Origin of the sequence: Microbispora sp. NPDC046973 (genome assembly GCF_040644495.1) — a bacterium.
Classification (GTDB): Bacteria; Actinomycetota; Actinomycetes; order Streptosporangiales; family Streptosporangiaceae; genus Microbispora.
On sequence record NZ_JBEYWQ010000005.1, the window covers coordinates 63836 to 118684 of the forward strand.

The 54849-nt window shown below is 72.0% G+C and carries 55 protein-coding genes, 4 tRNA genes and 1 pseudogene (2 of these 60 only partly in view); 32 read left to right on the plus strand and 28 right to left on the minus strand.

Going from position 1 to position 54849, the window contains the following annotated elements:
* Positions 1–497 carry the beginning of a DUF3516 domain-containing protein gene (locus ABZ860_RS12605; protein WP_357219659.1) on the minus strand. It extends 1993 nt beyond the left edge of the window, so only the first 497 of its 2490 coding nucleotides appear in the window; its start codon is at positions 495–497; its stop codon lies beyond the left edge, outside the window.
* Positions 498–635: 138 nt separating this feature from the next.
* Here ABZ860_RS12605 and ABZ860_RS12610 point away from each other — a divergent pair, with 138 nt between their 5' ends.
* Positions 636–1784, plus strand: a complete 1149-nt coding sequence (locus ABZ860_RS12610) for a histidine kinase (protein WP_357218979.1) — start codon at positions 636–638, stop codon at positions 1782–1784.
* A 58-nt stretch (positions 1785–1842) separates the two neighbouring features.
* Here the strand turns inward: ABZ860_RS12610 and ABZ860_RS12615 are convergent, their stop codons facing one another.
* From ABZ860_RS12615 to ABZ860_RS12625, 3 genes are all read right to left on the minus strand, one after another.
* Entirely contained in the window at positions 1843–2541 is a 699-nt protein-coding gene (locus ABZ860_RS12615; RefSeq protein WP_357218982.1) for a rhomboid family intramembrane serine protease, read from the minus strand.
* A 165-nt stretch (positions 2542–2706) separates the two neighbouring features.
* On the minus strand, positions 2707–3108 hold the full coding sequence (locus ABZ860_RS12620) for a nitroreductase family deazaflavin-dependent oxidoreductase (RefSeq protein ID WP_357218985.1): 402 nt from the start codon (positions 3106–3108) through the stop codon (positions 2707–2709).
* Positions 3109–3136: 28 nt separating this feature from the next.
* On the minus strand, positions 3137–3697 hold the full coding sequence (locus tag ABZ860_RS12625; protein WP_357218988.1) for a helix-turn-helix domain-containing protein: 561 nt from the start codon (positions 3695–3697) through the stop codon (positions 3137–3139).
* A 105-nt stretch (positions 3698–3802) separates the two neighbouring features.
* Between ABZ860_RS12625 and ABZ860_RS12630 the strand changes: the two genes are divergently transcribed.
* On the plus strand, positions 3803–5395 hold the full coding sequence (locus ABZ860_RS12630) for an MDR family MFS transporter (RefSeq protein ID WP_357218991.1): 1593 nt from the start codon (positions 3803–3805) through the stop codon (positions 5393–5395).
* A gap of 68 nt (positions 5396–5463) precedes the next feature.
* Here ABZ860_RS12630 and gndA read toward each other — a convergent pair whose 3' ends face one another.
* Positions 5464–6885, minus strand: a complete 1422-nt coding sequence (gene gndA / locus ABZ860_RS12635; protein WP_357218994.1) for an NADP-dependent phosphogluconate dehydrogenase — start codon at positions 6883–6885, stop codon at positions 5464–5466.
* 94 nt (positions 6886–6979) lie between these two features.
* Complete coding sequence (locus tag ABZ860_RS12640; protein ID WP_357218997.1) at positions 6980–8230, minus strand: TIGR03118 family protein; 1251 nt, start codon at positions 8228–8230, stop codon at positions 6980–6982.
* Positions 8231–8605: 375 nt separating this feature from the next.
* On the opposite strand from ABZ860_RS12640, the gene ABZ860_RS12645 reads away from it, so the two are divergent.
* Positions 8606–9394 (plus strand): hypothetical protein, encoded by a 789-nt coding sequence (locus tag ABZ860_RS12645; RefSeq protein WP_357219000.1) that lies wholly within the window; start codon positions 8606–8608, stop codon positions 9392–9394.
* A gap of 111 nt (positions 9395–9505) precedes the next feature.
* On the opposite strand, the gene ABZ860_RS12650 is transcribed toward ABZ860_RS12645, so the two are convergent.
* The 3 genes from ABZ860_RS12650 to ABZ860_RS12660 all read right to left on the minus strand — a co-directional run bounded on the left by ABZ860_RS12650 (position 9506) and on the right by ABZ860_RS12660 (position 11991).
* Positions 9506–10561: a sulfotransferase gene (locus ABZ860_RS12650; RefSeq protein WP_357219003.1), complete on the minus strand. Its 1056-nt coding sequence runs from the start codon at positions 10559–10561 to the stop codon at positions 9506–9508.
* A gap of 188 nt (positions 10562–10749) precedes the next feature.
* Positions 10750–11310: an ATP-binding protein gene (locus ABZ860_RS12655; protein WP_357219006.1), complete on the minus strand. Its 561-nt coding sequence runs from the start codon at positions 11308–11310 to the stop codon at positions 10750–10752.
* Between the two features lie 150 nt (positions 11311–11460).
* Positions 11461–11991 (minus strand): dihydrofolate reductase family protein, encoded by a 531-nt coding sequence (locus tag ABZ860_RS12660; RefSeq protein ID WP_357219009.1) that lies wholly within the window; start codon positions 11989–11991, stop codon positions 11461–11463.
* A gap of 163 nt (positions 11992–12154) precedes the next feature.
* Here ABZ860_RS12660 and ABZ860_RS12665 point away from each other — a divergent pair, with 163 nt between their 5' ends.
* From ABZ860_RS12665 to ABZ860_RS12675, 3 genes are all read left to right on the plus strand, one after another.
* Positions 12155–12553, plus strand: coding sequence for a hypothetical protein (locus ABZ860_RS12665; protein WP_357219012.1), 399 nt, complete (start codon positions 12155–12157; stop codon positions 12551–12553).
* A 76-nt stretch (positions 12554–12629) separates the two neighbouring features.
* A complete protein-coding gene (locus ABZ860_RS12670; protein ID WP_357219015.1) occupies positions 12630–13151 on the plus strand; it encodes a GNAT family N-acetyltransferase in 522 nt (173 codons plus the stop codon).
* A 16-nt stretch (positions 13152–13167) separates the two neighbouring features.
* Positions 13168–13305: a hypothetical protein gene (locus ABZ860_RS12675; RefSeq protein WP_357219018.1), complete on the plus strand. Its 138-nt coding sequence runs from the start codon at positions 13168–13170 to the stop codon at positions 13303–13305.
* A 282-nt stretch (positions 13306–13587) separates the two neighbouring features.
* Here ABZ860_RS12675 and ABZ860_RS12680 read toward each other — a convergent pair whose 3' ends face one another.
* Positions 13588–14559, minus strand: a complete 972-nt coding sequence (locus ABZ860_RS12680; protein WP_357219020.1) for a helix-turn-helix domain-containing protein — start codon at positions 14557–14559, stop codon at positions 13588–13590.
* A 72-nt stretch (positions 14560–14631) separates the two neighbouring features.
* Between ABZ860_RS12680 and ABZ860_RS12685 the strand changes: the two genes are divergently transcribed.
* On the plus strand, positions 14632–15855 hold the full coding sequence (locus ABZ860_RS12685; RefSeq protein WP_357219023.1) for an MFS transporter: 1224 nt from the start codon (positions 14632–14634) through the stop codon (positions 15853–15855).
* Positions 15856–15979: 124 nt separating this feature from the next.
* Here ABZ860_RS12685 and ABZ860_RS12690 read toward each other — a convergent pair whose 3' ends face one another.
* Positions 15980–17236: a hypothetical protein gene (locus ABZ860_RS12690; protein ID WP_357219026.1), complete on the minus strand. Its 1257-nt coding sequence runs from the start codon at positions 17234–17236 to the stop codon at positions 15980–15982.
* Positions 17237–17382: 146 nt separating this feature from the next.
* Complete coding sequence (locus ABZ860_RS12695) at positions 17383–18876, minus strand: LLM class flavin-dependent oxidoreductase (protein WP_357219029.1); 1494 nt, start codon at positions 18874–18876, stop codon at positions 17383–17385.
* A 61-nt stretch (positions 18877–18937) separates the two neighbouring features.
* On the opposite strand from ABZ860_RS12695, the gene ABZ860_RS12700 reads away from it, so the two are divergent.
* The 3 genes from ABZ860_RS12700 (at position 18938) to ABZ860_RS12710 (ending at position 20742) form a co-directional block, all read left to right on the plus strand.
* A complete protein-coding gene (locus ABZ860_RS12700; protein WP_357219032.1) occupies positions 18938–19615 on the plus strand; it encodes a nucleotidyltransferase domain-containing protein in 678 nt (225 codons plus the stop codon).
* Positions 19616–19637: 22 nt separating this feature from the next.
* Entirely contained in the window at positions 19638–20393 is a 756-nt protein-coding gene (locus tag ABZ860_RS12705) for a nucleotidyltransferase domain-containing protein (RefSeq protein ID WP_357219035.1), read from the plus strand.
* A 115-nt stretch (positions 20394–20508) separates the two neighbouring features.
* Positions 20509–20742, plus strand: coding sequence for a hypothetical protein (locus tag ABZ860_RS12710; RefSeq protein WP_357219038.1), 234 nt, complete (start codon positions 20509–20511; stop codon positions 20740–20742).
* A gap of 75 nt (positions 20743–20817) precedes the next feature.
* Here ABZ860_RS12710 and ABZ860_RS12715 read toward each other — a convergent pair whose 3' ends face one another.
* The 4 genes from ABZ860_RS12715 to ABZ860_RS12730 all read right to left on the minus strand — a co-directional run bounded on the left by ABZ860_RS12715 (position 20818) and on the right by ABZ860_RS12730 (position 21712).
* Positions 20818–21276 carry a DUF5990 family protein gene (locus ABZ860_RS12715; protein WP_357219041.1) on the minus strand — a complete coding sequence of 153 codons (459 nt, stop codon included), beginning with the start codon at positions 21274–21276 and terminating at the stop codon, positions 20818–20820.
* A 176-nt stretch (positions 21277–21452) separates the two neighbouring features.
* Positions 21453–21527, minus strand: a tRNA-Val gene (locus ABZ860_RS12720).
* Positions 21528–21541: 14 nt separating this feature from the next.
* Positions 21542–21612 (minus strand) — tRNA-Cys (locus ABZ860_RS12725).
* A gap of 28 nt (positions 21613–21640) precedes the next feature.
* Positions 21641–21712: transfer RNA gene (locus ABZ860_RS12730), tRNA-Gly, on the minus strand.
* Between the two features lie 149 nt (positions 21713–21861).
* Between ABZ860_RS12730 and ABZ860_RS12735 the strand changes: the two genes are divergently transcribed.
* Positions 21862–22710, plus strand: coding sequence for a helix-turn-helix domain-containing protein (locus ABZ860_RS12735; protein WP_357219044.1), 849 nt, complete (start codon positions 21862–21864; stop codon positions 22708–22710).
* Positions 22711–22772: 62 nt separating this feature from the next.
* Complete coding sequence (hutH, locus tag ABZ860_RS12740) at positions 22773–24320, plus strand: histidine ammonia-lyase (RefSeq protein ID WP_357219047.1); 1548 nt, start codon at positions 22773–22775, stop codon at positions 24318–24320.
* 4 nt (positions 24321–24324) lie between these two features.
* On the opposite strand, the gene ABZ860_RS12745 is transcribed toward hutH, so the two are convergent.
* Positions 24325–25545: an NAD(P)-binding domain-containing protein gene (locus ABZ860_RS12745; protein ID WP_357219050.1), complete on the minus strand. Its 1221-nt coding sequence runs from the start codon at positions 25543–25545 to the stop codon at positions 24325–24327.
* Between the two features lie 84 nt (positions 25546–25629).
* Between ABZ860_RS12745 and ABZ860_RS12750 the strand changes: the two genes are divergently transcribed.
* Genes ABZ860_RS12750 through ABZ860_RS12760 form a run of 3 tightly spaced genes read left to right on the plus strand, consistent with a single transcriptional unit; the run spans position 25630 to position 28432 of the window.
* Complete coding sequence (locus ABZ860_RS12750; RefSeq protein ID WP_357219053.1) at positions 25630–26517, plus strand: LysR family transcriptional regulator; 888 nt, start codon at positions 25630–25632, stop codon at positions 26515–26517.
* A gap of 55 nt (positions 26518–26572) precedes the next feature.
* Positions 26573–27586: a chorismate-binding protein gene (locus tag ABZ860_RS12755; RefSeq protein ID WP_357219056.1), complete on the plus strand. Its 1014-nt coding sequence runs from the start codon at positions 26573–26575 to the stop codon at positions 27584–27586.
* 15 nt (positions 27587–27601) lie between these two features.
* A complete protein-coding gene (locus ABZ860_RS12760; protein WP_357219059.1) occupies positions 27602–28432 on the plus strand; it encodes an aminotransferase class IV in 831 nt (276 codons plus the stop codon).
* Between the two features lie 4 nt (positions 28433–28436).
* Here ABZ860_RS12760 and ABZ860_RS12765 read toward each other — a convergent pair whose 3' ends face one another.
* Positions 28437–29816, minus strand: a complete 1380-nt coding sequence (locus ABZ860_RS12765; protein WP_357219062.1) for a hypothetical protein — start codon at positions 29814–29816, stop codon at positions 28437–28439.
* An 83-nt stretch (positions 29817–29899) separates the two neighbouring features.
* Here ABZ860_RS12765 and ABZ860_RS12770 point away from each other — a divergent pair, with 83 nt between their 5' ends.
* Entirely contained in the window at positions 29900–30508 is a 609-nt protein-coding gene (locus tag ABZ860_RS12770) for a DUF305 domain-containing protein (protein WP_357219065.1), read from the plus strand.
* Positions 30509–30511: 3 nt separating this feature from the next.
* On the opposite strand, the gene ABZ860_RS12775 is transcribed toward ABZ860_RS12770, so the two are convergent.
* Positions 30512–30928, minus strand: coding sequence for an SsgA family sporulation/cell division regulator (locus tag ABZ860_RS12775; protein WP_357219068.1), 417 nt, complete (start codon positions 30926–30928; stop codon positions 30512–30514).
* A 465-nt stretch (positions 30929–31393) separates the two neighbouring features.
* Here ABZ860_RS12775 and ABZ860_RS12780 point away from each other — a divergent pair.
* Positions 31394–31465 (plus strand) — tRNA-Val (locus tag ABZ860_RS12780).
* Positions 31466–31704: 239 nt separating this feature from the next.
* A complete protein-coding gene (locus ABZ860_RS12785) occupies positions 31705–32565 on the plus strand; it encodes a class I SAM-dependent methyltransferase (RefSeq protein ID WP_357219071.1) in 861 nt (286 codons plus the stop codon).
* A gap of 356 nt (positions 32566–32921) precedes the next feature.
* On the opposite strand, the gene ABZ860_RS12790 is transcribed toward ABZ860_RS12785, so the two are convergent.
* The 5 genes from ABZ860_RS12790 to ABZ860_RS12810 form a co-directional block, all read right to left on the minus strand.
* Complete coding sequence (locus ABZ860_RS12790; protein ID WP_357219074.1) at positions 32922–33860, minus strand: MerR family transcriptional regulator; 939 nt, start codon at positions 33858–33860, stop codon at positions 32922–32924.
* A gap of 218 nt (positions 33861–34078) precedes the next feature.
* Positions 34079–34630 (minus strand): HAD domain-containing protein, encoded by a 552-nt coding sequence (locus ABZ860_RS12795; RefSeq protein ID WP_357219077.1) that lies wholly within the window; start codon positions 34628–34630, stop codon positions 34079–34081.
* Positions 34627–34890 carry a hypothetical protein gene (locus tag ABZ860_RS12800; protein ID WP_357219699.1) on the minus strand — a complete coding sequence of 88 codons (264 nt, stop codon included), beginning with the start codon at positions 34888–34890 and terminating at the stop codon, positions 34627–34629. The genes ABZ860_RS12795 and ABZ860_RS12800 overlap by 4 nt, the downstream gene beginning before the upstream one ends.
* 130 nt (positions 34891–35020) lie before the next feature.
* Positions 35021–35578 (minus strand): GNAT family N-acetyltransferase, encoded by a 558-nt coding sequence (locus ABZ860_RS12805; RefSeq protein ID WP_357219080.1) that lies wholly within the window; start codon positions 35576–35578, stop codon positions 35021–35023.
* A 124-nt stretch (positions 35579–35702) separates the two neighbouring features.
* Positions 35703–36215 (minus strand): isochorismatase family protein, encoded by a 513-nt coding sequence (locus ABZ860_RS12810; protein ID WP_357219083.1) that lies wholly within the window; start codon positions 36213–36215, stop codon positions 35703–35705.
* A gap of 154 nt (positions 36216–36369) precedes the next feature.
* Between ABZ860_RS12810 and ABZ860_RS12815 the strand changes: the two genes are divergently transcribed.
* The 3 genes from ABZ860_RS12815 to ABZ860_RS12825 all read left to right on the plus strand — a co-directional run bounded on the left by ABZ860_RS12815 (position 36370) and on the right by ABZ860_RS12825 (position 39059).
* Entirely contained in the window at positions 36370–36945 is a 576-nt protein-coding gene (locus ABZ860_RS12815) for a helix-turn-helix domain-containing protein (RefSeq protein ID WP_357219086.1), read from the plus strand.
* Positions 36938–37357 (plus strand): thioesterase family protein, encoded by a 420-nt coding sequence (locus tag ABZ860_RS12820; protein WP_357219089.1) that lies wholly within the window; start codon positions 36938–36940, stop codon positions 37355–37357. The genes ABZ860_RS12815 and ABZ860_RS12820 overlap by 8 nt, the downstream gene beginning before the upstream one ends.
* Positions 37358–37511: 154 nt before the next feature.
* Positions 37512–39059, plus strand: a complete 1548-nt coding sequence (locus ABZ860_RS12825; RefSeq protein WP_357219092.1) for an amino acid permease — start codon at positions 37512–37514, stop codon at positions 39057–39059.
* On the opposite strand, the gene ABZ860_RS12830 is transcribed toward ABZ860_RS12825, so the two are convergent.
* The gene (locus ABZ860_RS12830; RefSeq protein WP_357219095.1) at positions 38991–39686 is read right to left on the minus strand and encodes a helix-turn-helix domain-containing protein; all 696 of its coding nucleotides are present in this window, start codon (positions 39684–39686) and stop codon (positions 38991–38993) included. The two genes, ABZ860_RS12825 and ABZ860_RS12830, sit on opposite strands and share 69 nt — an antisense overlap.
* Before the next feature lie 148 nt (positions 39687–39834).
* On the opposite strand from ABZ860_RS12830, the gene ABZ860_RS12835 reads away from it, so the two are divergent.
* The 4 genes from ABZ860_RS12835 to atzF are packed head-to-tail and all read left to right on the plus strand — an operon-like array spanning position 39835 to position 46577.
* Positions 39835–40650, plus strand: a complete 816-nt coding sequence (locus tag ABZ860_RS12835) for an urea amidolyase associated protein UAAP1 (protein ID WP_357219098.1) — start codon at positions 39835–39837, stop codon at positions 40648–40650.
* Positions 40647–41288, plus strand: a complete 642-nt coding sequence (locus ABZ860_RS12840) for an urea amidolyase associated protein UAAP2 (protein WP_357219101.1) — start codon at positions 40647–40649, stop codon at positions 41286–41288. The genes ABZ860_RS12835 and ABZ860_RS12840 overlap by 4 nt, the downstream gene beginning before the upstream one ends.
* The gene (locus ABZ860_RS12845; protein ID WP_357219103.1) at positions 41285–44833 is read left to right on the plus strand and encodes a 5-oxoprolinase/urea amidolyase family protein; all 3549 of its coding nucleotides are present in this window, start codon (positions 41285–41287) and stop codon (positions 44831–44833) included. The genes ABZ860_RS12840 and ABZ860_RS12845 overlap by 4 nt, the downstream gene beginning before the upstream one ends.
* Complete coding sequence (gene atzF, locus ABZ860_RS12850; RefSeq protein ID WP_357219105.1) at positions 44826–46577, plus strand: allophanate hydrolase; 1752 nt, start codon at positions 44826–44828, stop codon at positions 46575–46577. The genes ABZ860_RS12845 and atzF overlap by 8 nt, the downstream gene beginning before the upstream one ends.
* Before the next feature lie 124 nt (positions 46578–46701).
* Here atzF and ABZ860_RS12855 read toward each other — a convergent pair.
* Positions 46702–47238: pseudogene (locus ABZ860_RS12855) on the minus strand (carboxymuconolactone decarboxylase family protein); the annotation flags it as partial.
* Between ABZ860_RS12855 and ABZ860_RS12860 the strand changes: the two are divergent.
* A complete protein-coding gene (locus ABZ860_RS12860) occupies positions 47132–47479 on the plus strand; it encodes a helix-turn-helix domain-containing protein (RefSeq protein ID WP_357219108.1) in 348 nt (115 codons plus the stop codon). The pseudogene ABZ860_RS12855 and the gene ABZ860_RS12860 overlap by 107 nt on opposite strands.
* Positions 47480–47494: 15 nt before the next feature.
* Here the strand turns inward: ABZ860_RS12860 and ABZ860_RS12865 are convergent, their stop codons facing one another.
* Positions 47495–47881: a helix-turn-helix domain-containing protein gene (locus ABZ860_RS12865; RefSeq protein WP_142563501.1), complete on the minus strand. Its 387-nt coding sequence runs from the start codon at positions 47879–47881 to the stop codon at positions 47495–47497.
* A 102-nt stretch (positions 47882–47983) separates the two neighbouring features.
* On the opposite strand from ABZ860_RS12865, the gene ABZ860_RS12870 reads away from it, so the two are divergent.
* The 4 genes from ABZ860_RS12870 (at position 47984) to ABZ860_RS12885 (ending at position 51888) form a co-directional block, all read left to right on the plus strand.
* Entirely contained in the window at positions 47984–48607 is a 624-nt protein-coding gene (locus ABZ860_RS12870) for an NAD(P)H-binding protein (RefSeq protein WP_357219111.1), read from the plus strand.
* A 155-nt stretch (positions 48608–48762) separates the two neighbouring features.
* Positions 48763–48900, plus strand: coding sequence for a hypothetical protein (locus ABZ860_RS12875; protein WP_357219114.1), 138 nt, complete (start codon positions 48763–48765; stop codon positions 48898–48900).
* A gap of 47 nt (positions 48901–48947) precedes the next feature.
* Positions 48948–49583 (plus strand): ATP-binding cassette domain-containing protein, encoded by a 636-nt coding sequence (locus ABZ860_RS12880; RefSeq protein ID WP_357219116.1) that lies wholly within the window; start codon positions 48948–48950, stop codon positions 49581–49583.
* A gap of 43 nt (positions 49584–49626) precedes the next feature.
* Entirely contained in the window at positions 49627–51888 is a 2262-nt protein-coding gene (locus tag ABZ860_RS12885; RefSeq protein WP_357219118.1) for a catalase, read from the plus strand.
* 7 nt (positions 51889–51895) lie between these two features.
* On the opposite strand, the gene ABZ860_RS12890 is transcribed toward ABZ860_RS12885, so the two are convergent.
* Positions 51896–52732 (minus strand): helix-turn-helix transcriptional regulator, encoded by an 837-nt coding sequence (locus ABZ860_RS12890; protein WP_357219121.1) that lies wholly within the window; start codon positions 52730–52732, stop codon positions 51896–51898.
* A gap of 74 nt (positions 52733–52806) precedes the next feature.
* Here ABZ860_RS12890 and ABZ860_RS12895 point away from each other — a divergent pair, with 74 nt between their 5' ends.
* On the plus strand, positions 52807–53571 hold the full coding sequence (locus tag ABZ860_RS12895) for a dienelactone hydrolase family protein (RefSeq protein ID WP_357219124.1): 765 nt from the start codon (positions 52807–52809) through the stop codon (positions 53569–53571).
* A 160-nt stretch (positions 53572–53731) separates the two neighbouring features.
* Positions 53732–54849: the 5' portion of an ammonium transporter gene (locus tag ABZ860_RS12900; RefSeq protein WP_357219126.1), read on the plus strand. It continues 187 nt past the right edge of the window; 1118 of the gene's 1305 nt are visible here — the first part of the coding sequence; its start codon is at positions 53732–53734; the stop codon falls past the right edge of the window.

The window sequence follows — 54849 nt, forward strand, 5'->3', positions numbered from 1 at the left end:
GGCAGCTCCAGCAGCGGCACCTGCCAGGCCCAGCCCCGGTCGGGCTCGGCGTAGAAGTGGAACTCGTCCATGATCACGGTGCCGACGTCGGCGTCCGCGCCGTCGCGCAGCGCGATCTGGGCGAGGATCTCGGCGGTGCAGCAGATGACGGGCGCGTCGGCGTTCACGGTGGCGTCGCCGGTCATCATGCCGACGTTCTCGGTGCCGAACAGCGCGCACAGGTCGAAGAACTTCTCCGACACCAGCGCCTTGATGGGCGCGGTGTAGAAGCTGATCTCGTCCCGCGCCAGCGCCGCGAAGTGCGCTCCTGCGGCGATCAGGCTCTTGCCCGAGCCCGTGGGCGTGGACACGATCACGTTGTTGCCGGAGACGACCTCGATCAGCGCCTCCTCCTGCGCGGGGTAGAGCGTGAGCCCCCGATCGGCGTTCCACGACGCGAACGCGTCGAACAGCGCATCCGGGTCGGAGTCGGACGGAAGACGGCGGAGGAGGCTCATGCTTTCGCTCACGCTTCTTATCCTGCCCAAGACGCATGACTGTTTCGACCGGCCCGACGTACGGCAAGCTGTGGCACAGCTACGTCAAAGGGGCGTGGCGCTGCGCGAAGCCGCAGGTCAAACCCAGAAACTAGCGGTATGGGGGAGAAGTGGGCCGGGCTCGCCGCGCGCCGGGAGGCGGCGGCCGACGTGCTGCTCGCCGTCGCCGTCCTCGCCTTCACGGTGCCGGCGGTGATGTTCGGCCGCTCTTTCCCGGCCCTGCCGTTCCTCGCCGTGCCGTGGTGGGTGCAGGTCGCCGCGGCGGGCGCGGCCGCCGCGTCGATGCTGGCGCGGCGCCGTACGGCCGGGCCGATGATCGCGGCGACCGTCGCCTGCGCCCTGCTCGCGGGCCAGACCATGCCCCTCATGCTGGCGGCGTACTCGATGACGGCACAGAACAGCGTGCGCCGCTGGCCGTGGGTGACCGCCGTGCTCGCGGGGGTCTACGCGCTGGCCGACTACACGAGCCCCTACACCGACCGGCTGCCCGTCGTCGTGACGGTGCGGGCGGTCACGCTGATCTTCCTGCCCGCTTTGGTGGGCACCTGGGTCTGGCGCTACCGCGCGATGATCCGGGAACTGCGGGCGGGCGTGCGGGCGCGGGAGGAGCGCGCCGCCGCGCAGGAGCGCCGCCGCATCGCCGGTGAGCTGCACGACACCGTGACACACGCGGTCACCGTGATGGTCCTCAACGCCGGCCTCATCCAGGACGCCGACGAGCTCGACGAGATCCGGAAGCTGGCCAGGAACATCGAGGACAAGGGCGTGCGGGCGCTGACCGAGCTGCGCGAGCTGCTCACGGCGCTGCGGCGCAGGGACCTGCCGCCCTCGGCGGAGGGCGTCGAGGGGATCCCGCGCCTGGTCGAGGAGTGCAGGGCCACCGGCCTGCGGGTCGCCCTGCACTACGACGTGCCGGAGGAGACGCTGTCGCGGCAGGCCGGCCACGCCTGCTACCGCGTCGTCCAGGAGGGCCTCAACAACGTGCGCAAACACGCGCCGGGGGCCGACGTGCAGGTGGTCTGCGAGGCCCACGGCGGCGTGCTGAACGTGTCGGTGGTCAACAGCGGCAAGAGCCGGGCCGTGCCGGTCCGGGTGCCGGCCGACGCGGGGGGCGGCTACGGGCTGCCCGGCCTGCGCGAGCGCGTCGCCCTGGTGGGCGGCCGGCTCACGTACGGGGCGACCGCCGAGGGCGGGTTCGCGCTCACCGCCAGCATCCCCTTCCACCCGCCCGACCAGCCCGAGCCCTGATCCGTGCGGGTGCCCCGATCGACGCGGGCACGGGGCGGCCGCGCACGGGCATCGAGGCCTACAGGCCGAGGTCCTCGATCTCCTTGAGCAGGGCGGACCGGGAGCCGGGCGGGGCGGCCTCGCCGGGCGCCGCGCTCCCGGTCGTGCCCTTGGCCCGCCGGTCGCGGAAGAGGTAACCGCCGAGGATGCCGCCCGCGAAGCCGAAGACGTGGGCCTGCCAGCCGATGCCCTCGGCCGGCAGCAGGCCGGCGAACTGGTAGGCGAAGCACAGGCCCATGACCAGGCCGATGACGATGTCGATCAGATGCCGGTCGAAGGCTCCGCGTACGAGCACGTACCCGAAGTAGCCGAACACCAGCCCGCTCGCGCCCGCGCCGACCGTGGAGGAGTCGGCGGTGAACCACGATCCGAGCCCGCTGGCGATGGCGATCAGCCCGGTCACGCCGAGGAAGCGCCGTACGCCCCGGTAGGCCGCGAGGAACCCGAAGATGAACAGCGGCCCGGAGTTGCCCTCGATGTGCGCCCAGCTCCAGTGGAGGAGCGGCGCGGAGACGATCCCGGGCAGCCGCTCGACGTCCCAGGGCCTGATGCCGTAGCTGTAGCTGAGCGAGTAGCCCGAGGCCCAGTTGGCGACCTGCACGACCCAGATCAGCGCCAGGAAGCCGACCATGACCCAGAAGGCCTTACGGGCCTCGGCGAGCATGATTTCGGCGGTGCGGCCGTCGCCCACGGAACCTCCCCCGTCACTGAGGATCACGCCGGAAAGATACCGCCGACGGCCGCACGAGTCACTGCGTTCGTCGGGGCCGGCGGGCAGCGCATCCACCTGCACGCCGCCGACGAGGTGCCGCGTGCGGGCGACGGGGCGAGCCGGGGGCCGGGTGGCTCCTGACCGCCGCGGCCCGGCGCGCCCCCCGTGTGCCTACACGCGTTCGATGACGACGATCGGGATCTCCCGGTCGGTCTTGGTGGCGTACTCGTCGTACGCGGGCCAGGTGGCGGCCATCGTCCGCCACATGTCCGGTCGTTCCTCCTCGGTCGCCGTACGGGCGCGCGCCGTGAACCTGTCCCCCTTGATCTGGAACTCCACCTCGGGCTCGGCCTGGAGGTTGAGGTACCACAGAGGGTGCTCGTCGGCCCCGCCCTTGGATGCGACCACCAGGTAGGCGTCGCCGTACGGCTGGTAGATCAGCGGGGTGCTGCGGGGCTGTCCCGACTTGCGGCCCTTGGTGGTGAGGATGGCCACCGTGGTGCCCTGCCAGTCGTGGCCCTCCTCGCCGTCGGTCTCGATGTAGCGCTTGACGTGTTCCTGTCCGAAAAGCATGGTCGATCACCTTCCCATCAGAGGGGGATCAACCACCGGAGCCGTCGGCCAATTCCAGGGCGACCTGCAGTCCCGCCGCGGCCCGCTCCGCCTCGGTCGTCGACTCGTCGCGGATGAAGAACCAGGCCGCGTGCATCGCGAACAGCGCCATCGAGCGCTTGAGCTTGACCGGCAGCGGGTCGTCCGGGTCGTACAGCGCCTGCATCAGCTCGCCCATGCGCTCGCGCATGAGGTCCACCTTGGCGTGGCCCTGCAGCGCCGTCTTGTTGCGGTCCATGAAGTGCATGACCTCGTGGGCGCGCCCCTTGGTCATCAGCGCCCCGTAGCGCCGGATCAGCTCGGCCCGGGTCTCCGCCGTGCGGGGACGCCGGCCCGCCCACGCGATCAGCTCGTCCAGCGCCTCGATGCGGTCCTCTATCAGGCTGGCGACGATGTCCTCTTTGGTACGGAAGTGGTAGTAAAGTGCCGCCTTGGTCACGCCGAGGGCCTCGGCGATCTCCCGGAGCGACGTCGCCTCGTACCCCTGCTCCGTGAAGAGCGTGATCGCGACCTCCTGGATGCGGCTGCGCGTATCGGTTTGAGCACCCATGTCCTGCTGGTCCCTAATTAACTTGACGGCCGGCAAGTAAGGACAATACCGTGCCTCGCGCACTAGCCTGTCGGCAAGTAAGTAAATTCCTCAAAGGGGGCACCCATGACGACGGAGACCGCGGCCGCGCCCGGCCGGTCCCGGGAAGTGATGATCGTCTTACCCGGTCTCATGCTGGCGATGATGCTGGCGATGCTGGACAACATGATCGTCGGCACCGCGATGCCGAGGATCGTCGGGGAGCTCCAGGGCCTGGACTACTTCACCTGGGTCACCACCGCGTACGTGCTGGGCACCACGGTCTCCACGCCGATCTGGGGCAAGCTCGGCGACCTGTACGGCCGCAAGAACATCTTCCTGAGCTCGATCGCCATCTTCCTGGCCGGCTCGGCGCTGTGCGGCATGGCCGGTTCGTCGCTGTTCGGCGGCACGGGCGACGGCATGATCGAGCTGATCGCCTTCCGCGCGCTGCAGGGCCTCGGCGCCGGCGGGCTCATCGTCGGGGTCATGTCGATCATCGGGGACCTGGTCCCGCCGCGTGAGCGTGGTCAGTACCAGGGAATCATGGCCGCGATCATGTCGCTCGCCATGATCGCGGGGCCTCTCGTCGGCGGTTTCATCACCGACAACCTGAACTGGCGCTGGGCCTTCTACGTGAACCTCCCGCTCGGCGGCGTGGCGCTGATCTGGCTGATCCTCAAGCTGCACCTGCCCAGGCACCGCACCGAGCACCGCATCGACTGGCTCGGCGCGGCCATCCTCACCGTGGCCATCACCGCGATCGTGCTGATCACCTCGTGGGGCGGCCAGGAGCACGGATACCCCTGGGGCTCCTGGCAGATCCTGGGGCTGGCCGCGCTGGCGGTCGTCGCGATCATCGCGTTCGTCCCGGTCGAGCGGCGGGCGGCCGAGCCGATCCTGCCGCTGCACGTGTTCGCCAACCGCAACTTCACGCTGATCAACCTGCTCGGCTTCCTGCTCGGCTTCGCGATGTTCGGCGCGATCACCTTCCTGCCGATCTTCCAGCAGATCGTCCAGGGCTCCTCGGCCACCAACTCCGGGCTGCTCCTGCTGCCGATGATGGCCTCGTCCATGGTCGTGTCGCTGTTCGTCGGCAGGGCGATCACCAAGACCGGCAGGTACAAGAGCTTCCCGGTGATCGGCGGCGTGGTCATGGCCATCGGCGTGTGGCTGCTGTCGACGCAGGACGTCCACACCCCGTCCTGGCGGACCGGCGTCTACATCGCCGTCCTCGGCCTCGGCATGGGCTTCCTGATGCAGACGACCATGCTGATCGCGCAGAACAGCGTCGAGCAGAAGGACATCGGCGTGGCCAGCAGCGCCTCGACGTTCTTCCGCTCCATCGGCGGTTCGTTCGGCATCTCGCTGTTCGGCGCGATCTTCAACAGCCGCCTCGCCGACGAGATCGCCGCCAAGTTCGGCGCGCAGGGGTCCGCCCTGGCGTCCGGCGGCCCCCAGGTCGACCCGAAGTTGCTGCAGCAGATGCCGCCGCAGGTCAAGGCGGGGTTCCTGGAGGCGCTCGCCAACGCCATCGGCTCGGTCTTCCTGTGGGCGGTCGTGTTCGCCGCGCTGGTTCCGGTGATCGCCGCCTTCATCAAGCACGTCCCGCTGCGCAGCGGCGCTCCCGGCGCCGCCGGCGGCGAGAAGGCGGAGCCGGTGGCCGCCGCCTTCGAGTGACCTGATCCGGAGCCGGTACGGCGCACGCCCCCGCGCGGGCGTGCGCCGTACCGCGTTTCGCGGGGTGGTCAGGCGGGCCGCTCGGCCCGGTCTGCCGACCAGTCGGTGTGGAAGGAGCCCTCCCGGTCGACCCTGCGGTAGGTGTGCGCGCCGAAGAAGTCGCGCAGTCCCTGCAGCAGCGCCGCCGGCAGCCGGTCGCGGCGCAGTCCGTCGTAGTAGGCGAGCGCCGAGGAGAAGCCCGGCGTGGGCACCCCGATCGTCGCCGCCGTCGCCACGACCCGCCGCCACGACTCCTGGGCCTCGTCCAGGGCCTGGGCGAACGTCGGGTCCACCAGCAGCGTCGGCAGGTTCGGGTCCGCGTCGTACGCCGCCCGGATCCGGTCGAGGAAGCGCGCCCTGATGATGCAGCCGCCGCGCCAGATCGTGGCCATCGCGCCCAGGTTCAGGTTCCAGCCGTACTCCGCGCTCGCGGCGGCCATCTGGTCGAACCCCTGGGCGTACGCCACGATCTTCGAGGCGTACAGCGCCCGCCGCACGTCCTCGACGAGGCCGGAGTCGCCGGCCGTGCCCGAGGGACCGGTGAGCGAGCGGGCGGCGGCCCGCTGCTCCGGGTGGCCCGACAGCGCCCGGGCGAACACCGCCTCGGCGATGCCCGTGACCGGGACGCCGAGGTCGAGGGCGCTCTGCACGGTCCAGCGGCCGGTGCCCTTCTGCTCGGCCTGGTCCTGCACCACGTCCACGAACGGCTTGCCCGTGGCGGGGTCGGTGTGGCCGAGCACCTCGGCGGTGATCTCGATGAGGTACGACTCCAGGTCGCCCCGGTTCCACTCGCGGAAGACGTCGGACAGCTCCTTCGGGTTCAGCCCGAGGGCCTGCCTGAGCAGGTCGTACGACTCCGCGATGAGCTGCATGTCGGCATACTCGATGCCGTTGTGCACCATCTTGACGAAGTGGCCGGCGCCGTCGGGGCCCACGTGCACGCAGCACGGCACCCCGTCGACCTTCGCCGCGATGTCCTCGAGCAGGGGGCCGAGCGTCTTGTACGCCTCGGCGTCGCCGCCGGGCATGATGCTCGGGCCGTTGAGCGCGCCCTCCTCGCCGCCCGAGATGCCGGTGCCGACGAAGTGGATGCCCCGCTCGCGCAGCGCGGCCTCCCTCCGGCGGGTGTCCATGTAGTGGGCGTTGCCGCCGTCGATGATCATGTCGCCCGGCTCCATGACGGCGGCGAGCTCCTCGATCACGGCGTCGGTGGGCGCCCCGGCCTTGACCATGATGATCGCCTTGCGGGGCCGTTCGAGGGAGGCCACGAACTCCTCGATCGTGCCCGCCGGCAGGAACGCGCCCTCGTCGCGGTGCTCCTCCATGAAACGGGTCGTACGGCTTTCCGTGCGGTTGTGCACCGCGACCACGTGACCGTGGTGGGCGAAGTTCCGGGCGAGGTTGCGACCCATGGTCGCAAGGCCCGTCACTCCGATGTCTGCCTTGTCCATGTCTACAGTCATACCGTTCCCCGGTGAGGGCGACCGGCCTCGGGTGGGCGTGTCCCGCTGCCGGTCGCGGTGAGCTGCATCGATCAGTAGCCGATCAGTAGCCGTGGCCGGACGGGTGGGAGTGCGACGGCGCCGGTCTGAGCGAGGTCGTGGGCGACGGTGTGGGCGACGGTGTGGGCGTCGGAGCGGGCGAGGCGGTGCCCGTGGCCGTCGCCGGGCGGATCAGGCCGAGCAGGCCGTGCCGTGCGCCCGAGACGCCGGCCGAGAACCAGACCGCGTCGGTGCCGCCGTTGCCCGCCGTGCCGGGTTCGAGGTCCCACAGCCCCTCGACGGCGATCGCCCTGCCGTCCGCCCCGCGCAGCGGGCCGAGGTAGCGACCGGTCCTCGGGTTGTACGCGTTGATCCATCCGTCGCCGAAGTTGCCCACCAGCAGCGCGCCGGCGTACGCGCCGAACCCGGCGGGGGCGAGCGTCATCGCCCACGGCGCGTTCAGCGGCCCGCGGGAGGCGAGGCGCCGCACGAAGCGGCCGCTCGCGGTGAACCGGCTGACGAACCCCTTGCCCCGGCCCGCCACCGGCCTGCCGGTCTCGGGGTCTCGCGCGGCGTACGCGACGAGGACCGAGGTCCCGGCGATCTCGACGTTGAAGGGCGAATAGCCCGCCGGCAGGAAGGGGTCGCGGAACTGGCGGCGCGACAGCCGCACCCGCCGGAAGTCGTCGTCGAAGACGTGGACGGCGCCGTGGGAGAAGGACGGCGCGAGCAGGAACGTGCCCCGGTCGGTGTTCATCAGCGCCAGGCCCTTGTAGTCGGCGCCGCGGGTGAACGCGGCGATGACCGCGTTGCGCGGATCGGCCGTGGCGCTCCAGGCGGTGATGGCGCCGCTCGGGCTGGAGAAGATGAACGAGGCGGGCGCGGTGCCGGCCTTCCCCTTGACCGTGAAGGCGTCGCCCGTGTACGCCACCTGGCCGGTCGGGGTGCCGCCGGGGATCGCCACCGTGGTGGGGGCCTTCCTGGCAGTCCCCGCGCCTCCGCTGTAGACGGTCGCCGTGCCCGTCCCCGCGTTGGACACCCAGAGGGCGGCGCCCATCGCGAGGCCCCAGGGGTTGACCAGTTTGGGGTCGGTGAGGGCCGCCCGGCCCGCCACGTCGGAGACCAGGTCGACCTCGGCGAAGCGGGCGGGCGTGCGCGCCGTGCTCGCCGGGCGGTTCGCGGCCGGGTGGACCCGGGGGCCGGAGCCCTGCCAGGAGCGGGAGGCGTGGGGGGACGAGGCGGGATGGGCCGGTGCGGCGCCGACGAGCGCCAGCGCGAGCGGCGCGGCGCAGAGCGTGACGATACGTGCCCGCATGGGGCCTCCTGAGAGTGGTCAGACTGTGTCGGCATGCCCTTACGCCCGGAGATACGCCGCCGTTCCGTTCCGGGTTCACCCGACTTTTCCGCAGGTAGGGGGCGCGCGTAGTGGTAGGTCTGCCCTATCCTGACAAAACCCGCAAAGCAAGCGGGTTTTGTATAGACATGGTCGTCCGATGGCGAGGACACTTGGCCTCCCGCCGGACCGCTGGTAATTCACTACAGCCAAGAAGGGCCGGCGCGAGCCGGCCCCGCCCACCGTCGTCGCTCACTACGGAGAAGAGACGTGTTCGCACCGAAGCCGGAACGGTCAGTCGTCGCGGTTCCTCCGCCCGGAGAAGGGCCCGGATACTGGGCGGGCGCGCCCAGTGCAGTGAGCCGGGACGGATGGATCTACCTGGCCTACCGGCTGCGCCGGCCGCTCGGTGACGGGCGCGGATACGCCGTGGAGATCGCCCGCTCGGCCGACGGCGAGCGGTTCGAGAAGATCCTCACGATCACGAAAGAGGAGATGAAGACCGAGTCGCTGGAGCGCCCGACGCTGGTGGTGACGCCGGAGGGCAGGTGGCGCCTGTACCTGAGTTGCGCCACGTACGGCACCAAGCACTGGCGGGTCGAGATGATCGAGGCCGCCGGGCCGGCGGAGTTCGACCCCGCCGACGCGCGGGTGGTGCTGCCCGGCGACCTCAAGACCGGCGTCAAGGACCCCGTGATTCTCCACCAGGGCGGCGTGTGGCACCTGTGGGCGTCCTGCCACCCCCTGGAGGACCCCGACGAGGCCGACCAGATGGTGACCGACTACGCCACCAGCGCCGACGGCGTCGAGTGGACCTGGCAGGGGACCGCGCTCGACCGGAGGCCGGGCGAGTGGGACTCGCGCGGCGTGCGGGTGAGCGCGGTCACGTTCAGCGGCGGGACCGTCATCGCGTACTACGACGGCCGCGCGTCGGCGGAGGAGAACTACGAGGAGCGCACGGGCGTGGCCATCGGCCCCGACCCGTCGACGCTCACCGCCACCGGAACCGCCCCCGTCGCCCAGTCGGAGCACGGCGGGGGAGGGCTGCGCTACCTGTCGATCGTGCCCGTGGCGGGGGGCCACCGCCTCTACTACGAGCTGACCCGCGCCGACGGGGGCCACGAGCTGCGCACCGAGCTGCGCTGACCGCCCGGAGGGCGGTTCTCGCCGCCGGGGCGGGCAACGCTGTGCACGTCCGTCCTGGCGGAGCAGGAGCCGCATGGTGTGCGTGGCGACGGGCGGGGCCCGAGCGGGGGTTCACGCTCCGATGGGATCGCCTCCCGGCGGGCCGTCCACGCCCGGCGGCGCGGCCGGGCCGGAGGAACTCCTGACGCGGCCGTTGCGGGCCTGCCGCTGGCCCGACGGCCGGGCTCCGACCAGGCCGCCCGACCGCTCCCGGGGGCGTAGCCAGTCGCCGAAGTCATCGCCCGAGGAGTCGCCCAAGGAGTCGCGGCCGAGCAGGTCGCGCAGCAGCGCGATGTCGGCGGCGAAGTAGGCGAGCAGCTCCTGGCGCTGCTCCCAGGTGAGCGGCCGCCGGGGCTGCCCCTCGCGCTGCAGCACCCGCTCCAGCGGCGCGGTGAGCCGCTGGCCCAGCACCGGATCGCCGAGCCGGGCGAGCCGGGCCAGGATCCGGTGCCTGCGGCTGTGCCGCGGATGGGCCGTGACGTTCTCCCTGGGCACCTCGCCGACCAGCCCCTGCTCCACTCCCAAGAACGCGCAGATGCGGTCGAGCGTGGCGGCGGGGCGGTCCACCAGGTCGCGGTAGCGGAAGACCAGCACCTGCTCGCGGGGGAACAGCGTGAACAGGTGGGCGAGCTGCTCGCCGTACCGGCCGAGGCCGACGTAGTGCCAGAACGGCGACCAGCCGTCGGAGATCCGCCGCTTCTCCGCCGCGCACGCCTCGATGACGTCGCCGATCGGCTCCAGGCCGGCCGACCACAGGTGGGTCCAGTTCGAATGGGCGCGCTCCACGGGGTCGCGCAGCGAGACGATGAGTTTCGCGTCCGGGATGGTCTTCCGGATCCGCCGCTGGGCCGCGCGGTCGTACAGATAGAAGGGGGTGGACTCGCCGCGTAACGCCCCAGGCGGCGCGTCCGCGAACAGCGCCTCGTAGTCGGCGCGCCGCCACACGTGCTCACGATAGGTCTCCGCGTCCCCCGGCCCGCCCTTCGCCGGAGGCGGGCCGTCGGTGAGAAAGAACTTCGGCTCTTTGACGGGAGACATGAACAGCCGGGGATGGCGGGCCAGCGCCGCGTGCAGGGCCGTGGTGCCGGCCTTCGGCACCCCGATGACCAGGAAGTCGGGCAGGGCCATGGGAGTCCTCCTACTTTCCCGATTTATTAAGTTGGTTTTGCCCCTTCCTTGCCTACAGAATCACCCGACGTCGCTGTAGTACCACCGAAACGCACAGAGATGCCGTATCGCGGTCGATATCTCGCGTGCCCGGCAGGGTCGCCCGCGGCCGCACGGCCGGGAGGCGCCGGGTCGCCGGGAGGACAGGGTCAGCCGGAGGTCGCGCCGGCCGCGCCGCGCGTCGCCACCGCCGGCCGCACCCACGCGGCCGTCCGGTGGCGGGCGAGCGCGGCGGATCGCCGGTCGCCGTCGGACCAGACCTCGAACCACACCTCGTTGCGGCCGGCCTCGCGGACCAGTCCCCACCGGTCGGCCAGCAAGTCCAGCAGCGGCAGGCCGCGGCCGCCCTGGCTCGAGCCGTTGGGAAGCGGATGACCGGCGCACGGCGGCCCGGCCGAGCCGTCGTCCTCAACGCAGACCCGCACGCGGTCGGGCAGGCACGAGACGGTGACGGTGAAGGTGCCGCCGTCGCCCGAACGGGAGTGGACGACCGCGTTCGTCGCGATCTCGCTGGTCAGCAGCACGCAGTCGTCGTGCCGGGGGTGACCGCGCCCGAGCGCGGCCGACACGAGCCTGCGCGCCCGCCTCACCTGGTCCCGTCCACCCGCGAGCCGGGCCACGCGGTTTCCCGCGCCGTCCCCCGAGATCTCCATGCGCTCCTCCCAACGCGTGACGGTGTGGCCGCCGCAGGAGAGGACGTCCGCCCCCACGCCCGCGATGTCACGGGAAAGTAGGAGTGTCCTTGCCCCGCTATGCCGGGAAAGTGACCCCGCAAGGGCCGCAGGGGCTCGGCCAGGCGGCCTGACCGTGTGCACGGCGACGACGGCCCCCGGGGCCATGGTGGCGCCGTGGAGGGCGTCTCAGCGGCTGTAGTCCAGGAACAACGTGCCGTTCTTGCCCCGTTCGACCTCGATCAGCGTCCAGGACTGGACGCCGTCGCCCTCGAACACCCGCCTGCCGTGGCCGACCACCGCCGGTGCGACCACCAGCCGTAGTTCGTCGACGAGCCCGGCCCGCAGCAGTGAGCGGGCCAGTTCGATGCTGCCGTGGACGCCGATGTCGCCGCCGGGTCCCTGCTTCAGAGCGGTGACGTAGTCGTACACCGGGGTGGTGACCAGGGTGGAGTTCGCCCATTCCCGCGTGGGCGCGCTGGAGGTGACGACGTGCTTGCGGGTGCCGTTGACGAAGCCGGCGAACGGCTGGAAGTCCGAGGTGGGCCAGTACCCGGCCCAGTAGTCGTAGGTCCCGCGTCCCAGCAGGACGTCGTCCTGGGTGGCGATGACCCGGCCGAGGTAGGCGACCAGCTGGGGGCCGTCGTCGGCGAGCCAGTCGCCGTCTTCGTAGGCGACGCCGTCGAGCGACATCAGGTGGTAGAGCACGACCTTGCGCATGGTGTTCTCCTCATGGTCGACGGAATGGCTGATCGCGTCCGCATCGGTCCTCCTCGTCGAGAGCTCCTGCGGTGGGGCAAGTCGTCGCGGGATCCATGGTGTGGCCTGGTCGCGGGCCCTGCGATAGATTCGGCGGCAGCCGAACCGAGGAGTCCCTGGCGGCATGCTCACCGTGGCGTTCTCCGCCTACGACCTGACCTCGATCAGGTTCGCGTACTCCCCGCTCAGGGAGGTCTCCACCGGCATCCACGCGCTGCACACTCCCGCCGGGCGCGTCCCGCATCTGCCGCGGTTCAAAAAGGTGCGCCCCCGGCTCGGCGATGACCTGGCCCCCCTGCTCGACCTCGTCCCCGGCGGCCCGTACATCCCGGACTTCCTGTGCCCCGTCCCCGCCAGCCCGCCCCCGGACCTGGCAGGCCCGGCCGTCGGCGCCGTACTGTTCCAGGCCGGCGTGCTGTGGTGGGCCTGCGCCGCCACAGGCGTCCTGTGCGCGGTGTTCGCCTTCGCCCTGATGCCGGCCGTCGCGCGCCGCGAACAGGCCACAGCCCGGCCGGTGTCGTGAGCGCCGCCGCGCACCGAGTTTGCCCTACAAAAAGTGAATTGTCGGGATGAGTGGCGTCGCGGTAGCTTCGCGGTCCATGACCCCGACGCTGCGTACTGAGCGCCTGCTGCTGGAGCCGTACGTCCCCGAGGACCAGGACGATTTCGTCACCCTGTTCCTGGACGAGAGGGTTTCGCGGTGGATGGGCGACGGTCCGGCCACCGAGGCGGAGTATCGTGCGCTGTTCGGACGGATCTTCACCAAGGTCTATGCCCAGGATCTGTTCGACGTCTGGGCCGTCCGCCGCGACGGCCGCTTCGCCGGGCATGCCGAGATCAAGCCGGCGAAGGTGGCGGAAGGCTACGAGATCATCTACGCGCTGACCCCCGACATGTGGGGATCGGGCCTGGGGAGAGAACTGGCCGGGGCGATCGTCGCCCACGGCTTCGGCGCCCTGGGGCTCACGGAGGTGTACGCCACCGTGGCGGCGCCGAACAGCGCCTCGCTGGCCGTGCTGGGCGGGATCGGTTTCGAACACGTCCGGGACATCGCCGAAGACGGCGGAGGCACCACTCGCGTGCTGCGTCGCCGGGCCGCGCAGCCCGATCGGCAGGGGTGAACGGACAGACGAGGGCATGCGTACGCGCCGAGGCCGCTCGCTCGCCGGGACGGGCCACCGCACGCACCCGGCGGCGACGAGGAAGAACGGCAACGCGGTCGCCGTCGACGTCGTCGGCAGAGCCGGGACGAAGAACACGGCGGTGGCCAGGTAGGCGACGGCGGGAACGGCCATGCGCGCGCTGAGACGACCACGGCACCGGATCCCGGAAACGCGGACAGCCGCAGGCAGGCCGATCGGAGCGAGGAGAGGCGTCGCGCCCGATCGAGGCGCGGCTCCGCAGTCCAGGCTCCTGTCCGGCCGCTCGGCGCGGGCGCAGGAAGGAAGCGGGTCAGGCGCGACGAGAGGGCAGGATCGCCTCACCTCTCTCCGTCCTCTCTCCGGGATGGACGAGGGGTCGCACCTGTGCGGGAGGCTCTGGCCGCGCGCGGGACCTTCAGCGGAAGGAGCGGCGGTAGGCGGCCGGGGTGGTGCGCAGGGCGGCGTGGAAGTGGCGGCGGAGGTTGACCGCCGAGGAGAGGCCGACGCGGGTGGCGATGGTCTCGACGGGCAGGTCGGTCTCCTCCAGCAGGGCGCGGGTGGCGGCCAGGCGGCGTTCCAGCAGCCACCGGGCGGGCGGGACGCCGAGCTGCTCGGCGAACTGGCGGGTGAGGGTGCGGGGGGAGACGCCCGAGTAGGCGGCCATGTCCTTGACGGTGACCTGGTCGGGCAGGCGCGACAGGAGCCATTCGAGCAGAGGGGCCAGGGAGTCCGGCATGGGGCCGGTGGTGGGGAGGGGAGGGTACTGGCGCTGGCAGCCCTCGCGGTGCGGACCGGCGGCGAGCTGGCGGCCGATGCGCATGGCGTGGGCCGCGCCGTGCTCCTGGAGGACCTGGTGAAGGCAGAGGTCGAGGGTGGCGGCCGAGGCTCCGGCGGTGGCGACGTCGCCGTGATCGACGTAGATGACGGTGTCGTCGGGAATGACGCGGGGGTGGCGGGCGGCGAGTTCGCGGGACAGTTCCCAGTGGACGGAGGCGCGGCGGCCGTCCAGGAGGCCCAGGGCGGCGGGGATGAAGATCCCGGCGCAGACGGCGACGATGCGGGCGCCTCGCGCGTGGGCGCGGGACACCGCGCGGAGTACGGCGGGCGAGGGGGTGAGCGTCCAGCTCGCAATGATCACGGTGCCGGCGTCGTCGAGGGCTTCGAGACCACTGTCCACGTGGATGGGGACGCCGAGGGTGGTGGGGAGGGAGCCGGGGTGTTCCGCGCACAGGCTGAAGCTGTAGTGCTGGGGGATGTCGGGGCCGTGGTAGCCGAAGACGGCTGAGGCCGAGGTGACCGGATAGAGCTCCTGGTTGGGGGCGACCACGGCGACCACATGATGCGGGTCGGCGGGCGTCGGGGGCGTCTCCGGGCAGTCCAGGGGCATGGCGCAAATGTACCCAATGATGTCATTTAGGACACCGGTGCTCTGATCTGGAAAAATCCAGAATTGGGGCTCATGTGGACGAGGAACTTCACCCTCTACTTCGGGGCCCGCACGATCTCGCTGCTCGGCGACGGGATGATGCCCGTCGCCTCGGCGCTGGCGATCGGGAAAGTCTATGGGATCGCGGGCGTCGGCTACGTGCTCGCGCTCTGGACCGCGTCGGCCGTGCTGGTCATGGTGTTCGGCGGGGTTGTCGCCGACCGGATCGGCGCCCGCCGCTTGATGATCGGCGCGGACCTGGTCAGGGTCGTCACCCAGGGCGTCGTGGCCGTCGCCTTCCTGGACGGTGCCCCGCCGTACGGCCTGTTGCTGGTGACGGCGTTCTTGTCGGGCACGGCCGCCGGGATGTTCGAACCAGGCGTCAACGGCATGGTCCCGCTGGTCGCCGGAGATCCGCAGCGGGCCAACGCGACACTCAAGATCGCCGAGGCGGTCACGCAGCTGGCGGGTCCCGCGCTGGCCGGAGTCCTCGTCGTCGTCGCCGGCCCGGTCGTCGTCTACACGGCGGACGCCGTGACGTTCCTGGTCAGCGGGGTGTGCCTGCTGCTGGTGCGGGTCGCCGTACCCAGGCCGGAGCCCTCCGACGTGCTGAGCGACCTGCGCAGGGGCTGGGAGGAGTTCACGGCCAGAAGCTGGATGTGGTCGGTCATCCTGGTCTGGGTGTTCTGGGGCGTCCTGGTGGTCGGGCCGTACGTGCCGTTGTCGTCGCAGGTCATCGGGGTCGACTATGGCTGGGTGATGGCGGCGCTCGGCCTCGGCACCGTGCTGGGCGGGCTGGTGGCGATCAGGCTCAGGCCGCGCAGGCCGCTGGCGGCCGGGGCGGTGGCGCTGAGCGCGTACGTGGCGGTGCCGCTGACGGTCGCGCTCGGGCTGCCGCTGCCGCTGCTGATGGCCGGTCACCTGCTCGGCGGGTGCGCGTGGGCGTTCTGGTCGGTCATGTGGTCGACCAGCGTGCAGACGCAGGTCCCGCCCGATGTGGTGAACCGGGTCAACGCCTACCAGGTGGCCGGATCGGTCGCGGGCATGGCGGTCGGGCAGGCGCTGGCCGGTCCGGTCACCGCGCTGGTCGAACCACGCGCCTTCATGCTGGGGTCGGCCCTGGTGACGGCCGGCGTGGTGGCGGCGCTGTTGTCGATCAAGCCGGTCAGGCGGCTGGGCCGGGAACCCCGGCGACACGCGACCGGGTCCGCCGACCGGAGCGTCCGCGAGGAGAGCGCGGCCGGGGTGTGCGGCTGAGCGAGTTCTGCCGGTGTCCCCGCGCTCGCAGGCAGCGGGAGACGCCAGGGAAGCGACGGGGCGGCGGGACCGGTCCGCCCGGTCCCGCCGCCCCGTCGCCGTCAGGAGCCGGGCAGGCTCTCCGTCAGGAGTCGTGCGCGGCCGCGCCCGGGGCCGAGCCGTTCACGACGAGCACGCGCTCGCGCTCGGGCACCTCGATGGCCGGGAACGTGCCGGTGTCGACGATCCCGTGCTCCCGGTACGCCGCCTCGATCAGCGCGTACGCCTGGGGTTCGAGCTTCCACAGCGCCCGCCACTCCTTGGCCACGAGGAGCGGGATGCCCACCTCCTGGGCGATGTCGGCGGCCCGGGGGACGTACTTGCGCGCGATCTGCTGGTCCCAGTACTGCCGGGCGGTCCGGAGCTGAGCCGCGCGCTGGGCGGTGTCGACGACGGGCGGCGCCGGCTCGGCCGGGACGTCCTCCTCCTCGTCGTCGATCAGCTCGGCGATGGCCGCGGCGGGCAGCGCCGGGGGAGCGGGCTGCTCGGGCTCGGGCGCCCAGGGAACCGGCGGAGCGAGGTCGATCAGCGCCGAGGTGTTGTAGAGCGCGCCGATCTGGGACAGCAGGGCCTCCTGCCGCTTCTCGTCCACGGCCAGGCCGGTGTACTCCACGGCCTGGTCCATCGCCTTGTCGAGCCTGGCCATCGCGGCGCGCACCTTGCGCTCGGACGCCCCGGCCTCGCGCAGCGCGCGGACCCGCTTGGCGGCCAGCGCCACCCTGGTCAGCCTGCGGTGGGCGTCCACCTCGCTCGCCGTACGGTCGCTCGCCTCGGCCAGGCCGATCCGGACCAGCACGCGCTCGGGGGTGAGCCGCCAGTTGATGCGGCCACGGCCGGTGATGCGGACCCGCTCGATGGCCATGCCGCGCTCCCACAGCCAGGCGGCCACGAGCGGGGCGGCGAGACGGAAGACGGCCTCGGCGACGCTGCGGGCGTCCATGCTCGACAGGACGGCCGACAGGGACGTCAGCACCCACACGGCCAGGCCGTCGATGCCGGCCGAGTAGTTCTCCCGCATGTTGCGGCGCGCCCGTACGGCGCTGGTGATGACGGCGACCTCGATGAAGGCGAACAGCAGGAGCCGCAGCGGCCCGTCGAACCCGAGGACGTCGCCGGAGAAGCGCCACATGCCCTGGGCGGAGACGCCCGTGGCGATGCTGGCGGCGACGATGGTGAGAACGTCCTCGGTGGGCCGGCCGGTCGCCCAGCGGCGGAACAGGCGGATCAGGGCGCGCAGGGCGAAGAAGGCCAGGACCAGCAAGACCAGGGCGATGACGCTGATGATGATCGCTTCGACCGTGTGGGCCGACGCGAAGGCGGTTATTTGGTCAATGGGGGGCATCAGTCACGGTCTCTCGACGTCCGATGGTTTTCCCCGAGATCATTCCAGAACCGCGTCCTCCTGGGGTGGGAAACACCGGGTGTGAAACACCTCTCCCCGGGAGCACGCGTGCCCCCGCCGTCACATCGGCCCATCAGCTCACGGCGTCAGATGTCCAGGTCGAAGCGGGCGATGGGCTCCACGAGCTCCTCCTCCTCGTAGCGCAGGTGCGACAGCAGCACGTCGGACAGCAGGTCCACCTGGTCGCGCACGCCGTCGAGCCGGTCCGGGTCCTCGATCATCGCGACGAGGGCGGCGTCCAGCTCCGTCAGCACGCCGGCGATGACCTCGTGCTCCTGCTCCAGGCGGGCCACGACCGGCGCCAGCGACTCCTGCGCGGCCGTCAGCATCGGGAACATGTGCTCGTCCTCGATCGCGTGGTGGGTGGTCAGCAGGCGGCAGTACGACGCGCAGAACGTGCCGAGCGTCCAGTAGTTCTGCCGCATGGTGAGCTCGTTGATCATCGAGCGGAGCGCGGCGGCGTCGGAGCGTCCTGCGGCGACCTGCTCCAGGGCGTCCCTGATCTGGGTCAGCTCCCGGCGCAGGTGGTCGTGGATGAGCACGAGCCGCCGGCCGTTCGCCTGCTGCCGCGGCGGGAGCGCGGCGATGTCCCGCTTGGGCAGCCGCGGCCGGGTGGCCTCGTCGAGCACCGCCCTCGCCGGTGCCGCCTTCGCGATCTCGACCGGGCCCCCGGCGTCCGGCCGCGGCTCCCGCGCGCGCTCGCGCGCCACGGCCTCGCGTACGGCGGGGGCCACCTCCTCGGCGAAGACCTTGAGGTCCCTGTCGTCGTCCACGGCCAGCACGAACACGCTCATGCCGTGGGCGAGCGCGAGCCCGGCCAGCCGCTCGGCCCACATGGCGGGCGGCCCGTCGAGGAACCCCTCTCCGGCGACGCCGGAGAACCGGCCCTCGATGTTGTAGGCGCGGCGGATCGCGGCGGGGTCGCGCCCGGCCCGCTCGGCCGCGGCGTCCAGGATCTCGCTCATCGCGCCCAGCTCGCCCGGCGCGGCGTACCCGGACGAGGGCACCCACCCGTCGCCGAGCCGCCCGGTCAGCTCCAGCATGCGCCGCTTGTACGCGCCGAGCCACAGCCCGATCGGATGCGGCGGGAACGGCCCCGGCCGCGCGCCCTCCAGCCGGTAGTGCCTGCCGTCGAGCCGTACGCCTTCGCCGCCAGGCGTCCACAGCGCGCGGAGGACCCCGATGGCCTCCTCCAGCGCGTCCACGGCCTCGCCGGGGCTGCGGCGCGGGCCGCCCATGGCCGCGATGCCGTCCCAGAACGCTCCGGAGCCGAGGCCCAGCTCGACCCGGCCCCCGCTCAGGATGTCGAGGGACGCGGCGGCCCTGGCGAGCACCGCCGGCGGCCGCAGCGGCAGGTTCACCACGTCGGGGAACAGCCGCACGCGCTCGGTGCGCCCCGCGAGCGTGGACAGCAGCGTCCAGGCGTCGAGGAACGCCGGCAGGTAGGGGTGATCCTGGATGCCGATGATGTCGAGCCCGATCTCGTCGGCCAGCACGGCCTGACGGACGATCCGGTGATGCCCCGCCGCGTCGGGCGTGAGAAACGCCCCAAACCACAGCTCATGTCCGAAGTCGGCCATCAAATCGCTACCTTTCCGCGTCCCGGAGCGGGAGCCTACCTTCGTGACAAGATCCGGCGACATGACCCTGACGGCCCCCGGCGGCACCGTCCTGTCGGTCGTCATCGGCTCGCGCGCGTACGGGCTGGAGACCGAGGAGTCGGACGTCGACAGGCGGGGCGTGTTCGTGACACCCACCCCCATGTTCTGGCGGCTCGACAAGCCGCCTGACCACGTGGAGGGGCCGCTGCCCGAGCAGTTCTCGTGGGAGGTCGAGCGGTTCTGCGCGCTCGCGCTGGAGGGCAACCCGGCCGCGCTGGAGTGCCTGTGGTCACCGCTGGTGGAGTTCGTGACCCCGGTGGGCGAGCGGCTGCTGGCGCTGCGCCCCGCGTTCCTGTCCGGCAAGGCGGAGCGGGCGTTCGCGGGATCGGCCGACCGGCAGTTCCGCCGTCTCGGGCCGGAGGACCCGCCCCGGCCGGGCGGCGACGTCAGGCGGTGGAAGATGGCCATGCACATGATCCGGCTGCTGCTGGCCGCCGTCCACCTGGCCCGGCACGGGGAGCCGTTGGTCGAGGTGGGCGCCCACCGCGAGCGGCTGCTCGCCGTACGACGGGGGGAGACGCCCTGGCCCGAGGTGCTGGCGTGGCGTGGGCGGCTGCTCGCCGAGTTGGACGAGCGGGCCGGCAGCGTGCTGCCCGGACGACCGGACCGGGCGGCCGTCGAGGAGTTCCTGATCGACGTGCGGAGGTCGGCGCTGTGACCGTGATCGAAGGAGAGACGCCGTGACCGTCGTCCTGCCGTCCTGGCTGCCCGAGGTGGCCGCGGGTGAGCGGCACCCGCTCGCGTTCGCCACCGTGAGCGGCGCGCATCTGTACGGGTTCCCCTCGGTGGACTCGGACGTGGACCTGCGGGGCGTGCACGTGCTGCCGGCCGAGGAGGTCGTCGGCCTGCGCACGGGTGAGGAGACCGTGTCCCGCTCGTGGATCCGCGAGGGCGTGGAGGTCGATCTCGTGACCCACGACCTCGCCAAGTTCTGCCGTCTGCTGCTGGGCCGCAACGGCTACGTGCTGGAGCAGCTCCTGTCGCCGCTGGTCGTGACCACCTCTGCGCTGCACGAGGAGATGCGCGCCCTCGCGCGGGGCTGCCTGACCCGGCACCACGCCCACCACTACCTGGGTTTCGCGCGCACCCAGCGGCGGCTGTTCGATCGCACGGGGGAGCTGAAGCCGCTGCTGTACGCGTTCCGGGTGCTGCTGACGGGCATCCACCTCATGCGTACGGGCGAGCTCGTCGCCGACCTCACCCTGCTCCTCGACGGCGGGCCGCCCTACCTGCCCGGCCTGGTGGAGGCGAAGCGGGCGGCCGAGCACGGCGGGCTGCCGGACGGCGCGCCCGGCGAGGAACGGCTCGCGGCCGATCTCGACGCGCTCACCGCCCGCCTGGAGGACGTCCGGGACGCCTCCGCGCTGCCGGACGCCCCGTCGGCCCACGACGCCCTGCACGACCTCGTCGTACGGACCCGCCTCGCCGCACGCTGACCGGGGGACCGAACGGTGAAACAGGACGGGGACACGCGAACAACGCGGGTGCCGCACCACACACGGGGGCCATCACGGATAATGGGCCAAGCCGCCACCATCCCAGGAGAACGCTTTGACCACCAAGTTCGGCAAAGACAACCTCGACCTGGCCGCGAGCGCGGAGGCACTGGCCGACAGCGCGCCCACCGGATCGCTGCGCCACGCCGCCGCCAAGTCTGTCGCGATCACCTTCGCCACGACCCGTGACGCCGCTGAGGCCCGCACCACCCTGAACGGCATCTCACCCGCAGACGTACGACAGGCCGCGCTGGAGCTCTTCGACGAGCTCTCCGCCCGCGCCGACTGATCGGCCCGCGGACCGCCGATCCCCGGCGGCGGCGTGGGGACGTCCCCGTGGGATCGGCGGGCCGGCCGCGCCCCGCTACGGCGCGGGCGACCAGGCGATGACGGGCGGCCGGACGGCCGCGCACAGGGGACGCCCCCGCGCGTCGGTCAGCCCGAGCCGCCCGACCAGCGTCCCGGAGCCGATCGCGGCCTCGAGGAGATCCGGCTCGAGCCGGTCGAGCATGAGCTTGGCCCGGCGGAACACCGTGAAGCCGCCGGCCGCGTCGAGCGTGCCCCAGCACAGGTAGACGAACCTGCCGCCCGGCCTGCCCTGGACATACGGCCCGCGGATGTCCGCCGCACCGCCCGCGGTCGTGGACACCGTGCAGTCGAGAGTCCACTGCGCCGTCGCGGCGTCACCGGGGTGGAGATCGAGGATCTCGCCGGGCCGGTCCCGCCGCTGCACGCCCACGTGGATGCCGGAGTATCCCGGGAATCCGTCGCCGGGCGGGCAGGTGCGGCCGGGCAGATCGGTGGCCTCGATGCGGATGCGCATGCCGGCATCCTCACAGACGGTCCCGACAGAATCCGCCGGCCTGGCCGGACGCCGTCCGATTCTTGATCATGTCCGGCTGCGTGGACGGAGGCTCCCGGCCTGTCGGCGAGGGGACGGCCGCAGCGAGAAGAAGGCCGGCCCCGTGATCCCGGGTCCGGCCTTCGGATGGTGCTTGCTGGTGGGCGATACTGGGATTGAACCAGTGACCTCTTCCGTGTCAGGGAAGCGCTCTCCCGCTGAGCTAATCGCCCTTGGACGAACCAAGAGGTGGAGACGGGATTTGAACCCGTGTACGCGGCTTTGCAGGCCGCTGCCTCGCCTCTCGGCCACTCCACCGTGTCAAGCTGCACAGTGTCAAGCTCCGAGCGGAAGACGGGATTCGAACCCGCGACCCTCACCTTGGCAAGGTGATGCTCTACCACTGAGCCACTTCCGCGTCCCCGGCTCTGTCCGGCCGGGCTCACGGGAAGACCTTATCCAATCTCCCGCCGACTCCCCAAATCAGCGGCGTTCTCCCTGCTCGCGCCGCGAGTTCGGGCCGATGCTTCCAGCCCCGTCGAACCGTCCCCGCGTTAGCGTCGAAGCATGTCCGTGACACATGACCGCACGCACGCCGCCGTCCCCGGCGCGGCCGGGGACGCTCCGGAGCCGGAGCCCGGAACGGCCGGGACCGCGGGGAACGCCGAGATCGGGAGGAACGCCGCGATCGGAGGGAGCGCCGGGGTTCAGGGGGACGCCGAGATCGCGGGGGACGCCGACATCGCCCCCGTCGCGGCCCTGATCGCGGACGGCGCCCGCGCCGCCATGCTCACCGCGCTGCTGGACGGCAGGGCGCTGGCGGCGGGGGAGCTGGCCAGGATCGCGGGCGTGAGCGCCCCCACCGCGAGCTCCCATCTGGCCAGGCTCCTCGACGGTGGCCTGGTGACCGTGGTCAAACAGGGCCGGCATCGCTACTACCGCCTCTCCGGTCCCGACGTCGCCCGCACGCTGGAGGTGCTGGCCCGGATCAGCGGGCGCGTCGCCGTACGGTCCCTGCGGCAGTCGCGGCAGGCCCGGCTGCTGCGGGAGGCCCGCAGCTGCTACGACCACCTGGCCGGCCGGGTGGGGGTCGAACTGTACGACGCGCTGGTGCGCGAGGGGCGTCTGGTCGAGGCCGACGGCGGCTGCCTGCTGACCGCGAGCGGCGCGGACGCGCTGACGGAGCTCGGCGTGGACGTGGAACGGGTGCGCCGCGCCCGCCGCAGGTTCGCCCCCGACTGCCTCGACTGGCTGGAGCGGCGCCCGCATCTGGGCGGGGCGCTCGGCGCCGCGGTCCTGGACCGGCTCCTCGCGCGGGAGTGGCTGGTGCGCGGCACCGCGCCCCGCGCCCTGCGGCTGACCGGCGCGGGGCGGGAGGGGCTGGGAAGGATCTTTGGATGTAAGGACCTAAGCTGAGATACGCTGGTTACTCGCCACGCGCGCACGGCGCGAGCAGCACGACGTGAAAGAGTGGGACGATGCACGACAACGAGGTCGTGGCCGTCGGCCCGGGACCGCTCGCCTTCGACGACGTGGTCCGGGTCGCGAGGTACGGCGCACAGGTCCGCCTGACGGACGACGCGATCGCCGAGATGGCCGCCTCGCGGGGGCGGGTCGAGGAGCTCGCGGAGGCCGACACCCCGGCCTACGGCGTCTCCACCGGGTTCGGCGCCCTCGCCACCCGGCACATCGACCCCTCGCTGCGCGCCCAGCTCCAGCGCAGCCTCGTCCGCTCGCACGCGGCCGGCTCCGGGCCCGAGGTGGAGACCGAGGTCGTGCGGGCCATGATGCTGCTGCGCCTGCGCACGCTCGCCACCGGGCACACCGGCGTGCGCCCGGTCACGGCCCGGGTGCTGGAGTCCCTGCTGAACGCCCGGCTCACCCCGGTCGTGCACGAGTACGGCAGCCTCGGCTGCTCGGGCGACCTCGCCCCGCTCTCCCACGTCGCCCTGACGATCATGGGCGAGGGTGTCGTGAGGGACGCCGAGGGCCGCCTGCGGCCCGCCGCGGAGGCGCTCAAGGAGCACGGCGTCGAGCCCGTCGAGCTGGCCGCCAAGGAGGGGCTCGCGCTGATCAACGGCACCGACGGCATGCTCGGCATGCTGGTGCTCGCGCTGCACGACCTGTCGAGGCTCCTCACCACCGCCGACATCAGCGCCGCGATGAGCGTGGAGGCACTGCTCGGCACCGACTACGTGTTCGCGGCCGACCTGCAGGCGCTGCGCCCCCATCCCGGTCAGGCCCTGGCGGCGGCCAACATGCGGACGCTGCTCGCGGGCTCGGGCGTGATGGCCTCCCACCGCGACGGCTCCTGCACCCGCGTCCAGGACGCCTACTCCCTGCGCTGCGCGCCCCAGGTCGCCGGCGCCGCCAGGGACACCCTCGCCCACGCGTCCGCCGTCGCCGCCCGCGAGATCGTCAGCGCCGTCGACAACCCCGTCGTGCTCGCCGACGGGCGGGTGGAGTCCAACGGCAACTTCCACGGCGCCCCGGTGGCGTACGTCCTGGACTTCCTGGCCATCGCGGCGGCCGACCTCGCGTCGATCGCGGAGCGGCGCACCGACCGCATGCTGGACGTGGCGCGCAGCCACGGCCTCCCGGCGTTCCTCGCCGACGACCCGGGGGTGGACTCCGGGCACATGATCGCGCAGTACACCCAGGCGGCGATCGTGTCCGAGCTCAAGCGGCTGGCGGTGCCGGCGAGCGTGGACTCGATCCCGAGCTCCGCCATGCAGGAGGACCACGTCTCGATGGGCTGGTCGGCGGGCCGCAAGCTGCGCCGCGCCGTCGACGGGCTCACCCGCGTGCTCGCGATCGAGCTGCTGACCGCCGCCAGGGCGCTCGACCTGCGCAGGCCGCACGCGCCGGCGCCGGGGACGGGCGCGGTGGTCGAGGCGCTGCGCGAGTCCGTCGCCGGGCCGGGAGCCGACCGCTTCCTCGCCCCGGAGATCGAGGCGGTCGTCCGGCTCGTCGAGACCGGCGCCGTGGTCGCCGCCGCCGAGTCCGCCGTCGGCCCCCTGGCGTAGGGCTTCAGAGGGCGGCGACCACCTCGACCTCGATCATCAGACCCGGCCGGAACAGCCGCTCGACCTCCACCGTGGTGCTGGCGGGCGGCTCGCCGGTGATGAACCGGCCGCGAACCGCGCCGTACTCGGGCAGCCGGTCCATGTCGGTCAGGAACGTCCTGATGTGCAGGATCCGGTCGAACGACGAGCCCTGGTCGGCCAGGATCCGCCCCAGGTTCTCCATCACGACCTCGGACTGCCGGGTCATGTCCCCCTCGCCGAGGACCTTCCCGTCCTCGTCCAGCGCCGCCTGCCCGGACACGAACAGCAGGTCCCCGAAGCGTACGGCGTGGGAGTAGTACCCGTTGGTCGCCGGGACGGAGGGCGGGTTGACCGCCCGCACCTCCTTCGGCGTGGGGGTGTGCGCCGTCCGGGACGCCGCGAACGGGACGACGGCGGTGAGGTCCCGCCCCGCCAGCCCGGCCGTGACCGCCTCAGCGAGCAGATCACGGGCGGCGGCGGTCACCGTCTGGCGCCTCCCCGGGCCCTCCGTGGCCAGGCGCAGGTCCTTGGCGGCCAGGCCGAGGGCGTATCTCGTCTCGAACGGGCCCGACTCGACCGCGGGCCGCAGCCGCTCCGCCAGCCCGGCCAGCGGAGTCGCCCCGAGGACGTCCAGGAGGGCGGCGCGGCCGACTCCGAGGTCGTCCGCGTAGGCCAGCGTCTCCGCCAGCCCCACCTGGGCGGTCACCAGCGCGCTCATCACGGCCAGCTTGGTCGCGGCGCCCGATGCCGGCCCGCCCGCCTCGCGGACCGTCCCGAAGACGCGCAGCACGTCCGTCACCCGGTCGAGGTCCTTTCTGTGGCCCCCGGCGAGCACGACCAGCGTGCCCTCGGCGGCCGGGCCCACGCTGCCGAGCACGGGGGCGTCGACCAGGCCCACGCCCTCGGGGAGCAGACCCCGCAGGTCCCGCACCGCGCCGGGGCCGATCGTGGACATCTCCACCAGCACCGACCCCGGCCGCAGCCCCGGCAGCGCCGCCCGCACCACCTCGGACACCGCATCCGGATCGCTCAGCATGGTGATCACGATGTCCGCTCGGGCGGCGGCCTCGGCGGGGGAGGGGGCCGCCTCCGCGCCCGGCACGTCCCGTGGCGTACGGTTCCACACGGTCAGCTTGTGTCCGGCGGCGACGAGGCGGCCGGCCATCGGGACGCCCATGCGCCCCAAACCAAGAAAAGCAATCATGTCCTGGACAGTATGGGAGGGAAAAACCATTCCACCAGCGACTAGATTGCATGGCGCCCATTCCCCTCGCTCATGGATCGGAGCATGTTCGACACCGACGCGCTTGTGCTGCTCGACGTCGTGGCCCGTACGGGATCGTTCACGGCCGCCGCGATACAGCTCAACTACACCCAGTCAGCCGTGTCCCGGCGCATCGCGTCCCTGGAGGCCCAGGCGGGCGGTCCGCTGTTCGCGCGGCTGCCCCGCGGAGTCCGGCTGACGCCAGCGGGCCGGACGCTGCACCGCTACGCCCGCGAGGTGCTGGAGCGGCTCGGCCGGGCGGGGGAGGAGCTCGCCGCCATCCACCAGGGCAGCGGCGGGCGGCTGCGGGTCGGCGCGTTCGCCACGGCCAACGCCGTGCTGGTCCCCGCCGCCCTGAGCGAGCTGCGGGCCTCCCGCCCGGAGGTGGCGGTCAGCATGGTGGAGGGCCTGAGCACCGCGCTCATGGACGGGCTCGGCCGCGCGGAGATCGACATCGCGGTGGTGAGCGACTACCCCTCCGGGCTGGGGGCGGGTCCCGAGGTGGAGGTCACCCGCCTGATGGAGGACGAGTTGCTCGTCGCCCTCCCCGCCGACCACCCGATGGCCGCATGCGAGAAGGTGGACCTGCGCGACCTGCGCGACGAGAGCTGGATCGAGGGCGCCCCTCCCGGCACCGTGACCATGCTCGGCGCCGCCTGCGCCCGGGCCGGCTTCGCGCCCAGGGTCGACCTGAGGATCGGGGAGTGGACCGGCAAGCTCGGCTACGTGGCCGCCGGGCTCGGGGTGACGCTGGTGCCCGCCATGGCCGCGCCCGCCGTACGCGGGGACGTGGCGCTGCGGTCGCTCGGCGAGTTCGCGCCGCGCCGCACGGTGTACGCCGCCCTGCCGCGCACGGCTCCGCTCCCCGCCGCCCGCGCGCTGCTCGGCCTGCTGGCTCGCCGGGCCGTCTGACTCACGGCTTCGCCCGGCGGGCCACGGGACGGCCCGGGGGCGGGAGAATGGACACGTGTACGACGCCTTCGCCCACATCGGGGGGCACCTGGCCACCGGCCTGCGGGAGGTGACCACCGACCTGGCCGCCCTCGACGGCTCCGGCTGGTGGGCGGTGGTCGTGTCGTACGAGGGGAAGGTCGTCTGCGCGCGGTTCGACACGGTGCGGCCCGCTCCGCTGCCCGCGCCGCGCGGCCCGTGGCGGGGACCCGCCCGCGACGCCTGGGCCACGTCCCTCGACCGGGAGGGGTACGAGCGGGGCGTCCGCCGGATCAGGGACTACATCGAGCGGGGGGAGGTCTACCAGGCCAACCTCTGCCGCGTCCTGTCCGCGCCGCTGCCCTCGCCGGACGTGGACCCCCTCGCCCTCGCCGTACGGCTGGCCGAGGGCAACCCCGCGCCGTACGCGGCGGTCGTGGACGTGCCGGGGCTGACGGTCGTGTCGGCCTCGCCGGAGCTGTACCTGTCCAGGAGCGGCGAGGTGGTCGAGTCCCGGCCGATCAAGGGCACCGGCGTGACGGCGGACGATCTCCTCGACAAGGACTACGCCGAGAACCTCATGATCGTCGACCTCGTTCGCAACGACCTCGGCCGCGTGGCGGAGGTAGGCTCTGTGACCGTGCCCTCGCTGTTCGCGGTCGAGGAGCACCCCGGGCTCGTGCACCTGGTGTCCACGGTGCGGGCGCGGCCGGCCGGCGGAATCGGCTGGCCGGAGCTGTTCGCCGCCACCTTCCCTCCGGGTTCGGTGACCGGGGCGCCGAAGTCGTCGGCGCTACGGATCATCAACGAGCTCGAACCGGAGCCCCGCGGGCCGTACTGTGGGGCCGTGGGCTGGGTCGACGCCGACCGGCGCGAGGGGGCGCTGGCGGTCGGCATCCGCACCTTCTGGATCGAGCACGACACGATCCGGTTCGGTACGGGAGCGGGCATCACCTGGGGGTCCGACCCCCGCAGGGAATGGCACGAGACCGAGCTCAAGGCCGCCCGGCTCATCGGCCTCGCGTCCGGGGACGGGCCGCGACATCGGTAACGAACGGAGCAGGAGATGTCTGTACCCATCTGGGTGAACGGGGAGCTGTACGAGCCCGACAAGGCCGTGGTCACGGTGTACGACCACGGGCTGATGGTCGGCGACGGCGTGTTCGAGACGGTTAAGGCGGTGAACGGGGAGTCCTTCGCGCTGACCCGCCACCTCGACCGGCTGGCGCTGTCGGCCAAGCGGATGGACCTGCCCGAGCCCGACCTCGCCGCGATCGCCGACGGCGTGCGCCGTTGCCTGGCGGCCGCGCCGAAGTGGCCGCTGGCGCGCATCAGGATCACCTACACCAGCGGCCCGGGGCCGCTCGGCTCCGACCGGGGGTCGGCCGGCACGAACGCGATCGTCATCGTGGGCGAGCAGGCGCCGTTCCCGGCCACGGCCGACGTCACCGTGGTGCCCTGGCCCCGCAACGAGCGCGGCGCGCTGGCCGGCGTCAAGAGCACCTCCTACGGCGACAACGCCAAGGCCCTGGCGTACGCCAAGGAGCGCGGCGGCGCCGAGGCGATCTTCGAGAACCTCGCGGGCAACCTGTGCGAGGGCACCGGGAGCAACATCTTCATCGTCACCGGCGGGCGCCTGATCACCCCGACGCTCTCCTCCGGCTGCCTGGCCGGCGTCACCCGCGCGCTCACCCTCGAATGGTGCGGCGGCGAGGAGGCCGACGTGCCGATCTCGGCGCTGTACGAGGCCGAGGAGGCGTTCCTCACCTCCACGACCCGCGACATCCAGCCGATCAGGGCCGTGGACGGCACGGTGCTGCCGCAGGCGCCCGGGCCGATCACGCTGGAGGCCATGAAGGTCTTCGCCGAGCGCTCGGCGGCCGACCTCGACCCGTGACCGGTCAGTAGGACCGCTGGCTCTGGGCGTTGAGCTCCTCCAGGCGTACGGCCTTGGCGGGATCGGTGCGGGGATCGTCGAGGCGCAGCACGTCGAGGCCTTTGGTGATGTCGCTGGAGTAGATGTAGCCGTTGTAGTAGTAGGCCGACCAGGAACCGCCGAGATGAAGATCCGGCGGCAGCGGCCCGCGCTCGAAGTAGGCGATCTCCTGCGGGTGGGCGGAGTCGGTGAAGTCCCAGACCGAGACTCCGCCCATGTACCACCCCTGCACCATCACGTCGCGGCCCGGGACGGGCACCAGCGCGCCGTTGTGGGCCACGCAGTTCTCCTCGGCGCTCTGGACCCGGGGGATCTTGAAGTAGCCCTGCCGGACGAGCCTGCGCTCCGGAGTCAGCGCGTAGATCGCGTCGGCTCCCTTGGTCGCGCTGACCGAGGGCAGGCAGGTGGCGGCCATCCCGCCGCCCATCTCGTCGCTGAAGACGACCTTGGTGCCCTCGTTGTCGAACGTGGCCGAGTGCCAGATGGAGAAGTTCTTCTCGTCGCGCACGGTCTGCAGCAGTTTGGGGCGCACCGGGTCGGAGATGTCCAGCAGGACGCCGTCGCCGAAGCACGCGCCCGCGGCCAGGTGCTTCTCCGGGTAGACGGTGATGTCGTGGCAGCCGCCCGTCTCCTCCTCGCCCGCCGGCCTGCCCGCGAACAGCTCGGGCTTGGCCACGACCCGTGCCTTCCCGGGGTCGGCGACGGGGACCTCCACGATCGAGATGTTCTGGTGGGGCGGCGGGCAGCTCGTCGTGTCCGGCTCTGGGCCGGGGGAGGAGACGTACAGGTAGACCGTCCCGGCGTCCCCGCCCGGCACGACGGCGTGCGTGTGGGAGCCGCACTCGGTGCGTACGGACTTCAGGTAGCGCGGGTGGGTCTTGTCGGAGATGTCGAAGACGCGGATGCCCTCCCACGCTCCCGCGGCCGCCGGGTCTCCGGCGTCGCTCGCGCAGGTGTCGTCCGTACGCGGCTCGTCCACCGACAGGAACAGCAGGTCGCCGGAGACCGAGACGTCGTTCTGCCCGCCGGGGCATTGGACCCGGGCGACGGCCTTGGGATGCTCGGGGTCGCCGATGTCGTGCACGGTGAAGCCCCCGTAGTTGCCCACGAACGCGTAGCGGCCCTGGAAGGCCATGTCGGTGCCCCAGTCGTCCGCGCCGTCGAACGGCGCCGCCAGGGGGACGTTGGCGACCAGCGTCATGTTGGGGCTGTGCCTGATCTCGTCCTGGCCCGGGATGCCGGACGGGGCGGCCGCCGGGGACGGAGCGGGCTCGCCGGAGGCGCAGGCCGGGGCCAGGAGGAGGACGGACGCCACCAGCGCGGCCTTCAGCCTCGGTCTGCTCACAACGCCCCCATGTCCGCGGATCATCGCCCACTATGGAAGTTATGTCGAGCCCGCGGCCGGTGCGGACCGGATTGGTAACGGTTGTGCTGGCAGTTGCGCCGGCGCTGGCCGCCTGTTCGCCCGAAGCCGCTCCCGCGGCGCACGCCGACGCCCCGGTGATCGTCCCCGGTGCCCCCGGGCGGTCCGGTTCCGCGCCGGCCCGCTCACCGGCGGAGGCGGGGCCGGTGGCGGCGGACGTACGCTTCGCCGAGGCGATGATCCCGCATCACCGGCAGGCGCTGGAGATGGCGGGGCTGGCCGCGGAGCGGACCCGCGACCCGCTGGTGACGGCGGTGGCCGATCGCGTGGTGGACGGGCAGCGCCCGGAGATCGCGGTGATGGAGTCGTGGCTGCGGGGCCTCGGCCGCACCCCGCCGCCCGCGCACGACCACGGCACGAATGATCATGGGACGGACGGCTTCGGCATGGCGAGCGAGGAGGAGCTCAGCAGGCTGCGTACGGCGCGGGGGCGCGCCTTCGACACGCTGTTCCTCACGCTGATGATCCGGCACCACGAGGGCGCGGTGCGCATGGCGGCGCAGGAACTGCGCCGGGGACGTGACCGGGCCATGCGGACGATGGCCCAGGACGTCGTCTCCGGCCAGCAGATCGAGATCGCGCGGATGCGGGGAATCCAGCGGAGGCTGGGTTAGTGCCTAGGAGCTCCAGAGCATGTTGGTGAGCTCGTCGTCCAGGTCCATGAAGTCGGTCTCACGGCCGGCGGGGACCAGTTCGTAGGTCCGGTGCAGGAACTCGGTGAGGGGAGCCAGGGGCACCTCGAACAGGGCCTGGCCGAAGGGCGAGGTGAGACTGATGTTGAGCGTCCGCTCGCCGTCCGAACGGGCCGGCCACACCTGGACGTCCCCGTCTCCCACACGTCGCACGATGCCCACGGTCAGCAGCTCGCGGGCGAAGATCCACTCGACCGGCTCGTCATTCCCCACGTGGAAGGCCATCCGGATGGCGTACGGATCCTCGGCCGTGTAGCTGAGGCCGGCGAGCAGGGGGACGGTCGTACGGTCGGGGACCACAAGCCGAAGGCCTAGCTCGGCAGAGACGGTGGTGCTGTTCATCGTCAGCCAAACCTTTTCGTCGTCGGGTCCCCTGTCAGGGGCTTTCACTGCGTCTTCACTGTGCGGTCGGGCCTCGCCGGGCGCTCGTGCTACGAGACGAACGAAGAGACCCGTAGGAAAGATTCCGCCTCCAGGCCCTTCTGTAACGCACATCACAGCTTGACATTCGGTCATCTACCAGCTCAAACATCACCAACAGGCTTGTCCTTACCTCTGCTTTGCGTGTCGGCGGGGCCGCGCCGGCGATGCCATAGCGGGCGAATGATCTCAGGTCGTGCGTATAGGTCGAGCATGGAGCATCACGATGCTATGACACCACACCCCCACGCCGGGGACGGTCTGGCGAACCTTTCGAAGGTGTTGACGAAGGCGGGACGATCGAGCCGACCGGTCCGTGCTTTCGCCATCACCCCCTCGAGTGCGGTATGGTTTTCCCCGTCGGCGCCGCGAGGCGCAGGCGATCCCGGGCGATTAGCTCAGCGGGAGAGCGCTTCGTTCACACCGAAGAGGTCACTGGTTCGATCCCAGTATCGCCCACCGAGTTCGTGAAGCTCAGAAGGCCGGGCCGCGTCCAGCGGGTCGGCCTTTCGTCTTGCCTGAGTGACTACCGTTCTGGGGGCCGGGCATTCCTGGATCGGTCGCGCCGTCAGTCCATCCAGTAACTTCGGACGTCACCGCGCCCTGGGTGAAGCGGGGAATGCGGCCGCACAGGCCCTCGCCCATGCCGCCGCATCGCTGATCTACGCTCGGGTCTTTGTGCTGGCTACGCTGGACGCGTGACTGATGCGGCGGGACGGGGCGAGCCGTCCGGGGTGTGGGCCACAGCCTTGGGCGTGGCCCGGGTGAGGGCGATGGAGACGGCACGCGAGCAGCCGCTGTTCCGGGACCCGCTGGCGCAGGCCTTCGCCACGGCCGGCGGGAGAGACCCTGGGGCGCCGCCGCCCCCGCGCGCGGACGAGGCGGCGCGGCGCCGCTGGCTCGGTGTCGCCTTCTCGATCGTCATCCGGACGAAGTTCCTCGACGACCTGCTGGAGCGGGCGGTCGCGTCCGGCGTCCGGCAGGTCGTGCTGCTCGGAGCCGGGATGGACAGCAGGGCCTTCCGGATGGACTGGCCTGCGGGGACCCGGCTGTTCGAGGTCGACACGGCCGAACCGCTGGGCTTCAAGGCGTCGGTGCTGCGTCAGGAGCGGGCCGTTCCGCGCTGCGAGCGGATCACCGTCCCGGTCGACCTGCGTGAGGACTGGCCCGGCGCCTTGGCCGCGGCCGGACACGATCCGGCGCAGCCGACAGTGTGGATCGCCGAGGGACTGCTGATCTATCTGCCCGAGGACGCGGTGCAGGCGCTGCTCGAACGGGTCGGCGCGCTGTCCGCCGCAGGCAGCAGGATGGGCCTGACACTGGGTTCGCGCGGTGTGCTCGAACGCTTCCGCGGGGACGCCACTCCGGGATCGGCAGCGTCGATGTGGGTCTGGGAGATGCCGGAAGACCCGGTCGGCTGGCTGGACGGCCTCGGCTGGGAGGCGGAGACCTTCACCCTGCGTGAGCGCGCCGAGGTCTACGGGCGTCCGATGCTCACCCCGTCGCAGCTTGACGAGGGCGCCGGCGGACTGGTCTCGGCGGTGCGCGCGGCGCACTGAGCACGATGAAGGCCGGCCCCACATGTGGCGGGGGCCGGCCTTCGACTGTCCGTCCCCGCGGTCCGCTGGGGTTGTGATCGGAAACGATCACCGGGTTCGCGTGCAGTCCGTCCCGCCGACTGGGTGGGCCGTACACGTTCCTTCGGCGCGAGGCGCGGTGGCAGAACCGGTCAGGGTGCGACGACTGATCGATCAGGAAGGGCGGAAGCTGCAGCGGATCGTCCGCGGGGGCAGCACCAATATCCGGCCCGCAGGTCTTGACGATCGCGAGTTGTCGAACGCCCCGGGACCCTCGCTGCGTGATCGAAGCCGCGAGGGCCGGGGCGGCCGTCAGGGTGGGACTACTGCATGTGGGACTACTGCCCTGTGCGCGCGTGCAGGGCTTGGGTGAACCACGTGAACACCGGTGCCAGGCTGGGTGGGACGGGCCATCCGTTGATGACGGCCAGCAGCTGCCAGTAGCGTTCCGCGCGGGGATCGCCGGCGATCTCCAGGCGTGTCAGCAGCCAGCGGCGCAAGTCGGCGTCGTCGGCGCGGCTGAAGGTCTGTGCGTAGCGGGCGGTGAGGGCGTCGACGATGGATGCGGCCTCGACCGAGCCCGGAGCGACGCCGGCATCGAGAGCGCGGCCGACGCTGTCACGAACGGTTTCGGTGAGGTCATGGTGCAAGCCGGTGCGGTCGCCTTGAGCGCGCTCGGCTGCCTGGTACTCCGCCATGCGGCGGACGGCGGCGCGGAAGTCGGGGTCCTGGGTGAGCTCGGCGAGTTCCACCCAGGCGTCTACCTGTTCGGGTTCGGGGTCGTCTGGCAGTTCGGGCATGGTCGAGCGCATCATGTCGACGAAGTCGGCGTTGGCGTCAAGCCCGCCAAAAGTGTCGTCGATGAAGTCGGTGATCAGGCGTCGGCGTTCGTCGTCGGAGAGCTTGGCGAGTTTGTGCATGAGGTCCACTTCCTCGGGGGTGGAGCTCCGTTTGGCTACGGCTCTCAGCACCGCGCGCCGCAGCCGGAGGGTGCGGATCTGCACCTCCAGGGCGTCGGCGTGCGCGGCCGCGACCTCGGGAACCGAGACCTCCCGGTCCAGCACCTGCCGGATGACGGCAAGGTCGAGCCCCAGGTCACGCAGGGTGCGCACGAGGTCCAGTCGCGCGAGCGCGCCGATGTCATAGAGCCGGTAGCCGGCCGGGCTGCGGTCTGTCGGCGGCACGATTCCGGTGTCGGAGTAGAACCGAATGGTCTTGACCGTCAACCCGGTTCGCCGGGCCAGGGCCCCGATCGTGAAGAGCGTGTCGCCGTCCATGCCTGCACTCTCGCGTCTCCCCCTACGGGACACTCAAGCCCAGTCTCCCCGCTGCGCTTCCATCCCGCTGGGTCGCCGATCCACAGGTCTGGCCTGACGGCAGGACAGCCCAGCCGGCGCGTCCGCAGGACGGTCCGGTTTCCGGTCACGCGAGGAGTGCGTGTAGTGGTTGAGCGCCGTGGGCATCTGCTCGTGCCCGAGGAGGCGTGCCACGTCATTCACGCGGACGCCGTCGGATACAAGCGGGGTGGCGTTGTGGATCGCGGGTGATTCCCTAAGGCTCGAAGCCATAGATCGAGGGCGCGGAAGTCTTCGTCGGCGAGTCCCCTGTATGACTCCACGTGGTGGAGGAGAGCCGGACCGCTATGGTGCGCGGAGACCCACTCCCTATCGGCGTCGGTGATCTCGTCGTCGACCCAGGCGAACGGGCGTCCGCCCGCCCAGTTCACCAGAGTCCGGGTCTTCCAGCAGAGCCCGAACCATTGGTCCTCACTCTTGTGCTGGTCGGTTGGCTCCGGCCAGCTCACGAGCGGCAGTCGCGGCAGCCCGATCCGGGGCGCGATCTCGGCATTCGCTTCCTCTTCCCAGGTCGTCGCCCAGACGAGTTCGCAGGGCAGCGCTGCCAGCCGACTCCCCGTCTCGGAGGTAAGCCGCGCCAGGCGCGAGTCCGGCGTAGCAGCACGCGGCGCGCCTTGCGGGTCCTCGCCGAAGGGAAGAAGCGGTCCGTCGACGTCGAGGAAGAGCAGCGGGCGTACGGCATGATCGGTCATGCCGCGCCGACCTCGTCACGTTCGGTGAGTACGCCTCGTTCGAAGCGGGCTCCGTCATGCACGAGAACCACCAGGGCAGGTGCGTTGACCGCGCACCAGCGGGCCTGGGCGAAGGCGGCGATGCAGGCGTCCACCTCGGCCTGCGGGGCGGCCGCCGGCTTGCGGCGGGTGCCTTCGCGGACGAGATCTATCAGCGGGGCCGAGCCGGTCGCCGGGCGGCTGTCGTCAGAGTGGAAATCAGGGACTACGGTGAGCGGCACGGGTGTGCCCTCCCGGCCGGCGCGGCAACGTCGGCCTTGCCGTAACGATCGCGGTGAGGAGTGCGTGCAGCGGCCGGCCGGCACCGGGTGCGCTCAGGGGGCACCTCGCACCGAGGAGGCTCGAAGCCGGTCAGCGGTGATCGCCGAAGGGTCCTGCGCCGATCAGGGCCTTGGCCATGGCCTGTTCCCGGCCCACTCCGTCACGCGGCAGGTCGCCCGGCTCTCCGGTGTCCTTGAAGCCGTGGCGTTCGTACAGGGCGATGGCCTGACGGTTGTCCGGCATCACGGCCAACCGCAACGTTCTGGCCGCCCGATCCAGCATGGCCCACCGCTCGACCTCTGTGATCAACCGGTCTGCCACCCCTTTGCCCCGGGCCGAGGGGCTCACCCAGAGCGAGATCAACATCGCCTCGTCGGCTGTCTCGGTCGGAACGCCGCTGACCATTCCGACCGGACGGCCGTCGATCATGGCGATGACATTGTGGGAACCGGGAATCGCCAGGCGAGCCCGCCAGCGTTCCTCACGGTCGCCCACTCCCTGCCACTCCGACAAGGTGGAGCCGAACGCGTGCGGCGCCTCGGCAAGCGCGACGAGCCGCAGTTCGCGCCAGATCCGCCAGTCGTCCTCGCTCAGGACACGCAATTCGAACATCTCCAGACAGTGACGTACGGACGACCACGGTGCCAACCGAATTATCGGCAGGCGACGAGGCTGTCTCGACGCATACGTGTGGATCGTGCACCCGGAGCCCCGATCCGCGAAAGGGAAGACCTGCTGCCGGTGCTCCAGCCGGGTCGAGTCCGCATTGCTCTCACTCCAGTGCCGCCACGACCTCGGCGGTGGTGCTCACGGTAGCGATGCGCGGGAAGATGTAGTCGAAGGCGAACTCGTGGGCGTGTGCGTCGAGTGCGGTCACCGCGTCCTCGGGGATGATCACCGTGAAGCCGAACTCGTCGGCGAAGCGCGCGGTCTGCTCGACGCCGAAGTTGGTGGCGATCCCGGTGATGATCAGGGTGTCGATGGCGCGCTTGCGCAATGCCTCCTCCAGCCCGGTGTTGTGGAACGCGCCCCAGGTGCGCTTCACGATCTCCAGGTCGCCGGCTACCCCTTCCACCAGCTCGCTGCCCGGTGGCTGCTCCGCGACGCCCGGCCGTTCGACCCGTACGGCGACGACGAGACCTCCCGCCTTCCGCATCGCCTCGGCCAGAGCGAGGGAGCGGGCGACCACGGCAGATCCGGCATGTGGTGCAGTGGGCTGCTCGACGATGCGCGTCATCAGGTCGACAAGGAGCAATGCGGTGCGGCGAGGATCCAGTTTCTCCACGATCGGCATCATAGGGATCCCGATGCGTTCTGAAGCCTGCGGATCGGGACGGCGGCCCACCGCCCGGCGGCCGATCGCGGTGCCGGCCGGATGGCCACGACAGCCGCCGTACAGAGCCCTTGTCTTCACTTTACTGACCTGTAAGTATTCGGCTATGGAAGAGCGCCTCTTGAGTCCCAGCGGGGAGCGCCTGCTGGAAGTGGCTGCCGAGGTCTACTACGCCGAGGGCATCCGGGCGACCGGCGTCGACACCTTGGTGGAACGGGCCCAGGTGTCCAAGCCGACGCTGTATGCCCAGTTCGGGTCGAAGGAGAACCTGGTAGCCGCTGTGCTCGAACGCCGCAGGCGATCGCGGCAGGCCGCCCTGTCCGCCTTCCTCGCCGGATGTCGAGCCGATGACCCTCGGACGGTGCTGGCGGTCTTCGACTGGCTGGCGCAGGGACACGGGCGCGAAGGGTTCCGGGGCTGCCCGTTCACGAACGCGGCCGTCGAACTGCCCGATCCCGGCCATCCGGCCCGCGCGGTGATCTCCGCCTACAAGGACTGGCTGCGCCGGACGCTGACCGAACTGGCCGAGCGGGCCGGCCTGCACCGGCCCGAGGAGGTGGGGTACGCGTTGTTGCTGCTCATCGATGGTGCCAACGCCCGGGTGGTGGTCGACGACGACCGCCAGGCGATGTTGAGGGCCAAGGCGGCCGCGGCGCGGCTGATCGGGGTGGACGATGCGTGAGATGCCGATCGGGCTGGAGCACGAGTTCACCTTCGAGATCCCGCCTACCAAGATCGTCGCGGCGTTGTACCCCGAGTCGCCGGAGTTCGCGACGATGCCGCCGGTGCTGGCCACGGGATTTCTCGTCGGGCTGCTGGAGTGGACGTGCGTACAGGCGCTGATGCCCTACCTGGACTGGCCGCGCGAGCAGACGGTCGGCACCCACATCGCCGTCAGCCATCAGGCGGCCACGCCGCCCGGTCTGAGCGTCACCTGCCGCGCCCGGCTGAGCGGCGTCGACGGTCGGCGCCTGAGCTTCGAGGTGACCGCCCACGACGGCCACGACCTGATCAGCACCGGAAGCCACGAGCGCGCCCTGATCGACGCGGCCCGCTTCACCCAGCGCGTGCTGAGCAAGGGGGGTTCCGGATGAACGGATCTCCTTGACCCCACCTCCGTCCGTGAGGGATGACGCCGAGCGGTGAGGGATGCGTTACGGCGGATGAACGTGCCCGTGACGACGCGGAAACGACGGCCCCGTACATAACTGTCAACCGACAGAAATCCCCCCAGCGCACGGAGCCACGATGGCCGTCACCGTCCCTTCCTCTCCCCCCACCGACGAGAGCGCCCTGCAGACGTTCGGCTACCGCCAGGAGCTGCATCGCAGCATGGGCAGGTACGCCTCCTTCGCCGCCGGCTTCTCCTTCATCTCCGTGCTGACCACGGTCTTCCAGTTCTTCGCCTTCGGATACGCCTTCGGCGGCCCGGCCTTCTTCTGGACCTGGCCCGTCGTGCTGGCCGGACAGATCCTGGTGGCCCTGTGCTTCGCCGAGCTGGCCGCCCGCTACCCGATCTCCGGCTCCATCTACCAGTGGTCCACCCGGCTCAGCACGGCCGCGTTCGGCTGGTTCGCGGGGTGGATCATGATCCTCGGGCAGATCGTCGTGATCGCCGCCGCGGCGCTCGCCCTGCAGGTCGTGCTGCCGGCGATCTGGCCGGGCTTCCAGCTCGTCGGCGGCGACCCCGCGCCGACCACCGCCACGGGAGCGGCCAACGCCGCGATCCTCGGCCTGGTCCTGCTCGCGCTCACCACCACCGTGAACGTCGTCGACAACCGCGTTCTCGCCCGGGTCAACAGCATCGGCGTCACCGCCGAGATCGTCGGCGCGGTGCTCATCGTCGTGCTGCTGCTCACCCACGCCGAGCACGGTCCCGGCGTCACGTTCAGCACCGGCGGGCAGGGCGGAGCCATCGGCGCGCTGCTGGTCGGCTCGTTCACCGCCGCCTACGTCCTCATCGGGTTCGACAGCGCGGGCGAGCTGAGCGAGGAGACCCGCAGCCCTCGGCGCGTCGCCCCGCGCACCATCCTGACCGCGCTCACGGCGGCCGGGGTGCTCGGGGGGCTCATCCTGTTCGCCGGTCTGCTCGCCGCCCCCAGCCTGACCGACGGGAGGCTGGCCGTCGAGGGCCTGTCCTACGTGCTCACCAGCAGCCTGGGCGACTGGGTGGGCAAGCTGCTGCTGGCCGACGTCGTGCTGGCCATCACCGTGGCGACCATGGCGATCCAGACCGCCGCCACCAGGATGTTGTTCTCCATGGCCCGCGACGGGGCGATGCCCTTGTCGGGCGCGCTGTCCAGGGTCTCGCCCCGCACCGGGATGCCGACCGGGCCCGCGCTGGTCACCGGAGTGGCCGCGGCGGCCATCCTGCTGCTCAACTTCGCCTCACCCGAGGCGTTCCTGGCCATCGGCACCACCTGCATCGTGCTGCTCTACCTGGCGTACGCGATGGTGACGGGCCCCCTGCTGCTCCAGCGCGTACGCGGCGGCTGGCGGGGCGGCGCGCCGGCCGGGTTCGCCGAGGACGGCAGCCGGCTGTTCAGCATGGGCCGCTGGGGCCTGCCGGTCAACGCGCTGGCCTTCTGCTACGGCCTGGCGATGATGGTCAACCTGGCCTGGCCGAGGGCCGAGGTGTACGCCCCGATCACCGGCCACTGGTTCTTCCAGTGGTTCACCCTGCTCTTCCTGGCGGCGGTCGTGGCCCTGGGCGCGCTCTACCGGCGGCTACGCCGGCCCGTGGCCCGCCTCGCGCAGGTCGGGCAGATCCCGGTCGGGAACACCGGCCAGGCGTAGCGCCGCGTCGGCGGTGGCGGCCGCCAGCGTCTCCAGGACGTCGGCGGCCATCTCGCCCGGCGCGTCCCTGCGGATCAGGATGACGCCCTCGATCAGCGCGAACAGCAGATCGGTGCGCAGCGCCCGGTCGGTGGGCGTCAACGCGGCGCCGGCGGAGGTGGCCGCCAGCAGCCGCGCGTAGGTGTCCTTGAGCTCGCCGCGCATGCGCCGGAAGGCGGCGAACCGTTCGGTGCGCACCTCGGGCAGGAGGTAGAGCGCGCCCAGGTTGTGCGGGCCCGAGCACAGCAGCCTGGCGTCGCAGTGGCACAGCTCCCACAGCCGCTGTTCCGGCGTGCCGCCGGTCAGGGCGCGGGCGGTCTCCAGCGAGGGCCGTACCGTGCTCTCCAGCAGTTCGGCGAGGATGTCCTCCTTGCCGTCGAAATAGTGGTAGATCGACGCCTGCCTGATCCCGGCCCGTTCGGCCATCGCCCTCGTCGTGGTCGCGGCGTAGCCGTGCGTGGTGAACAACTCGGCGGCCGCCGTCAGGATCTCCTCCCGCGGGCTCAGCTCACTTCGCGGGCGCGCGACGGCACGCGGCCTGCCGACTCGTCGCTCGCTGAAACCGGGGACGGCGGAACGGGCACTCACCCGCACGATCCTCGCACACCTCCACGCGACCTCCTCGACTGTGCGTTTCCGGTAACGGGCGGGAAACGTCGCGGCGCGTGAGGCGAAACATCGGCCGCCTAATTTCTGTCATGCGACAGAAACTCACCCCCCCTGAGGAGAACGCGTCATGGCGACCAGCACGACGTACGGCGCGCGAGAGCACGCCCGAGCCCAGGAAGGCAGCAGAAGCGACACCATGCCGGTGCTTCCGGCCTCGGACTGGCCCGCCCCGCCCGACGGCGTCGACCCCGCCGACCTCGTGTGGGCCGAGACCGTCGCCGGGGGCGGCTACACCCACAGGGTGCTGGCCCGGGGCACCGAACTGCGCCTCACCGACCTGGCCGGCGACGCCTGCGCGCACCTGCTCGTCTACGTGGACGGCCGCCCCTGGGAACGGCTCAACGTCGCCGACACCGTCAAGGTGCTGTGGAACGCCTACCTGGGCGAAGGCCACCTGCTGCTGTCGGACCAGGGCCGCGTGCTGGCATCCGTGGTCGCCGACACCTCGGGCCGCCACGACACCGTGTGCGGGACCTCCACCCTGCGGCGCAACACCGAGCGTTACGGCGACGGCTCCCCGCACGGCCCCGCCCCCGCCGGGCGCGAGCTGTTCACGCTGGCCGCCGCCAAGCACGGGCTCCAGCCGCGGGACCTGCCCCCCTCGATCTCCTTCTTCCAGGGGGTCGTGGTCGGCCCCGACGGCGGCCTGACCTTCACCGGCTCCGCCGGGCCCGGCGCGTCCGTCACCCTGCGCGCCGAAATGCCGCTGACCGTGCTGATCGCCAACACCGCGCACCCCATGGACCCGCGCCCCGCCTTCACCTGCACCCCGCTGGAAGTCCTGGCCTGGCGTGCCCGGCCCACCGGCCCCGACGACCCCCTGTGGCAGGCGAGCCCCGAAGGCCGCCGCGCCTTCCTCAACACCGCCGAGGTGACCCGATGACCGTGCCCGACGTTCCCACGCTCGACGCGCCCGTGGTCGATGTGCCCGTGCTCGATGTGATCGTGCCCGCCCGCGCCCCCTGGTCGGCGGTCATCCGCGCCGGGCAGGAGCTGACCATCACCGACCTCGGCGGCAACCAGGCCGTCGACTGCCTGCTGTACGACGCGCACGACACCGCCGTGCGCTACAGCGCCCCCGACACCATCCAGGCCCAGGGCACCATCTTCCTCACCACCGGCAGCGTGCTGCTGTCCAACGAGCACACCCCGCTGATGACCGTCGTCGCCGACACCTGCGGCCGTCACGACACCGTCGGCGGCGCCTGCTCCAAGGAGTCCAACACGCTGCGCTACGGACACCACACCTACTCCCAGCACGCCTGCGTGGAGAACTTCCTCATCGAGGGCAGCCGCCACGGGCTCGGCAAACGCGACCTGGTCAGCAACATCAACTGGTTCATGAACGTCCCGGTCGAACCCGACGGCACGCTCGGCATCGTGGACGGCATCTCCGCCCCCGGCCTCGCCGTCACCCTGCGCGCCGAGACCGACGTGCTGGTCCTGGTCTCCAACTGCCCGCAGATCAACAACCCGTGCAACGGCTTCGACCCCACCCCCGTCCGGATGACGGTCCGATGAACACCCTCCTCATCGCCAACCGGGGCGAGATCGCCGTCCGCGTCATCGCCACCGCCCGCCGCCTGGGCCTGCGCACGGTCGCCGTCTACTCCGACGCCGACCGGGGCGCCGCCCACGTCCGCCTGGCCGACCACGCCGTACGGCTCGGCCCCGCCCCCGCCCGTGAGAGCTACCTGGACACCGACCGGGTGCTCCAGGCCGCATTGGACAGCGGCGCCGACGCCGTCCACCCCGGCTACGGCTTCCTGTCCGAAGACGCCGCCTTCGCGCGCCGGGTCGAAGCCGCCGGGCTGGCCTTCGTCGGTCCCACCCCCGGCCAGCTCGACCTGTTCGGCGCCAAGCACACCGCCCGCGCCGCCGCCGAGCGGGCCGGCGTGCCCCTGCTCCCGGGCACCGGCCTGCTCCCCGACCTGGACGCGGCCCTGAGCGCCGCGCGGGACATCGGCTACCCGGTCATGCTCAAGGCCACCGGCGGAGGCGGCGGCATCGGCATGCGCGCCTGCCGCGACGCCGGTGAACTGGCCCAGGCGTGGGAGAGCGTCCAGCGCACGGCCGCCGCCAGCTTCGCCTCGGCCGGGCTGTTCCTGGAACGCCTGGTCGAGGGCGGCCGGCACGTCGAGGTCCAGGTGTTCGGCGACGGCATGGGCAACGTCGTCACGTTCGGCGACCGCGACTGCTCGCTGCAGCGGCGTCACCAGAAGGTGCTGGAGGAGGCTCCCGCCCCCGGCCTGCCGCCGCTGGTCCGGGCCAGGCTGGCCGAGAGCGCCGCCGGCCTGTGCGCCTCCGTGCGCTACCGATCGGCGGGCACCGTCGAGTTCATCTACGACCCGGCGCGCGCCGAGCCGTACTTCCTGGAGGTCAACACCCGGCTGCAGGTCGAGCACCCCGTCACCGAGGCGATCTACGGGGTCGACCTGGTCGAGTGGATGCTGCGCCTGGCCCAGGGCGACGTGAGCCACGTGCACGCCGCCCTGCGGAACCCGCCCGCCGCCACCGGCCACGCCGTCGAGGCGCGGGTGTACGCCGAGGATCCGAGCCGCGACCACCGGCCCAGCGCGGGCCTGCTCACCCGCGTGTCCTTCCCCGCGGGCGTGCGGGTCGACGGCTGGGTGGAGACGGGCACCCAGGTCAGCAGCGCCTACGACCCGCTGCTCGCCAAGGTCGTCGCGCACGGCGCCGACCGGGACCAGGCCCTCGACCGGTTGGCCGCGGCGCTGGCCGAGACCCGAATCGACGGCGTCGAGACGAACCTCGGGCTGCTGCGCGCCGCCGTGGGGGATCCCTCCGTGCGGGCGGCCACACACGGCACCGCCACCCTGGCCGGGCTCACCGACGGCTCCCGCCGCATCGAGGTGGTGCGGCCCGGCACTCTCACCACCGTCCAGGACTGGCCGGGACGGACCGGCTACTGGCAGGTGGGCGTCCCGCCGTCGGGACCGATGGACGACCGCTCCTTCAGGTACGGCAACACCGCCCTGGGCAACGATCCCGGCGCACCCGGGCTGGAGTGCACGCTGCGCGGCCCGGCGCTGCGCTTCAGCCACGCCACCACCGTCTACGTCACCGGCGCTCCCGCGCCCGTCACCGTGGACGGCACGCCCGTCCCGCAGTGGGAGCCGGTCACCGTGCCCGCCGGCGGCGTGCTGGACATCGGCGCCGCCGAAGGGCCGGGACTGCGCGTCTACCTGCTCATCGCGGGCGGGTTCGACGTTCCCGCCTACCTGGGCAGCGCCGCGACGTTCACGCTCGGCGGGTTCGGCGGCCACGGCGGACGAGCCCTGCGCGCCGGTGACGTCCTGCACGGGGGACACCTCAAGGACGGGGGACATCTGGCGGAGGGCGGCGCGGAGACAGGGGAGCGGCCCGAGTTCTCGCGCGCCTGGCGGATCGGCGTGGTCGAGGGCCCGCACGCCAACCCCGAGTTCTTCACCGACGACGACATCCGCGACTTCTACGCCGCCCAATGGAAGGTCCACCACAACTCCGCCCGCACCGGCGTCCGCCTGATCGGCCCCAAACCGCGCTGGGCACGCCTCGACGGAGGCGAGGCGGGACTGCACCCGTCCAACATCCACGACACCCCCTACTCGGTGGGCGCCGTCGACTACACCGGTGACATGCCGGTCGTGCTCGGCCCCGACGGTCCCTCGCTCGGCGGGTTCGTCTGCCCGGCCACCGTCGTCACCTCCGAACGCTGGAAACTCGGCCAGCTCCGGCCCGGAGACACCGTCACCTTCGTCCCCGTGCCCCCCGCGATCGGCGTCCCCGGCGACGGCGGCGTGCTCCACCGCCTCCCCGAGACCGCTGACCGGCCCCGCGTCACCTACCGGCGCAGCGGGGACGACAACATCCTCGTCGAGTACGGGCCGATGGAGCTCGACCTGGGCCTGCGCATGCGCGTGCACGCCCTGTCGGAGGCGCTGTCGGAGGCGCTCGCCGCCCGGGACCTGCCCGGCGTCGTCGACCTCACCCCCGGCATCCGTTCGCTCCAGGTCCATCTCGACCCGGCCGTGCTCTCCCAGCGCGACCTGCTGGCCGAACTGCTCCGCATCGAGGCCGGCCTGCCGCCGACCGGAGAGCTGGAGGTGCCCAGCCGCGTCGTCCACCTGCCCCTGTCCTGGGACGACCCTGCCACCAGGGAGGCCATCGCCCGCTACATGGCGGGAGTGCGCGACGACGCGCCCTGGTGCCCGTCGAACATCGAGTTCATCCGCCGGGTGAACGGGCTTGAGGAGGTGGCCGACGTCCACCGCATCGTCTTCGACGCCGAGTACCTCGTCCTCGGGCTCGGCGACGTCTATCTCGGCGCTCCCGTGGCCACCCCGCTCGACCCCCGGCACCGTCTGGTCACCACCAAGTACAACCCCGCCCGCACCTGGACCGCGGAGAACTCCGTCGGCATCGGCGGCGCCTACCTGTGCGTCTACGGCATGGAAGGACCCGGCGGCTACCAGTTCGTGGGCCGTACGACGCAGGTGTGGTCGAGCTGGCAGCAGCGCGGCGCGTTCCAGCCCGGATCCCCCTGGCTGCTGCGCTTCTTCGACCGCATCCGCTGGTATCCGGTGACGGCGGAGGAGCTGCTCGAACTGCGCGCCGACCTGGCGGCGGGGCGCCTCGAACCCAAGATCGAAGAAGGGGTCTTCCGGCTCGCCGACTACCGCCGCTTCCTGGCCGAGCACGCCGGCTCCATCGCGGCCTTCCGCGAACGGCAGGCCGCCGCCTTCGCCGCCGAACGCGCGGCCTGGCAGGCGTCGGGCGAGTTCGACCGGGGGGAGCAGCCCCAGAGCCCCGCCGAGACCGAGCTGGAGGTCCCACCCGGCTGCCAGGTGGTGGAAGCGGAGTTCGCGGCGAGCGTCTGGCAGATCAGCGTCACGCCCGGCCGGCGGATCGCCGCGGGCCAGCCGCTGATCGTCCTGGAGGCGATGAAGATGGAGTCCGCCGTCCCGGCCCCCGCCGACGGCGTGGTCGAACGGGTCCTGGTCGGCCCCGGTGACCAGGTGGAGGCGGGCGCCCCGCTGGTGGTGCTGAGGAGTGATCGTGGCTGAGACGGCACTGGAACGCGTCCGCAGGGCCTACGCCCGGATCGCCGAGGCGGACCGTCCGGAGATCTGGATCGACCTGCGGCCGCAGGCCGAGGTGGAGGCCGAGGCCGCAGCCGTGGACGCCCGGGTGACGGGCGGCGAACACCTCCCTCTCGCGGGCCGCCTGCTGGCCGTCAAAGGCAACATCGACGTGGCCGGACTGCCGACCACCGCCGGCTGCCCCTCCTACGCCTACCATCCGGATGCCGACGCCCCCGCCGTGGCCCGGCTCCGCGCGGCCGGCGCGATCGTGCTCGGCACGACCAACCTGGATCAGTTCGCCACGGGGCTGGTCGGCACCCGCAGCCCCTACGGCGCGGTGCGCGCCGCCACCGACCCGGCCCGGATCTCCGGAGGATCCAGCTCAGGCTCGGCGGTCGCCGTCGCGCTCGGCCTGGCCGACCTCGCGCTCGGCACCGACACCGCGGGCTCGGGCCGGGTCCCCGCCGCCTTCAACGGCATCGTCGGGCTCAAGCCCACTTATGGTCTGATCCCCACCGAAGGCGTGGTCCCGGCCTGCCGGAGCCTGGACTGCGTCAGCGTCTTCGCCCGCACGCTCCCCGAGGCCCAGCAGGCCTTGGCGGTCATGGCCGCCCCTTCCGCGCGGCCCGCTGCCCGCCCGGCCCGCCGCCCGGGGCCCTGGCGGGTGGCCGTGCCCGCCACGGCCGGCCTCGGCACGCTCGCCCCTGGCTGGGCCGAGGCGTTCGAGGCCACGGCCGGCAGGCTGGCCTCGGCAGGCGTGGAGACCCGCCCGATCGACCCCGCCCCCTTCCTGGAGGCCGCCGCGCTGCTCTACCAGGGGGCCTTCGTCGCCGAGCGGTACACCGCCGTCGGCGCGTTCGTCGAGAAGGGTGGTCCAGACCTGGATCCCGTCGTCGCCTCCATCATCACCGCGGCCCGCGACCTGCCCGCCCACCGCCTGTTCGCCGACAGGGAACGGCTCACGGCACTGCGCGAGCGGGCCCTGTCCCTGCTCGGCGACCGCGACGCCCTGCTCCTGCCGGTCACCCCCCGCCACCCCACCCTGACGCAGGTCGCGGCCGACCCCATCGGCGTCAACAGCGACCTCGGCCGCTTCACCAACTTCGTCAACCTCTTCGACATGTGCGCACTGGCGGTACCCGCCGGTCAGGTGGACGGGCTGCCGTACGGGGTCATGCTGGTCGGCCGCGCCCACGCCGACGACGACCTGGCCGCGATCGCCCGGCTGCTCCGGCCGGCCGTCCGCCTGGCCGTGGTGGGCGCGCACCTGTCAGGACAACCGCTCAACCACGAGCTCACCACGCGCGGCGCCCGCCTGCTGGCCACCACCAGGACCGCCGCGCGCTACCGGCTGCACGCCCTGACCACCGACCCGCCCAAGCCCGGGCTCGTCCGGGTTCCGGAGAACGGCGCGGCCATCGAGTGCGAGGTGTGGGAACTTCCCGCCGAAGGGCTGGGCGACCTGCTCGCGGCCCTTCCCCGCCCGATGGCGCTGGGGCGGGTCGAACTGGCCGACGGCACGAACGCGCCCGGCTTCCTGTGCGCGCCGGAAGGGCTGCGGGGCGCGGCCGACATCACCTCGCACGGGGGGTGGCGCGCCTACCTGCGATCCCTGGAGGACCATACGACTGGTTCCCTGTCGCGTCTTGAGTGGGCTGCGGATGCCGGGGGAGCGGGACGGCCCAGGGTTCCTCCTCCAGCAGGAGTCCGTTCGCCAGGTAGCTGATGGTCCGGTACCAACCGGCCAGGACGAGGAATTCGAGCAACTGCTCGTCCTCGTAGTGGACGCGCAGGGCGTCCCAGGCGGGCTGCGACAGCCGCGCGGTCTCGTGCAGTTCGTCGACCGCGTTCAGCAGTGCCGTCTGACGCGGCGGCCAGGAGCCGTCGACCTCCGGGGCGGCGGTCGCCCGCAGCCGCTCGAGGCTGAGCCCGGCCTGCTGGGCGAGGGTCGCCGCGTGCACACCCCATTCGTAGCCGCAGCCGGCGCGAGCGGTCACCCGGGCGATGACGAGCTCCCGGTCGGCGGCGGGCAGGAGCCCGTGCCCCAGCAGCCCGGCTCCCAGGGGGAACATCCGCGACGCCAGCTCCTGGTTGCGCTGCAGGACACGGAACAGCCGGAGCGGCTCGTACGGCACGCCGGGCGGCATCCAGCGGCGGAGCGCCTGACCGACGGAGGGGGGATAGGGCGGGACGAGCGGTTCGATTCGCGACATGGCGCACTCCTGCTTCGATTTTCGAACCACTATGATGCTTCGATAAGCGAAGCGCAAGGGAGCGGGCATGGCAGCAAGGGCGCCCCGGCCGGGTGTGCCGGTGCGGGGATCGGAGTCCGGCCGTCCGGTGATGGCCGCGCTCGACCTGCTCGGACGGCGCTGGACGATGCGCATCCTGTGGGAGCTGAGCCAGGCCCCCGCGGGCTTCCGGGAACTGCAGCGCCGCTGCGAACGCATGTCGTCCAGCGTGCTCAGCACCCGGCTCGACGAACTGACCGCCGCCCGCCTGACCGCGCTGCACGACGACGGCTACCGGCTCACGGCCCTCGGCCGGGACCTCGTCGAGGCGCTCGCGCCACTCACCGCCTGGAGCCGCCGCTGGGCCGAAGAGGTGGGCGAGGCGCCCGCGGAGTGATTCGGGCCGGCCGCGTCAGCCGGCGCGGTCGAGGCGGGCGGCGTCGTCGTACGACTCGCGGGCGTCGAGCAGCTCGTCCCAGTGCTCCGCCGCCCAGGCGCAGGCGACCGCCAGCGGTTCGAGCATGCTGCGGCCGAGCGGAGTCAGCTCGTACTCGACATGCGGGGTGGCCTCGGCGTAGACGGTGCGCTTGACCAGGCCGTCCCGTTCGAGGGACCGCAGCGACTGGGTGAGGACCTTGGGCGTGACGCGGTTCAGCGGGACGCGTAGCTCGGAGAACCGGCGCGGCCCGTGTTCCAGGCAGCGGATGATGAGCGGCGCCCACTTGTCACCGAATCGGATCGGATTGAGCGAGGACGGACACAGCTCGTCGAACATGTCGGCGGGCAGGGGTTCCCTCATGGCCTCACGATAACCGGTATCCCGGCGGTAACCGCGGCTCCGGATAGCGTCCGGGCATCGGCCGGGCACACGGGCTCCGGCCCTGGTGAGAGGTGATTCGCCATGAACATCGTGGTTTTCGGAGCAGGTGGCCGGGCCGGGCGGCAGGCGGTCGCGGAGGCGCGCAGGCGCGGCCACCAGGTCACCGCCGTGGTGCGCGACCCCGCAGGCCACGGCGACCTGGGCGACGTGCGGGTGGTGGCGGGCGACGTCACGGACCCGGTGAGCGTCGAGCGCGCGGCCGCCGGGCATGACGCCGCCATCAGCGCCGCGGCGGACCTGTCCGCGTCACCGCACGAGTTCTTCACCGCGTCGGCCCGCGCCCTGTCCACCGGCCTGGCCAAGGCGGGCGTGTCCCGCCTGGTGGTGGTCGGTCTCGCGTCGGTCCTGCCCGGGGCCTCCGGCGCTCTCCTGATGGACGAGCCCGGCTATCCCAATGAGTATCGCGCCTTCTACCTGGGCCACGCCGCAGGCCTCGACGAGCTTCGGACCTGCGACCTGGACTGGGCGTACGTGGCGCCCGCGGGCGACTTCGACCATGACGGCACGCGCGCCGGCCGGTATCAGCTCGCCGATCACGGCGACCCGGCCAGCCGGATCACGTACGCGGACTTCGCGATCGCGCTGCTCGACGAGGTCGAGGCACCCCGCCACCATCGCGCCGCCGTCAGCATCCGGGAGGCGTGACGCCCGAGGCGCTCGGCGATCCGACCCCGTGAGTCGCCGAGCTGCCTTTCGCGATCGCTCCCAGCCGTTCTGCGGTGACTCGCAAGTGATGATCACGACCATCGCCCGCAGGGGTCGTGATCGCGGCCCTGCGAAACCAGAAGGGGGTGAACGTCATGCTGAACATCGAGGACCTCCCCGCCGGTGTCTCCCCGCTCGAGGGAGAGGAGCTGGAGGTGATCGCGGGCATGGAGCCGGACTGGAGCACCTATGTGTGCACCGCCAGCCAGAAGGGCGACTGCTGGAAGACGTGATCCGAGCGCGATGACCGCGGCCTCGTGGACAGCGGGGAGCCCCGACCGTGGCCGACACGGTGGTGACCAATGATCCGGAGGCCCCGGTGCCGTTGTGGAACCGGGCCGGCGGACAGTTGATCACCAAGACGCTCGGATTCCACCCGTTCACGCTCGACGGCATCGCGGGCTTCACCCCCGTCAACCGGCAGGTGATCGAGCACGCGGCACGCCTGGCCGAGCTCCATGACGAGATCGTGCGCCTCCCACAGGGCTACGACACCCACGTCGGCGAGGGCAGCACGCGCCTGTCGGGCGGCCAGCGCCAGCGCCTGGCGCTGGCCCGCGCTCTGGTTCACCGCCCACGCATCCTGCTGCTGGACGAGCCCACGGCGGCGCTGGACGCGGTCACAGAGGAACGCACCCGCCGCAACCTGCTCAAGCTCGGTCAGACCCAGATCATCATCGCCCACCGGCTGTCCACGATCCAGGACGCGGATCTGATCGTCGTGCTGCACCGCGGCAGATCACCGAGGCCGGCACCCACCGCCAGCTCATGGCGCACGGCGGCCACTACGCCCACCTGGTGCGGCATCAGCACCAGACGCCCGGCCCGGCGGCGGTCCTCAACCTCCATTGACAGGGGCCCGCTGCGCTGCGCCGGCCGGCGCGGGCGGATGTTTCGTCCTCCTACCAGCGGGTAATGCGGCGCGGACGTGCCCGTACCGCTCCATGGAGGAACGCCGAATGGACGCCAGCAAGCCCGCCAAGGCCGTCAAGGACGTGGTGGAGAACGCCGCCGAGAAGGTGGCCGACTTCCTGACGCCGGACGTTCCCGGCTCGCCGGGCAGCGCCCCGGCGACCGTCGAGGAGCCGACGACGCCGCGCGACCCGCTGCCGCCGAAAGACGAACAGGGCGCCCCCGCGACCGTCACGCCGACCGGAGCGGAGACCGGCGCGCCCGCCACCTCGAAGGGCCAGCAGGGCGCCTATCTCACCACCGCGCAGGGGGCACGGCTGCGCGACACCGATCACTCGCTGAAGGCGGGCGAGCGCGGCCCGACCCTGCTGCAGGACCACCACCTGCGCGAGAAGATCACGCACTTCGACCACGAGCGCATCCCCGAGCGGGTCGTCCACGCCCGGGGCGCCGGCGCCCACGGCGTGTTCGAGGCGTACGGCACCGCCTCGGCGGTGACCAGGGCCGGCTTCCTCAAGAAGGGGAAGAAGACCGACGTCTTCGTGCGGTTCTCCACCGTCCTCGGCTCGCGCGGCTCGGCCGACACGGTCCGCGACACGCGCGGCTTCGCGACGAAGTTCTACACCGACGAGGGCACCTTCGACCTCGTGGCGAACAACATGCCGGTGTTCTTCATCCAGGACGGCATCAAGTTCCCCGACGTGATCCACGCGGGCAAGCCGCACCCCGACAGGGAGATCCCCCAGGCGCAGAGCGCGCACGACACGTTCTGGGACTTCGTCTCCCTGCACACCGAGGCGCAGCACCACACCATGTGGAACATGTCCGACCGCGGGATCCCGCGGTCCTTCCGGATGATGGAGGGCTTCGGCGTCCACACCTTCCGGCTCGTCAACGAGGCCGGGGAGACGGTGCTGGTCAAGTTCCACTGGAAGCCCAAGCTCGGCGTGCACTCCCTGACCTGGGAGGAGGCGCAGATGCTCGGCGGGATGGACCCGGACTTCCACCGTCGTGATCTGTACGACGCGATCGAGGCCGGCGCCTACCCCGAGTGGGAGCTCGGCATCCAGGTGTTCCCCGACACCCCCGACCAGACCTTCGAGGGCATCGATCTGCTCGACCCGACCAAGATCGTGCCCGAGGAGCTCGCGCCGGTGCAGGCCGTCGGGCGGATGACGCTCAACCGGACGCCGACGAACTTCTTCGCCGAGGTCGAGCAGGTCGCCTTCCACGTCGGCCACCTGCCGCCGGGCATCGACGTCACCAACGACCCGCTGCTGCAGACGCGGCTGTTCTCCTACCTCGACACGCAGATCACCCGGCTGGGCGGCCCGAACTTCGCGCAGATCCCGATCAACCGGCCGCACTGCCCGGTCAACGACATGCTCCGGGACGGCTTCCACCAGCACGCCGTGCACGCCGGAGTCGCGCCGTACCGGCCGAACTCGCTGGACGGCGGCAACCCGTTCGTGGCCGGTGACGCCGAGAACGCGTTCGTCGACACACCGGTCGAGGTCGCGCGGGCGAGGAAGGTCCGCGCCACCCCCGTGTCCTTCGACGACCACTTCAGCCAGGCGCGCCTGTTCTGGCTGAGCATGTCGCCGGTGGAGAAGGAGCACATCATCCGCGCCTACACCTTCGAGCTGGGCAAGTGCTACGAGCAGGCGATCAAGGAGCGTCAGCTTCAGTGCCTGGCGAACATCGACCCGGTCCTCTGCCGGGAGGTCGCCACCGGGCTGGGCCTGCCCGCGCCGGAGCCGGCCCTGCCGCTCGCCGAGCCCGCGCCCAGTCCCGCGCTGTCGCAGGTGGGCAAGGAGTGGCCGGCCGACGGCCGCACGGTCGGCATCGTCGCGGACGAAGGCGCCGACCTCGACGGCGTACGCGACCTGCGCAGGGCCGTGTTCGCCGCCGGCATGGTGCCGCTGCTGATCGCCCCGCACGGCGGAATGCTGAGCGACATGCCCGTGCAGCGGACCTTCGCCACCGCCAGGTCGATCGAGTTCGACGCCCTGCTGCTGGCGGCCGCGCCGGCGCCGGCCCCCGACGCCCTGCCCGCGCGCGACGCCAAGGCGGGCGCCGGCGACTCCGCCGCGGCCGACCTGCGGGTGACGCTCATGATCGAGGAGTGCTGGCGGCACGCCAAGGCGATCGGCGCCTGGGGCGCGGGCGCGAAGCTGCTGGCACAGGCCGGAGTCTCGGGCACGCCCGGCGTCGTCTCCGGTGACTCCGCCGCCGACGTCTTCACCGCTGTGCAGCGGCTGATGGCCGCCCACCGCGTCTGGGAGCGGTTCCCCGCCTCGGTGGCCTGACGCGCGGCTACCCGGCGTCGATCAGCTCTGCGATCCGCGCCTGGTCGGAATCCGAAGCGAGGAAGGCGACGAGCTTCTGCTCGACGTCGTCGGCGGTGAGGAGGACGACATGCCGCAGTTCGAGCTCGCCGAGAAGCGGATGCCGCAGTCGCTTGGTGCCCGAACTCAGCGGCGCGATGTCGTGCCGCGGCCACCACGCGCGCACCTCCGGGCTGGCGGCCTTGAGCCGCGCGGCCAGCTCCGCGAAGCCGCGGTCGCCCGGGTGGCGGGCGGCGGCGGAACGGAAGCGCGCGAGCTGCGCGGACGCCTCCCGCTCCCACTCGACGAAGACGGTTCGCGCGGCCGGGTCGGTGAACATCCACCAGAGCATGTTGCGGGCGCCGGGCGCGAGCAGGAGCCAGTCGGTCCACAGCGCACGGGCGGCGCGGTTGGCCGCGAGCACGTCCCAGCGCCGTCCCGTGACGTAGGCGGGAGACGGGTCGAGCCGGTCGACGAGCGCCGCGACGGCGGGCGGAAGGCTCTCCCCGCCCGGCGCGACGACCGGTGGCGCGGCGCGGTGGACGAGTTCGTGCAGGTGCGCGCGTTCTGCGGCGCTGAGGCGCAGAGCGCCGGCCAGCGCGTCGAGGACCTGCTGCGAGGGGCGCACGTCCCGGCCCTGCTCGAGGAACGCGAGGTAGGTCGGGGAGATCGCCGCGAGCGTGGCGACCTCCTCCCGGCGCAGGCCGGGCGTGCGGCGGCGGGCGCCCGGGGGAAGACCGACGTCGGCGGGGCGCAGGCGGTTCCTCCGGGAGCGCAGGAAATCGCCCAGCTCCCTCAGCCGCGTGGGATCGGCGGCATCGGTCATCGCGATCCTGATACTGCGGTTACTAGCATGAACGTCCTGTGGTTACGGCTGAGGGCTGACATTAGCGTCGTGTCGTGACTACACGATCTTCGCGCGCTCCGCATCGGATCCTCACCGAGTCGGTGGAGATGTCCGTCTCCGACGGGTCGCGGATGGGCGCCTTCCTCGCCCGCCCGGCGGGCCCCGGGCCCTTTCCCGGCGTGGTGGTGGCGATGGAGCTCTTCGGCGTCAGCGCCCACGTGCGCGACGTCTGCGAGCGGCTCGCCATGGACGGATACGTCGCGCTGGCGCCGGACCTCTACCACCGCGACGCCCCCGGGATCGAGCTCCCGCACGACGCGGCGGGCCGTGAGCGCGGCTTCGAACTCCTGCACCGGCTGACACGGGATCAGGTGGTGCGCGACGTGCGCGCCGCGATGGAGCACCTGCGTGCGCGCGGCTGCGCGCGTGTCGGCATGGTCGGCCTGAGCCTCGGCGGCCACGTGGCCTACCTCGCGGCCGCCCGCCTGGACCTCGCGGCGGTGGCCGTCGCCTACGGCGGCTGGATCCCGGCCACCGACATCCCCCTCAGCCGTCCGGAACCGACGCTCGCGCTGACCCCCGGCATCACCGGGCGCGTGCTGGTCCTCGTGGGCGCCGAGGACCATGTCGTTCCGCCCGGCCACCGCCGGATGATCGCGGACGCGCTGCGGGCCGCCGCCGTACGCCACGAGATCGTCGAATACCCCGGCGTCGGTCACGGGTTCCTCTGCGACCGCCGCGACACGTTCGACGCGACGGCGGCCGGCGACGCCTGGCGGCGCGTACGAGAGCTGCTGGCCGAAGAACTGACGATGTGACGGAACACCCGGCGACGGTGAGGAGCCGGTAACGCCCTCGCAATAAGAAACATCCAAGTAACACTCCCGAATACGCCATGAAACGGCCAGCGGTGAGTCTCATGGTGCGGCCGTGGCGGAGCCCGCCGGCCGACCACCGTGAGGAGTGTGAGGCGATGACATGCCGGTGAAGGTAGATGGCGGCGCCACCGCCTGGCTCCTGGCCTGTACCGCGCTCGTCCTGCTGATGACGCCGGGCCTGGCGTTCTTCTACGGCGGGATGGTCAGGGCCAAGAGCGTGCTCAACATGATCATGATGAGCTTCGTCTCGATCGCCCTGGTCACCCTCGTCTGGCTGGCCGCCGGATACAGCCTGGCGTTCGGCCCCGACATCGGGGGACTCATCGGCGCCCTGGCCCACGTGGGGCTGCGCGACATCACCACCGAATCGGTCACCGGGCAGGTGCCGACGCTGCTGTTCGCGACGTTCCAGCTCACCTTCGCCGTCATCACTGCCGCACTGATCAGCGGCGCCATCGCCGACCGGGCCCGCTTCTCGGCCTGGATGGTCTTCGTCCCGGTGTGGGCGCTCGCGGTCTACGCGCCCATCGCCCACTGGGTGTGGGGCCCCGGCGGCTGGATCCACGCCATGGGCACGCTCGACTACGCGGGCGGCCTGGTCGTGGAGATCACCTCGGGGGCCTCCGGGCTCGCCATGGCCCTGGTGCTCGGGCCGCGGATCGGGTTCAAGGCCGAGGCCATGCGCCCGCACAACCTGCCCCTGGTGCTGCTCGGCGCCGGGCTGCTGTGGTTCGGCTGGTTCGGATTCAACGCCGGTTCCGCGCTGGCCGCGGACGGCACCGCCGCGGCCGTCTTCCTCAACACTCTGGCCGCCGGCTGCACCGGCCTGCTGGGCTGGCTGCTGGTGGAGCAGCGCCGCGACGGCCACCCCACGACGTTCGGGGTCGCCTCGGGCGTCGTGGCCGGGCTGGTCGCGATCACACCGTCGTGCGGCTCGGTCGACGTGCTGGGCGCCCTGGTGATCGGCCTGGCCGCCGGCATGATCTGCTCGCAGGCGGTCGGCTGGAAGTTCCGGCACGGCTACGACGACTCCCTCGACGTGGTCGGCGTGCATCTGGTCGGGGGCATCGTCGGCACGCTGCTCATCGGGCTGCTGGCCACCCGCACGCTCACCGGCGCCGACGGTCCCCGGGGCCTGCTGTACGGCGGCGGGCTGGCCCAGCTGGGCAAGCAGGCGATGGCGGTCCCGGTGGTCGCGCTGTACGCCTTCGCGGTCAC

What these genes read in the sequence shown, in the direction of transcription:
- ABZ860_RS12620 (WP_357218985.1), bottom strand. Translation starts at nt 3,108, where the DNA reads ATGCTTTTCGGACAGGAACACGTCAAGCGCTACATCGAGACCGACGGC.
- ABZ860_RS12745 (WP_357219050.1), bottom strand. Translation starts at nt 25,545, where the DNA reads ATGATTGCTTTTCTTGGTTTGGGGCGCATGGGCGTCCCGATGGCCGGC.
- ABZ860_RS12640 (WP_357218997.1), bottom strand. Translation starts at nt 8,230, where the DNA reads ATGCGGGCACGTATCGTCACGCTCTGCGCCGCGCCGCTCGCGCTGGCG.
- ABZ860_RS12820 (WP_357219089.1), top strand. Translation starts at nt 36,938, where the DNA reads ATGCGTGAGATGCCGATCGGGCTGGAGCACGAGTTCACCTTCGAGATC.
- ABZ860_RS12775 (WP_357219068.1), bottom strand. Translation starts at nt 30,928, where the DNA reads ATGAACAGCACCACCGTCTCTGCCGAGCTAGGCCTTCGGCTTGTGGTC.
- ABZ860_RS12670 (WP_357219015.1), top strand. Translation starts at nt 12,630, where the DNA reads ATGACCCCGACGCTGCGTACTGAGCGCCTGCTGCTGGAGCCGTACGTC.
- ABZ860_RS12690 (WP_357219026.1), bottom strand. Translation starts at nt 17,236, where the DNA reads ATGCCCCCCATTGACCAAATAACCGCCTTCGCGTCGGCCCACACGGTC.
- ABZ860_RS12665 (WP_357219012.1), top strand. Translation starts at nt 12,155, where the DNA reads ATGCTCACCGTGGCGTTCTCCGCCTACGACCTGACCTCGATCAGGTTC.
- ABZ860_RS12750 (WP_357219053.1), top strand. Translation starts at nt 25,630, where the DNA reads ATGTTCGACACCGACGCGCTTGTGCTGCTCGACGTCGTGGCCCGTACG.
- ABZ860_RS12650 (WP_357219003.1), bottom strand. Translation starts at nt 10,561, where the DNA reads ATGGCCCTGCCCGACTTCCTGGTCATCGGGGTGCCGAAGGCCGGCACC.
- ABZ860_RS12660 (WP_357219009.1), bottom strand. Translation starts at nt 11,991, where the DNA reads ATGCGCAAGGTCGTGCTCTACCACCTGATGTCGCTCGACGGCGTCGCC.
- ABZ860_RS12795 (WP_357219077.1), bottom strand. Translation starts at nt 34,630, where the DNA reads ATGACCGATCATGCCGTACGCCCGCTGCTCTTCCTCGACGTCGACGGA.
- hutH (WP_357219047.1), top strand. Translation starts at nt 22,773, where the DNA reads ATGCACGACAACGAGGTCGTGGCCGTCGGCCCGGGACCGCTCGCCTTC.
- ABZ860_RS12610 (WP_357218979.1), top strand. Translation starts at nt 636, where the DNA reads ATGGGGGAGAAGTGGGCCGGGCTCGCCGCGCGCCGGGAGGCGGCGGCC.
- ABZ860_RS12835 (WP_357219098.1), top strand. Translation starts at nt 39,835, where the DNA reads ATGGCGACCAGCACGACGTACGGCGCGCGAGAGCACGCCCGAGCCCAG.
- ABZ860_RS12675 (WP_357219018.1), top strand. Translation starts at nt 13,168, where the DNA reads ATGCGTACGCGCCGAGGCCGCTCGCTCGCCGGGACGGGCCACCGCACG.
- ABZ860_RS12630 (WP_357218991.1), top strand. Translation starts at nt 3,803, where the DNA reads ATGACGACGGAGACCGCGGCCGCGCCCGGCCGGTCCCGGGAAGTGATG.
- ABZ860_RS12885 (WP_357219118.1), top strand. Translation starts at nt 49,627, where the DNA reads ATGGACGCCAGCAAGCCCGCCAAGGCCGTCAAGGACGTGGTGGAGAAC.
- ABZ860_RS12875 (WP_357219114.1), top strand. Translation starts at nt 48,763, where the DNA reads ATGCTGAACATCGAGGACCTCCCCGCCGGTGTCTCCCCGCTCGAGGGA.
- ABZ860_RS12680 (WP_357219020.1), bottom strand. Translation starts at nt 14,559, where the DNA reads ATGCCCCTGGACTGCCCGGAGACGCCCCCGACGCCCGCCGACCCGCAT.
- ABZ860_RS12890 (WP_357219121.1), bottom strand. Translation starts at nt 52,732, where the DNA reads ATGACCGATGCCGCCGATCCCACGCGGCTGAGGGAGCTGGGCGATTTC.
- ABZ860_RS12845 (WP_357219103.1), top strand. Translation starts at nt 41,285, where the DNA reads ATGAACACCCTCCTCATCGCCAACCGGGGCGAGATCGCCGTCCGCGTC.
- ABZ860_RS12735 (WP_357219044.1), top strand. Translation starts at nt 21,862, where the DNA reads ATGTCCGTGACACATGACCGCACGCACGCCGCCGTCCCCGGCGCGGCC.
- ABZ860_RS12825 (WP_357219092.1), top strand. Translation starts at nt 37,512, where the DNA reads ATGGCCGTCACCGTCCCTTCCTCTCCCCCCACCGACGAGAGCGCCCTG.
- ABZ860_RS12870 (WP_357219111.1), top strand. Translation starts at nt 47,984, where the DNA reads ATGAACATCGTGGTTTTCGGAGCAGGTGGCCGGGCCGGGCGGCAGGCG.
- ABZ860_RS12840 (WP_357219101.1), top strand. Translation starts at nt 40,647, where the DNA reads ATGACCGTGCCCGACGTTCCCACGCTCGACGCGCCCGTGGTCGATGTG.
- ABZ860_RS12815 (WP_357219086.1), top strand. Translation starts at nt 36,370, where the DNA reads ATGGAAGAGCGCCTCTTGAGTCCCAGCGGGGAGCGCCTGCTGGAAGTG.
- ABZ860_RS12790 (WP_357219074.1), bottom strand. Translation starts at nt 33,860, where the DNA reads ATGGACGGCGACACGCTCTTCACGATCGGGGCCCTGGCCCGGCGAACC.
- ABZ860_RS12860 (WP_357219108.1), top strand. Translation starts at nt 47,132, where the DNA reads ATGGCAGCAAGGGCGCCCCGGCCGGGTGTGCCGGTGCGGGGATCGGAG.
- ABZ860_RS12685 (WP_357219023.1), top strand. Translation starts at nt 14,632, where the DNA reads ATGTGGACGAGGAACTTCACCCTCTACTTCGGGGCCCGCACGATCTCG.
- ABZ860_RS12865 (WP_142563501.1), bottom strand. Translation starts at nt 47,881, where the DNA reads ATGAGGGAACCCCTGCCCGCCGACATGTTCGACGAGCTGTGTCCGTCC.
- ABZ860_RS12625 (WP_357218988.1), bottom strand. Translation starts at nt 3,697, where the DNA reads ATGGGTGCTCAAACCGATACGCGCAGCCGCATCCAGGAGGTCGCGATC.
- gndA (WP_357218994.1), bottom strand. Translation starts at nt 6,885, where the DNA reads ATGGACAAGGCAGACATCGGAGTGACGGGCCTTGCGACCATGGGTCGC.
- ABZ860_RS12695 (WP_357219029.1), bottom strand. Translation starts at nt 18,876, where the DNA reads ATGGCCGACTTCGGACATGAGCTGTGGTTTGGGGCGTTTCTCACGCCC.
- ABZ860_RS12700 (WP_357219032.1), top strand. Translation starts at nt 18,938, where the DNA reads ATGACCCTGACGGCCCCCGGCGGCACCGTCCTGTCGGTCGTCATCGGC.
- ABZ860_RS12760 (WP_357219059.1), top strand. Translation starts at nt 27,602, where the DNA reads ATGTCTGTACCCATCTGGGTGAACGGGGAGCTGTACGAGCCCGACAAG.
- ABZ860_RS12715 (WP_357219041.1), bottom strand. Translation starts at nt 21,276, where the DNA reads ATGCGCATCCGCATCGAGGCCACCGATCTGCCCGGCCGCACCTGCCCG.